At 59.9% G+C, this 56,704-nt stretch carries 53 protein-coding genes (1 of these 53 cut by a window edge); 20 read left to right on the top strand and 33 right to left on the bottom strand.

Going from position 1 to position 56,704, the window contains the following annotated elements; all coding sequences use genetic code 11:
- The 4 genes from ACB035_RS08330 to ACB035_RS08315 all read left to right on the top strand — a co-directional run.
- Positions 1-440 carry the final stretch of a sulfurtransferase gene (locus ACB035_RS08330; protein ID WP_371167053.1) on the top strand. The gene continues 856 nt to the left of window position 1, outside the view, so 440 of the gene's 1,296 nt are visible here — the last part of the coding sequence; its start codon lies off the left edge, out of view; its stop codon occupies positions 438-440.
- Between the two features lie 126 nt (positions 441-566).
- Entirely contained in the window at positions 567-1,742 is a 1,176-nt protein-coding gene (locus ACB035_RS08325) for a S8 family peptidase (protein WP_371167052.1), read from the top strand.
- Positions 1,743-1,855: 113 nt separating this feature from the next.
- Positions 1,856-2,065 carry a YgdI/YgdR family lipoprotein gene (locus ACB035_RS08320; RefSeq protein WP_005335219.1) on the top strand — a complete coding sequence of 70 codons (210 nt, stop codon included), beginning with the start codon at positions 1,856-1,858 and terminating at the stop codon, positions 2,063-2,065.
- 167 nt (positions 2,066-2,232) lie between these two features.
- Entirely contained in the window at positions 2,233-2,634 is a 402-nt protein-coding gene (locus ACB035_RS08315; RefSeq protein WP_005348146.1) for a DUF2541 family protein, read from the top strand.
- A gap of 83 nt (positions 2,635-2,717) precedes the next feature.
- On the opposite strand, the gene mog is transcribed toward ACB035_RS08315, so the two are convergent.
- Positions 2,718-3,248, bottom strand: a complete 531-nt coding sequence (gene mog / locus ACB035_RS08310; RefSeq protein ID WP_005348144.1) for a molybdopterin adenylyltransferase — start codon at positions 3,246-3,248, stop codon at positions 2,718-2,720.
- A gap of 393 nt (positions 3,249-3,641) precedes the next feature.
- On the opposite strand from mog, the gene ACB035_RS08305 reads away from it, so the two are divergent.
- From ACB035_RS08305 to folA, 4 genes are all read left to right on the top strand, one after another.
- A complete protein-coding gene (locus tag ACB035_RS08305) occupies positions 3,642-3,977 on the top strand; it encodes a DUF3135 domain-containing protein (protein ID WP_371167051.1) in 336 nt (111 codons plus the stop codon).
- A 235-nt stretch (positions 3,978-4,212) separates the two neighbouring features.
- A complete protein-coding gene (locus ACB035_RS08300; RefSeq protein ID WP_005348133.1) occupies positions 4,213-5,010 on the top strand; it encodes a threonine/serine exporter family protein in 798 nt (265 codons plus the stop codon).
- Positions 5,007-5,474, top strand: coding sequence for a threonine/serine exporter family protein (locus tag ACB035_RS08295; RefSeq protein WP_026035076.1), 468 nt, complete (start codon positions 5,007-5,009; stop codon positions 5,472-5,474). Before ACB035_RS08300 ends, ACB035_RS08295 begins: the two co-directional genes overlap by 4 nt.
- An 18-nt stretch (positions 5,475-5,492) precedes the next feature.
- Positions 5,493-5,984, top strand: coding sequence for a type 3 dihydrofolate reductase (gene folA / locus ACB035_RS08290; protein WP_047438078.1), 492 nt, complete (start codon positions 5,493-5,495; stop codon positions 5,982-5,984).
- 79 nt (positions 5,985-6,063) lie between these two features.
- On the opposite strand, the gene ACB035_RS08285 is transcribed toward folA, so the two are convergent.
- The 3 genes from ACB035_RS08285 to ACB035_RS08275 are packed head-to-tail and all read right to left on the bottom strand — an operon-like array spanning position 6,064 to position 10,362.
- Positions 6,064-6,858: a phosphoadenylyl-sulfate reductase gene (locus tag ACB035_RS08285; protein WP_371167050.1), complete on the bottom strand. Its 795-nt coding sequence runs from the start codon at positions 6,856-6,858 to the stop codon at positions 6,064-6,066.
- Positions 6,848-8,572: an assimilatory sulfite reductase (NADPH) hemoprotein subunit gene (cysI, locus tag ACB035_RS08280; RefSeq protein ID WP_371167049.1), complete on the bottom strand. Its 1,725-nt coding sequence runs from the start codon at positions 8,570-8,572 to the stop codon at positions 6,848-6,850. Before cysI ends, ACB035_RS08285 begins: the two co-directional genes overlap by 11 nt.
- On the bottom strand, positions 8,572-10,362 hold the full coding sequence (locus ACB035_RS08275) for an assimilatory sulfite reductase (NADPH) flavoprotein subunit (protein ID WP_371167048.1): 1,791 nt from the start codon (positions 10,360-10,362) through the stop codon (positions 8,572-8,574). Before ACB035_RS08275 ends, cysI begins: the two co-directional genes overlap by 1 nt.
- Before the next feature lie 189 nt (positions 10,363-10,551).
- Between ACB035_RS08275 and ACB035_RS08270 the strand changes: the two genes are divergently transcribed.
- Entirely contained in the window at positions 10,552-11,358 is an 807-nt protein-coding gene (locus ACB035_RS08270) for a PhzF family phenazine biosynthesis protein (protein ID WP_371167047.1), read from the top strand.
- A 107-nt stretch (positions 11,359-11,465) separates the two neighbouring features.
- Here ACB035_RS08270 and lysS read toward each other — a convergent pair whose 3' ends face one another.
- Both lysS and prfB read right to left on the bottom strand, forming a co-directional pair.
- Positions 11,466-13,001 carry a lysine--tRNA ligase gene (gene lysS / locus ACB035_RS08265; RefSeq protein WP_005335201.1) on the bottom strand — a complete coding sequence of 512 codons (1,536 nt, stop codon included), beginning with the start codon at positions 12,999-13,001 and terminating at the stop codon, positions 11,466-11,468.
- Positions 13,002-13,017: 16 nt separating this feature from the next.
- Positions 13,018-14,116, bottom strand: a protein-coding gene (prfB, locus tag ACB035_RS08260) for a peptide chain release factor 2 (protein ID WP_100645262.1) whose coding sequence is annotated in 2 segments (ribosomal slippage) — positions 13,018-14,040 and positions 14,042-14,116 — 1,098 coding nt in all. Because the reading frame shifts where the segments join, the coding sequence is not laid out codon by codon here.
- 256 nt (positions 14,117-14,372) lie between these two features.
- Between prfB and ACB035_RS08255 the strand changes: the two genes are divergently transcribed.
- Positions 14,373-16,244: a methyl-accepting chemotaxis protein gene (locus tag ACB035_RS08255; RefSeq protein ID WP_139494153.1), complete on the top strand. Its 1,872-nt coding sequence runs from the start codon at positions 14,373-14,375 to the stop codon at positions 16,242-16,244.
- Positions 16,245-16,475: 231 nt separating this feature from the next.
- Here ACB035_RS08255 and gltS read toward each other — a convergent pair whose 3' ends face one another.
- Complete coding sequence (gene gltS / locus ACB035_RS08250) at positions 16,476-17,675, bottom strand: sodium/glutamate symporter (protein ID WP_005348115.1); 1,200 nt, start codon at positions 17,673-17,675, stop codon at positions 16,476-16,478.
- A 446-nt stretch (positions 17,676-18,121) separates the two neighbouring features.
- On the opposite strand from gltS, the gene ansA reads away from it, so the two are divergent.
- Positions 18,122-19,129 carry an asparaginase gene (gene ansA / locus ACB035_RS08245; RefSeq protein WP_005354141.1) on the top strand — a complete coding sequence of 336 codons (1,008 nt, stop codon included), beginning with the start codon at positions 18,122-18,124 and terminating at the stop codon, positions 19,127-19,129.
- Positions 19,130-19,391: 262 nt separating this feature from the next.
- Here ansA and ACB035_RS08240 read toward each other — a convergent pair whose 3' ends face one another.
- Together ACB035_RS08240 and ACB035_RS08235 are read right to left on the bottom strand one after the other, a co-directional pair.
- Entirely contained in the window at positions 19,392-19,685 is a 294-nt protein-coding gene (locus tag ACB035_RS08240; protein ID WP_371167046.1) for a YeaC family protein, read from the bottom strand.
- Positions 19,686-19,757: 72 nt separating this feature from the next.
- Positions 19,758-21,191, bottom strand: coding sequence for a glyceraldehyde-3-phosphate dehydrogenase (locus tag ACB035_RS08235; RefSeq protein WP_021229728.1), 1,434 nt, complete (start codon positions 21,189-21,191; stop codon positions 19,758-19,760).
- Between the two features lie 211 nt (positions 21,192-21,402).
- Here ACB035_RS08235 and ACB035_RS08230 point away from each other — a divergent pair, with 211 nt between their 5' ends.
- Both ACB035_RS08230 and ACB035_RS08225 read left to right on the top strand, forming a co-directional pair.
- Positions 21,403-22,203, top strand: coding sequence for a DUF2989 domain-containing protein (locus ACB035_RS08230; protein WP_216961198.1), 801 nt, complete (start codon positions 21,403-21,405; stop codon positions 22,201-22,203).
- A gap of 7 nt (positions 22,204-22,210) precedes the next feature.
- The gene (locus tag ACB035_RS08225) at positions 22,211-22,771 is read left to right on the top strand and encodes an NUDIX hydrolase (RefSeq protein ID WP_216961201.1); all 561 of its coding nucleotides are present in this window, start codon (positions 22,211-22,213) and stop codon (positions 22,769-22,771) included.
- Between the two features lie 106 nt (positions 22,772-22,877).
- Here the strand turns inward: ACB035_RS08225 and lipA are convergent, their stop codons facing one another.
- From lipA to leuS, 14 genes are all read right to left on the bottom strand, one after another.
- Complete coding sequence (lipA, locus tag ACB035_RS08220; protein WP_005335190.1) at positions 22,878-23,843, bottom strand: lipoyl synthase; 966 nt, start codon at positions 23,841-23,843, stop codon at positions 22,878-22,880.
- On the bottom strand, positions 23,840-24,517 hold the full coding sequence (gene lipB / locus ACB035_RS08215; RefSeq protein ID WP_371167045.1) for a lipoyl(octanoyl) transferase LipB: 678 nt from the start codon (positions 24,515-24,517) through the stop codon (positions 23,840-23,842). Before lipB ends, lipA begins: the two co-directional genes overlap by 4 nt.
- Positions 24,518-24,579: 62 nt before the next feature.
- The gene (ybeD, locus tag ACB035_RS08210) at positions 24,580-24,843 is read right to left on the bottom strand and encodes a DUF493 family protein YbeD (RefSeq protein WP_005335178.1); all 264 of its coding nucleotides are present in this window, start codon (positions 24,841-24,843) and stop codon (positions 24,580-24,582) included.
- A 292-nt stretch (positions 24,844-25,135) separates the two neighbouring features.
- Entirely contained in the window at positions 25,136-26,332 is a 1,197-nt protein-coding gene (locus ACB035_RS08205; RefSeq protein WP_075115448.1) for a D-alanyl-D-alanine carboxypeptidase family protein, read from the bottom strand.
- A 186-nt stretch (positions 26,333-26,518) separates the two neighbouring features.
- On the bottom strand, positions 26,519-27,499 hold the full coding sequence (locus ACB035_RS08200; protein ID WP_144714333.1) for a septal ring lytic transglycosylase RlpA family protein: 981 nt from the start codon (positions 27,497-27,499) through the stop codon (positions 26,519-26,521).
- Positions 27,441-28,439 (bottom strand): lytic murein transglycosylase B, encoded by a 999-nt coding sequence (mltB, locus tag ACB035_RS08195; protein ID WP_371167044.1) that lies wholly within the window; start codon positions 28,437-28,439, stop codon positions 27,441-27,443. The genes ACB035_RS08200 and mltB overlap by 59 nt, the downstream gene beginning before the upstream one ends.
- Positions 28,439-29,542: a rod shape-determining protein RodA gene (rodA, locus tag ACB035_RS08190; RefSeq protein WP_005335170.1), complete on the bottom strand. Its 1,104-nt coding sequence runs from the start codon at positions 29,540-29,542 to the stop codon at positions 28,439-28,441. Before rodA ends, mltB begins: the two co-directional genes overlap by 1 nt.
- Positions 29,535-31,451, bottom strand: a complete 1,917-nt coding sequence (gene mrdA, locus ACB035_RS08185) for a penicillin-binding protein 2 (RefSeq protein WP_302245445.1) — start codon at positions 31,449-31,451, stop codon at positions 29,535-29,537. Before mrdA ends, rodA begins: the two co-directional genes overlap by 8 nt.
- A 103-nt stretch (positions 31,452-31,554) precedes the next feature.
- Complete coding sequence (rlmH, locus tag ACB035_RS08180; protein WP_005335166.1) at positions 31,555-32,022, bottom strand: 23S rRNA (pseudouridine(1915)-N(3))-methyltransferase RlmH; 468 nt, start codon at positions 32,020-32,022, stop codon at positions 31,555-31,557.
- A 19-nt stretch (positions 32,023-32,041) separates the two neighbouring features.
- A complete protein-coding gene (gene rsfS / locus ACB035_RS08175; RefSeq protein WP_005335165.1) occupies positions 32,042-32,383 on the bottom strand; it encodes a ribosome silencing factor in 342 nt (113 codons plus the stop codon).
- A 103-nt stretch (positions 32,384-32,486) separates the two neighbouring features.
- Positions 32,487-33,137: a nicotinate-nucleotide adenylyltransferase gene (nadD, locus tag ACB035_RS08170; RefSeq protein WP_236354417.1), complete on the bottom strand. Its 651-nt coding sequence runs from the start codon at positions 33,135-33,137 to the stop codon at positions 32,487-32,489.
- Complete coding sequence (gene holA / locus ACB035_RS08165) at positions 33,131-34,168, bottom strand: DNA polymerase III subunit delta (RefSeq protein WP_371167043.1); 1,038 nt, start codon at positions 34,166-34,168, stop codon at positions 33,131-33,133. The genes nadD and holA overlap by 7 nt, the downstream gene beginning before the upstream one ends.
- Entirely contained in the window at positions 34,168-34,650 is a 483-nt protein-coding gene (lptE, locus tag ACB035_RS08160) for an LPS assembly lipoprotein LptE (protein WP_005335160.1), read from the bottom strand. The genes holA and lptE overlap by 1 nt, the downstream gene beginning before the upstream one ends.
- 205 nt (positions 34,651-34,855) lie before the next feature.
- Positions 34,856-37,432, bottom strand: coding sequence for a leucine--tRNA ligase (gene leuS / locus ACB035_RS08155; protein ID WP_371167042.1), 2,577 nt, complete (start codon positions 37,430-37,432; stop codon positions 34,856-34,858).
- A gap of 145 nt (positions 37,433-37,577) precedes the next feature.
- On the opposite strand from leuS, the gene ACB035_RS08150 reads away from it, so the two are divergent.
- A complete protein-coding gene (locus ACB035_RS08150) occupies positions 37,578-38,072 on the top strand; it encodes a zinc ribbon-containing protein (protein ID WP_005335155.1) in 495 nt (164 codons plus the stop codon).
- 84 nt (positions 38,073-38,156) lie between these two features.
- On the opposite strand, the gene ACB035_RS08145 is transcribed toward ACB035_RS08150, so the two are convergent.
- From ACB035_RS08145 to fldB, 3 genes are all read right to left on the bottom strand, one after another.
- Positions 38,157-39,497 (bottom strand): TldD/PmbA family protein, encoded by a 1,341-nt coding sequence (locus ACB035_RS08145; protein WP_371167041.1) that lies wholly within the window; start codon positions 39,495-39,497, stop codon positions 38,157-38,159.
- Positions 39,497-40,897, bottom strand: coding sequence for a TldD/PmbA family protein (locus ACB035_RS08140; protein ID WP_371167040.1), 1,401 nt, complete (start codon positions 40,895-40,897; stop codon positions 39,497-39,499). The genes ACB035_RS08145 and ACB035_RS08140 overlap by 1 nt, the downstream gene beginning before the upstream one ends.
- Before the next feature lie 202 nt (positions 40,898-41,099).
- Entirely contained in the window at positions 41,100-41,618 is a 519-nt protein-coding gene (fldB, locus tag ACB035_RS08135) for a flavodoxin FldB (protein WP_371167039.1), read from the bottom strand.
- A 250-nt stretch (positions 41,619-41,868) separates the two neighbouring features.
- Between fldB and xerD the strand changes: the two genes are divergently transcribed.
- Positions 41,869-42,768: a site-specific tyrosine recombinase XerD gene (gene xerD / locus ACB035_RS08130; RefSeq protein ID WP_005362383.1), complete on the top strand. Its 900-nt coding sequence runs from the start codon at positions 41,869-41,871 to the stop codon at positions 42,766-42,768.
- Here xerD and ACB035_RS08125 read toward each other — a convergent pair.
- Entirely contained in the window at positions 42,765-44,300 is a 1,536-nt protein-coding gene (locus ACB035_RS08125; RefSeq protein ID WP_371167038.1) for a diguanylate cyclase domain-containing protein, read from the bottom strand. The two genes, xerD and ACB035_RS08125, sit on opposite strands and share 4 nt — an antisense overlap.
- A gap of 86 nt (positions 44,301-44,386) precedes the next feature.
- On the bottom strand, positions 44,387-44,797 hold the full coding sequence (mscL, locus tag ACB035_RS08120) for a large-conductance mechanosensitive channel protein MscL (protein WP_005335147.1): 411 nt from the start codon (positions 44,795-44,797) through the stop codon (positions 44,387-44,389).
- A gap of 316 nt (positions 44,798-45,113) precedes the next feature.
- Here mscL and ACB035_RS08115 point away from each other — a divergent pair, with 316 nt between their 5' ends.
- From ACB035_RS08115 to ACB035_RS08105, 3 genes are all read left to right on the top strand, one after another.
- Positions 45,114-45,761 (top strand): disulfide isomerase DsbC N-terminal domain-containing protein, encoded by a 648-nt coding sequence (locus ACB035_RS08115; protein ID WP_158112969.1) that lies wholly within the window; start codon positions 45,114-45,116, stop codon positions 45,759-45,761.
- Positions 45,727-47,457 carry a single-stranded-DNA-specific exonuclease RecJ gene (gene recJ, locus ACB035_RS08110; protein WP_371167037.1) on the top strand — a complete coding sequence of 577 codons (1,731 nt, stop codon included), beginning with the start codon at positions 45,727-45,729 and terminating at the stop codon, positions 47,455-47,457. Before ACB035_RS08115 ends, recJ begins: the two co-directional genes overlap by 35 nt.
- Before the next feature lie 166 nt (positions 47,458-47,623).
- Positions 47,624-48,808, top strand: coding sequence for a MerR family transcriptional regulator (locus ACB035_RS08105; RefSeq protein WP_111901272.1), 1,185 nt, complete (start codon positions 47,624-47,626; stop codon positions 48,806-48,808).
- Positions 48,809-48,875: 67 nt separating this feature from the next.
- Here the strand turns inward: ACB035_RS08105 and lnt are convergent, their stop codons facing one another.
- The 5 genes from lnt to miaB form a co-directional block, all read right to left on the bottom strand.
- The gene (lnt, locus tag ACB035_RS08100) at positions 48,876-50,420 is read right to left on the bottom strand and encodes an apolipoprotein N-acyltransferase (protein WP_371167036.1); all 1,545 of its coding nucleotides are present in this window, start codon (positions 50,418-50,420) and stop codon (positions 48,876-48,878) included.
- Positions 50,421-50,568: 148 nt separating this feature from the next.
- The gene (gene corC / locus ACB035_RS08095; RefSeq protein ID WP_005354092.1) at positions 50,569-51,453 is read right to left on the bottom strand and encodes a CNNM family magnesium/cobalt transport protein CorC; all 885 of its coding nucleotides are present in this window, start codon (positions 51,451-51,453) and stop codon (positions 50,569-50,571) included.
- Between the two features lie 95 nt (positions 51,454-51,548).
- The gene (gene ybeY, locus ACB035_RS08090; RefSeq protein WP_371167035.1) at positions 51,549-52,013 is read right to left on the bottom strand and encodes an rRNA maturation RNase YbeY; all 465 of its coding nucleotides are present in this window, start codon (positions 52,011-52,013) and stop codon (positions 51,549-51,551) included.
- Positions 52,010-53,068 carry a PhoH family protein gene (locus ACB035_RS08085; RefSeq protein ID WP_371167034.1) on the bottom strand — a complete coding sequence of 353 codons (1,059 nt, stop codon included), beginning with the start codon at positions 53,066-53,068 and terminating at the stop codon, positions 52,010-52,012. Before ACB035_RS08085 ends, ybeY begins: the two co-directional genes overlap by 4 nt.
- Positions 53,069-53,121: 53 nt before the next feature.
- The gene (miaB, locus tag ACB035_RS08080; protein ID WP_371167033.1) at positions 53,122-54,555 is read right to left on the bottom strand and encodes a tRNA (N6-isopentenyl adenosine(37)-C2)-methylthiotransferase MiaB; all 1,434 of its coding nucleotides are present in this window, start codon (positions 54,553-54,555) and stop codon (positions 53,122-53,124) included.
- A 265-nt stretch (positions 54,556-54,820) separates the two neighbouring features.
- Between miaB and ACB035_RS08075 the strand changes: the two genes are divergently transcribed.
- Together ACB035_RS08075 and ACB035_RS08070 are read left to right on the top strand one after the other, a co-directional pair.
- The gene (locus tag ACB035_RS08075) at positions 54,821-55,984 is read left to right on the top strand and encodes an FAD-dependent oxidoreductase (RefSeq protein WP_371167032.1); all 1,164 of its coding nucleotides are present in this window, start codon (positions 54,821-54,823) and stop codon (positions 55,982-55,984) included.
- 49 nt (positions 55,985-56,033) lie between these two features.
- Positions 56,034-56,600: a cysteine hydrolase family protein gene (locus tag ACB035_RS08070; protein ID WP_371167031.1), complete on the top strand. Its 567-nt coding sequence runs from the start codon at positions 56,034-56,036 to the stop codon at positions 56,598-56,600.
- Positions 56,601-56,704: the final 104 nt, after the last annotated feature.

The following is a 56,704-nucleotide window of genomic DNA, read 5'->3' as shown; positions in this document are numbered from 1 at the left end:
ACCCCGAGTACTACACCACGCTAAGTCAGGCGAAAGAGCTGCTCAAGCAGCCCGATAGCGCCCTGGTCAGCGTGCGTACCTGGGACGAGTTTGTCGGCAACACCTCAGGTTACAGCTACATCAAGCCGAAGGGCGATATCCCGGGGGCCAAGTGGGGTCATGGTGGCGTCGATGCCAACAGCATGAGCGACTTCCACAACCCGGACGGCACCATGAAGCCAGCCCGCGAGCTCCTCGCCATGTGGGACCAGTGGAATATCGAGCCAACTCAGCAGGCGGCGTTCTACTGCGGTACCGGCTGGCGCGCCTCCGAGGCTTTCTTCTACGCCTGGCTGATGGACTGGAAACAGATCAGCGTCTACGACGGCGGTTGGTACGAGTGGAGTTCAGATCCCAAGAACCCGACCGTGACCGGTGAGCGTCAGCCCGCCAAGTCATGATTGTGATCTTGCGCTGGAAAGAAGAGGCCGGACAGAGATGTCCGGCCTTTTTGTATCCGCTCGGGCCTGCGCCAATGGGGTACTACACTTTGCTGGTGGCTATCAGGTCGATGGAAGGAGTGACTGATGAGACGGATATGGACTGGCCTGCTGGTGGCAGGCGTACTTGCACAGGGGGCGATGGCTGTCGAACGGGCTCGCTATCTGGTTCAGCTGAAACCGGGTGCTGAGGCAGCTGTGCTGGCCCAGAGCAAGGGGATGGGTGGCGAACTGGCGTTGCAACTGCCCGAACAGCATGCGCTGGCACTCTGGTTACCAGCCGCTGCAGCGACAGCACTGGCGCGCAATCCCAACGTGCTCTGGGTCGAGCCGGATGCCAAACGTTATGCCAGCGCCGAGACCCTGCCTTATGGCATTCCCATGGTACAGGCGCCACAACTGAGCGATGGTGCGGCCGGAGAGGTTCTGGTGTGCATCATTGATTCTGGCTACAGCGGCAATCACCCGGATCTGCCCCATGGTACTCAGGTGCAGGGCAGTGATGATGCTGGTACCGGTAGCTGGAGCAGTGACGAAAACGGTCACGGAACCCATGTGGCAGGCACCATCGCCGCCGTGGGGGGGAACGACACCGGTGTGGTCGGTGTCTTGCCGAATCAGAGCGTCCCGCTGCATATCATCAAGGTATTTGGTGCCAACGGCTGGGCCTATACATCCAACCTGGTGGGGGCACTCAATGCCTGCAAGCAGGGGATGATCAACCGCGGTTTCACTCGCATGGTCATCAATATGAGCCTGGGAGGCAGTGTGCCCAGCAAGACAGAAGAGCGAGCGTTCAATGAGGCTTACAGCCAGAACGTATTGAGTGTGGCGGCGGCGGGCAATGCGGGCAACACTAGCAAGTCCTATCCCGCCTCCTACAGCAGTGTGATGAGCGTGGCGGCTATCGATAGCAACAAACAGCTGGCTTACTTCTCCCAACGCAACGATCAGGTGGAGCTGTCGGCCCCCGGTGTTGCTGTGCTGTCGACCGTGCCGAGTGGGTATGCCAACTACAGCGGTACCTCGATGGCGACCCCTCATGTGGTCGGGGTCGCCACCCTGGCCTGGTCACAGCGGCTGGAGTGCAGCAATGATCAACTGCGCCAGACCTTGCGCAGCAGCGCCCAGGATTTGGGGGCTGTCGGACGGGACAACAGCTATGGCTATGGTCTGGTGCAGGCCAGATCCGCGGCAGATCGGCTGGCACTTGGCTGTGGTTCCGGTACCGGTAGCAGTGGCAAACCGGGTGGTCGCAAGTAACTGATTTATGATGGTGATCTCACTTTATTGTGCAAGTTTCCGACTGCCTGCCGGATTGGAGTAGGCTGGATATGAAACCCTCGTGGTGAGGGTGAAAGGAGAAGAGTGCGCCTATGAAAAAACTGATGATGATCCTGGTGTGCGCCCTGGGGCTGGTGGCATGCAGCTCCCAATACATCATGAGCACCAAGGATGGCAAGATGATCACCACAGAGAGCAAACCCAAGCTGGATGAGAGTACCGGCATGTATCGCTATTACGATCATGAAGGGCGTGAGGTGATGATCAAGAAAGATGACGTGACCCAAATCATGGAACGCTAAGCGCTCTCTTGCCGCAAGGGCCGCTATCTGCGGCTCTTCTCTTTTTGCCGAAAAGTCGCGCTGTTTTCTCTGTTGATCCCCGCACATTCGCAGCAAATTCAGCTGTGATACAGCTTCCGTTATGGTTTAACCCTTATCATCACACTCCATTTTTTATTGGAGGTGTTATGTCCTTGATGTCTATCTGGAATTCCCGTTTTTCTGCACGCAGCTTGCTGGGTGGTGTCTTGCTGGTGGTGGCGTCAGCCAGCCATGCTGGCGATGATCAGTTCACGCTGGGGCGGACTATTTTGCTGGGGGCCGGTGATCATGGTGCGACAATTCCTTTGGTGATTTGCCGTCAGACCAAATATATCAAGGTGAAGGCGGAACGTGATTTGACCCTGGATCGGGTGGTGGTGACCTATGGTGGTGATCGTACCAAAACCATTCGCTTCGATCGGGAGATGAGCAGTGATAAAGAGACCGAGTGGAAATCACTGGGTTCGCGTCGTTGTGTGAAAAAGATCGAAGTGTACGGTAATTCAGAGCGCAGCAAAGCGGGCGTAAAAGTATTCGGCCGTAAATAATCGATGCATTTTGTCTGCACGAACAGATGAGCTAAAAATAATGGCGAGCCGTGGCTCGCCATTATTTTTTATGGTCGGCTTTGCTATTTTTTCGGCCGAAACGGCTTGATGACAGTTTCATCGCACTCGAGATACGGCCCTTCCATCAAATCGATACAGTAGGGGATGGCGGGGAAGACGGCATCCAGACATTCGCGGATTGATTTGGGCTTGCCCGGCAGATTGACGATCAGGGTGTCGTCGCGCAGTCCGGCTGTCTGGCGCGACAGAATGGCGGTCGGCACAAACTTGAGGGATTCGGCCCGCATCAGCTCGCCAAAGCCCGGCATCATGCGATCACATACCGCTTCGGTCGCTTCCGGCGTGACATCCCGCTTGGCCGGGCCGGTGCCGCCTGTGGTGACGATGAGGCAACACTGCTCCTCATCCGCCAGCCGGATCAGGGTCGCTTCAATCTGCTCCTGCTCATCGGGGATCACCTGATAGACAGGTTCCCACTCCGAGGTCAGATAGGCGTTCAGGGTGTCGATGATGGCCTTGCCGGAGAGGTCTTCATAGATGCCCGCGCTGGCGCGATCGCTGACGGTGACGATACCGATTTTTGCCTTGCTCATGGTCTGCTCTTGAATGTCCGATAAAAGTGGCAATTAAAATAACATAATCAGTGAGATATGTTAAACCGTCAGGAGATGACGCGGGTCGGTGAGGGAAGAATAAAGTGTCGAATGAAGCAAAATAAGGCCACCCGGATTTTTATTTGCAATAAAAAACAGAAAATCACAACCTAAAATGTATAAGTGTTTTATCTCGCATGAATTAAAAACAATCGCTTGTTTCCAAACACAATTAAAATAGATAGACACCCTCGTAGTGACCATTGTCCGGTTTAGTCGCCAGTGGATGGATTGAACCCTTTTTAGCCGCGTCGTATATACAGATTTATATGGCTGGGACGTGATGGTGTGGTACCGCAGTGTGTTGCCAGCAATAGTCGCCAAGGAGGGCATATGGAGTTGCCTGATTTTGACACCCTGAAGGAGTTGGCTGCGAGTGAGCCTTCCCGGCTGGATGCGATTCTGGAGCAGCAGATCGACCAGCTGATGGCCCGAGCGAGCCTCGATCAGCAGCGCCGTCTGCGCGGGTTGCAGTTCAAGATTGATGGTCAGCGCCGGCTGGCGAAAAACAATCTTGATAGCTGTATCCGGATTACCAACATGATGCGGGAATCTTTTTATTTGATGCGCAGCGAAATGAGCCAGTTCAGAGAAGAGGGGGACCCTCCGCCTGAAAGCGATGGCAGTGGTAAAATAATCCATCTGACGGACTATCGACGTCGTAAATAATCTGCAATAACCCCCTTGAATGATATTTCAGCCAAATCGGTGAGGCCATAATAAAGGGAATTGCTGGCGACCTGATTGTTATGGTTTTTAATGTTAGTCGTAATGTTTTTGTGATGTAATTTCTTTTCTCCTTCTTGTAATAACTAATTAGTCAGGTTGTGATAGGGGTGGATGAATAACAGTAAAAGTTAGGCTAATATGGCCGAAATTTTTATTGCTACGACTCGAAGGGATTATGAGAAGTATCACACCAAGACGGGTGTTGTCGCGGGAGCAACAGACAGAGATCACCCGCATTATCGTCAAGGTGGGTCAGATGTTGGCCCAGTTCGGGGCGGAGAGCCGGATCATCGAGCAGACCACGGTGCGGCTGGGGATGGCGCTGGGGCTGGAGAGTGTCGAGATGGCCATCTCTTCCAGTGCCATCGTGCTCACCAGCCTCTATCAGGGGGGCTGTGTTACCACTACCCGGCGGGTGCGTGAACATGGCATCAACATGCAGGTGGTGTGCGAGATCCAGCGGATCTGCATCATGGCGGAGAAAGAGCTGATCGGTGCCCGTGAAGTGCGCCAGCGGCTCGAGGCCATCGTCCCCTTTCACTATCACCCCTGGCTGGTGGTCCCCATGGTGGGGCTCTCCTGTGGTGCCTTTAGCCTGCTGTTTGGCGGTGACTGGCCCATCTTCCTGGTGACCTGCTTCTCATCTGCCGTGGCGATGCGGGTGCGCCAGCTGATGGCTCGCCATCACCACAGCCCGCTCATCAATTTTGCCGCCACCGGCTTTATTGCCACCCTGCTCTCCTCCAGCGCCACCTTCTTCAACTGGGGTGACCAGCCCTATCTCGCCATGGCGGCCAGCGTGCTGCTGCTGGTGCCGGGCTTTCCGCTGATCAATGCGGTCTCCGATATGGTGAAGGGCTACTTCAACATGGGGCTGGCCCGCTGGGGGACTGCGACCCTGCTGACCATCAGCGCCGCCATAGGTATCATTTTGGCCATGTCGGTCACCGGGATCTGGGGGTGGAAAGTATGATGGATTTGCTCTGGCTACTGGCCAAGGATGCCTTCTGGTCCTCCATCCCAGCGGTGGGGTTTGCCATGCTGTTCAATGTGCCACCACGGATGCTGAAGTATTGCGCCATGGGCGGCGCGCTGGCCCACAGCCTGCGTACCTTGCTGATCCACTATGGCATGCCTATCGAGTGGGCGACGCTGGCGGCGGCGACCACGGTCGGCTTTGTCTGCGTCTACTGGTCGCGCCGTCTGCTGGCACCGCGTCCGGTGTTCAGCGTTGCCTCCATCATTCCGATGATCCCGGGCAGTTATGCCTTCAAGACCATGATTGCGGTGGTAGAGCTCAACATCAATGGCGTGACCATGGAGTTGATCCAGAGTGCGGTGGAGAACGGCCTCAAGGCGCTCTTTATCGTCGGTGCCCTCAGTTTCGGTTTGGCGATCCCCTCTCTGGTCGTGTACCGTAACCGCCCCATAATCTGACAGACGGTGAGAGGCCCCATGAAGATTTCCATGATTGCCGCCATGGCCCACGACAGGGTGATCGGCAAGGACAACCAGATGCCCTGGCATCTGCCTGCCGATCTGGCTCACTTCAAGCGTGTCACCCTCGGTAAACCGGTATTGATGGGGCGCAAGACCTTCGAATCCATCGGTCGACCGCTGCCCGGACGGCGCAATCTGGTGATCAGCCGCAATCCCGACTATCAGGCCGAGGGCATTGAGGTGGTGGGCTCCGTCGAGGCGGCGCTGGCTCTTTTGGCAGGTAGCTCGGTGGAGGAGTTGATGGTGATCGGTGGCGGTCATCTCTATGCCGAGATGTTGCCGAGCGCGGATTGTCTCTACCTGACCCGCATCGATCTGGCGGTGGAGGGGGATACCCGTTTCCCCGCTTTTGATGATGGTCAGTGGCAACGCGTTGATTGCGAGAGCCACCCTGCCGATGAGAAGAACCCGCATCCCTATAGCTTCGAGACCTGGCAGCGACGCTGACGGGCGAATGCTAATTTGCAAATAACAACAAGGGCATCTTCAGATGCCCTTGTTGTTCTGTTGGGTTTTCAAGACGGGATTAGATGCCTGAGCCGTCGTTCTCGCCATTTTCCTCGTGCAAACCGCACTCGCGCTTGAGGCCGAAGAAGCGGGTCTGCTCCTCGCTCATGCCCGGCTCCCACTTGGCGGTGGTGTGGACATCGCCCACCGAGAGATAACCCTGCTCCCACAGCGGGTGGTAGGGGAGGTCGAACTCCTTGAAGTAGTAGAAGACATCCTTGTTGCTCCAGTCGATCACCGGCAGGAACTTGAAACGGCCGCGCTGGATGCCCAGCACCGGCAGCTTGCCACGGCTGCCGGACTGCTCCCGGCGCAGGCCGGAGAACCAGGTCTGGGCCCCCAGCTCACGCAGGGCGCGGTCCATCGGCTCCACCTTGTTGAGCTGGTTGTAGCGGGTGATCCCCTCCACCCCCTGCTCCCACAAGAGACCGAAGCGAGCCTCCTGCCAGGCAGGGCTGAGCTCGGCCCGATAGATCTTCAGGTTGAGCGCGAGGCGCTCGGTTAGCTCGTCGATAAAGCGGTAGGTCTCCGGGAACAGATAACCGGTATCGGTCAGCACCACGGGCACGTCGGCCCGCTCGCGGCTTACCAGATGGAGCATCAGCGCCGCCTGAATGCCGAAGCTGGATGAGGTCACATGCTCCCCCGGCAGATTTGCCAAGGCCCAGCGCACCCGCTCGGGGGCACTCATGGTATCCAGCTCCCGGTTGAGGGGCGCCAGCGCCTCGGTCTGCTCCTCACGGCCGAGGGCCAGCAGTGCCTGCAGGTCAAGGCGGCCATCTTCAGTGACATTAAGCGGCAGATTAAGCGGCATAGAAGTCCCTCGCAGAATCGATAACGGGGGCAATTACCCCAACCCGGATCACGAAGTCGCCGAAGCACTCACCCTGATTTCGCTCGGTGGCCCAGCGGCCGATCAACGCGTCCAGTTCGGCCAGGATCTGCGGCTCGGTGATGTTCTCCTGATAGAGGCGCGGAATGCGGGTGCCTTCCAGGTTGCCCCCCAGATGGAGGTTGTAGCGGCCGGGCGCCTTGCCCACCAGACCCACTTCCGCCAGCATGGCGCGGCCGCAGCCGTTGGGGCAGCCGGTGACCCGGAAGATGATGGCGTCATCGGCCAGGCCGTGCTTGGCCAGTAAGCCTTCGATGTCGGTGACAAACGCTGGCAGCATGCGCTCCGCCTCGGCCATTGCCAGCGGGCAGGTAGGCAGTGCCACACAAGCCATGGACTGCTTGCGCTGCTCGCTCACGCCGTCATCCAGCAGGCCGTATTGGCGTGCAAGCCCTTCGATGCGAGCCTTCTCGCTGGCAGGTACCCCAGCGATGATCAGGTTCTGGTTGGCGGTCAGGCGAAAATCCCCCTGATGCACCTTGGCGATCTCCAGCATACCGGTCTTGAGCGGCTTGCCCGGGAAGTCCAGCAGGCGGCCATTCTCGATAAACAGGGTGAGGTGGTGCTTGCCGTCGATCCCCTCGACCCAACCGAAGCGATCGCCACGGCTGGTGAACTCATAGGGGCGCACCGGTCCGAACTGGATGCCGGCGCGGCTCTCCACCTCGGCTTTGAACGCCTCGACGCCAACACGTTCAAGGGTGTACTTGGTCTTGGCGTTCTTGCGGTTGACCCGGTTACCCCAGTCGCGCTGGGTGCTGACCACGGCAGCCGCCACCTCCAGTACGTGGGAGAGCGGAATAAAGCCAAAGTCGCTCGCCTTGCGCGGGTAGGTGCTGGTGTCGCCGTGGGTCATGGCCAGACCCCCGCCCACCAGCACGTTGAAGCCGACCAGCTTGCCGTGCTCGGCAATCGCCACGAAGTTGAGATCGTTGGCGTGGATATCCACGTCGTTGTGGGGCGGGATCACCACTGTGGTCTTGAATTTGCGCGGCAGATAGTTGGAACCCAGGATCGGTTCCTCATCTTCTCCCAGCTTCTCGCCATCGAGCCAGATCTCCACGTAGGCGCGGGTCTTGGGTAGCAGGTGTTCGGATATCTTCTTGGCCCACTCGTAGGCCTCCTGATGCAGCTCGGACTCCACCGGGTTGCTGGTGCAGAGCACGTTGCGGTTCACATCGCCGGCGGTGGCGATGGAATCGATGCCGGTGCTGTTGAGGGTCTGGTGCATCAGCTTGATGTCGCGCTTCAATACCCCGTGGAACTGGAAGGTCTGTCGGGTGGTAAGGCGGATGCTGCCGTAGAGGCTGTGCTCTTCGGCGAACTTGTCGATGATCTGCCACTGGGCCGGGGTGATGATCCCACCCGGCAGACGGGCACGCAGCATGACGTTGTGCAGCGGCTCCAGCTTCTGGGCGGCACGCTCGGGGCGAATGTCTCTGTCATCTTGCTGGTACATGCCGTGAAAGCGGATCAGCTGGAAGTTGTCGCCGTTGAAGCCGCCGGTGAGCGGGTCCTGCAGATCTTGCTCTATGGTGCCGCGCAGGAAGTTGCTCTCGCGCTTGAGGCGCTCGTTGTCGGCCAGCGGCCCTTCGACCGGTCCCGCTTTTGGGTGAGAAAGAGGTTGTTTGCTCATCAATAGACATCCCTTTGATAACGTTTGGCACGACGCAATTCGCTCAAATACTCTTCTGCTTCCTCGCGGCTCTTGTGGCCGTGTTCGGCAATCACTTCCAGCAGGGCCTCCTGCACATCCTTGGCCATCTTGTTGGCGTCACCACACACATAGAAGTGAGCGCCTGCTTCCAGCCACTGGTAGAGCACCTGGCCCGCTTCACGCAGACGGTCCTGCACATAAATCTTGTTGGCCTGATCCCGGCTGAAGGCTAGCGAGATCTTCGACAGCAGCCCCGATTTCACATAACGCTGCCACTCCACCTGATAGAGGAAATCCTGGGTAAAGTGGGGGTTGCCGAAGAAGAGCCAGTTCTTGCCCTCGGCTCCCTGGGCTTCCCGTTCCTGCATAAAGGCGCGGAACGGGGCGATGCCGGTGCCCGGGCCCACCATGATGACGGGGGTGTCGGGGTTTTGCGGCAGGCGGAAGTTGTCGTTGTGTTCGACGAATACCCGTACTTCGCCATCCTCAATCAGCCGATCCGCCAGATAGGAGGAGGCGGCGCCAGAGCGCACAGTGCCATCTTCCTGCGGGTAGCGCACCACGCCGACGGTCAGGTGCACCTCCTCTTCCACTTCGCTCTGGGCGGAGGCGATGGAGTAGAGGCGCGGGGTGAGGGGGCGCAGCAGGCTGACCAGCTGCTCGGTCGTGAGGGCGGTCGGGAAGCGTTTCAGCACATCCACCACCTGAGCGGAGGCGACCAGTGCATTGATCTGGGCCTTGTCGCCAGCCAGATCTTTGAGCGCTGCGTTCTCCGATATGTCAGCGAGCCCTGTGATAAAGCCGCCGTGCAGCCGGGTCAGTTCGAAGTGACTGGTCAGTGCGGTGTGCAAGCTGCCGTGGGCTGTGGCTCCATCGCCGGAGAGGCCGGTCAGGGCCAGCACTTCATTAACCAGTTCTGCATCGTTGTCGAACCAGACGCCGAGGGCATCACCCGGTTGATAGGTGAGGCCGGAGTCGGCCAGATTGATCTCGATATGGCGGATATCCTTGGTGGAATCCCGGCCAGTGATCTTCTGATTGACCGACAGGCGGGCAGGGAAGGGGTTCTCCTTGCTGTACTGGCTGTGGCCAACCGCCTGCTGCACCGCGCTGGCTACGCTGCTGCTGGCCGCTCCGGTAGAGAGGGTCGCGGTGATGGCATTGAGCGCCTGTTCGCCCCACGCCTTGGCGGCATCCTGATAATCCACATCGAGGCTGGCGAGCTCATAAACCCGCTCGGCCCCTGCGCTGGCGAGGAAGTTGTCAAAATCTTTGCCGGTCTGGCAGAAAAATTCGTAGGAGCTGTCACCCAGCCCCAGCACCGCGAACCTGAGGCCGTCCAGCTTGCCAATCTTGCCTTTTTTAAGCTGCTCGAACAGATCGACGGCGCTCTCCGGCGGTTCACCCTCCCCGTAAGTGCTCACTACCACCAGCAGATGGCTCTCTTTCTTGAGCTGCTTGGGTTTGTAGTCGGCCATCGACGCAAGGGTGACGGGGAGGCCACGTGCCTCGGCCTGCGCCTTGATGGCAGTGGCGACACCTTTGGCGTTGCCGGTCTGGGAGCCGTAGAGAATGGTCAGGCTGCCGCTGGGTGCAGCCACGGCGGCGCTGGTTGCAACGCTCTGCTGACCGGTCTGGGAGAGGCCGTAGAGATATCCGCTCACCCAGGCCAGTTGCTGGGTATTGAGGGTCGAGAGTACCTGACCCAACTGACGTTGCTGCTCGTCAGAGAGGGGGGAGAGGTTGAATGGGGAATCCTTCAATTGCATCACACGCGTCTTCCATGGTCTGATTTTTGGCCAGATTAAAGGGCGTGTTGGATAACAACAAAGAATAAAAATGTCTTCTTTATTCTATTAATGCATTAAAGGGACAGAGGTACGCCTGTTCCCGCAGCAAAAGAGGGGCGTGGTATAAAGGGCGTTAAATGAGAGCCACTTGATAACACAGGAAGTGCCATGTCCAATATCAGATTGTTTCATGTCAATGCGTTCAGTCGGCAGCCCCTTGGTGGCAACCCCGCAGTGGTTGTATTGGGACCCGCCCTGCCGGATGCCAGCCAGCTGGCGATGGCGGCCGAGTTCAACCTCTCCGAGACAGCCTTTCTGGTACAACTTGGCAGGGCCCATTACCAGTTACGCTGGTTCACGCCGAAAGTCGAGGTTGATCTCTGCGGTCATGGCACCTTGGCGGCTGCTCATGTGTTGTGGCAGACAGGAGCGGTAGCTGCACACGAGACTATCCGCTTCGAGACCCGTAGTGGTGAGCTGCTGGCCCGGCGCGAAGGGGAGTGGATTTGGCTCGATTTTCCGCGTATCGCGTTGACGCCACTGACGCTGGATCCCGCCTATGCTGCCGCGCTTGGTTGCCAGCCACGACAGACCTTGGCGGTCGGGGCCAAGTTCTTGCTGGAGCTGGCAAGTGAAGAGGAGATCTGCGCTATTTCGCCTGATTTCCATGCCCTGCGCGCCCTGCCGGGACGGGGGCTGATAGTCACTGCTCCGTCGAGCCGGGCAGATGATGATTTCGTCTCCCGCTATTTCGCCCCTTGGGTTGGCGTGGATGAGGATCCGGTCACCGGCTCCAACCACAGTGCTCTCATGCCCTTCTGGGCTGAACGGCTCGGCAGGCAGCAGTTGCGGGCCCGTCAGGTTTCATCCAGAGGGGGTGAGCTCAGGCTGGAGCTGCGGGGTGAGCGAGTATTGATGGCGGGTCAGGGGTTGACCCTGTGGCAGGGGGAGTGGTTGCTGCCCCTCGCCAAATAACACGTTACGTGACACATGCCAATAAAAACGCCCCGCAGTCGCGGGGCGTTTTTATGGGCTATCACGCTCGGGATTGACCCAAGGGATTTAGCTGGCTTCTGTGGGCCTTACTTCTGCGGACGCAGGGCAGGGAACAGAATAACGTCACGGATGGTGTGGCTGTTGGTGAACAGCATTACCAGACGGTCGATACCGATACCCTGACCGGCAGTCGGCGGCAGGCCGTGTTCCAGTGCGGTGACGAAGTCTGCGTCGTAGAACATGGCTTCGTCGTCGCCAGCTTCTTTCTGATCAACCTGATCCTGGAAGCGCTTGGCCTGGTCTTCTGCATCGTTAAGCTCGGAGAAGCCGTTGGCCAGCTCGCGGCCACCGATGAAGAATTCGAAGCGGTCGGTTACGTCCGGGTTCACGTCGTTGCGGCGGGCCAGCGGAGAAACGGCAGCCGGGTACTCGGTGATAAAGGTCGGTTGCAGCAGCATGTGCTCCACGGTCTCTTCGAAGATCGCGGTGATCACGTGGCCCAGCTCCCAGCCCTTCATCAGCTCGATGTGCAGACGCTTGGCAACGGCCTTGGCGCTCTCGAGGGTAGCCAGATCGTCCAGAGTTACATCCGGGTTGAACTTCAGGATGGACTCGACCATGGTGAGGCGCTGGAACGGCTGACCGAAATCGATGGTCAGGCCCTCTTCGCCCTCTTTGGCGTAACGGATCTTGGTGTCGCCCAGAATGTCCTGCGCCAGGGTGCGCAGCAGCTCTTCGGTCAGGTCCATCAGATCGATGTAGTCGGCGTAGGCCATGTAGAACTCGATCATGGTGAACTCGGGGTTGTGACGAACCGAGATACCTTCGTTACGGAAGTTGCGGTTGATCTCGTAGACACGCTCGAAACCACCAACCACCAGACGCTTCAGATAGAGCTCCGGAGCGATACGCAGGTACATGTCGATGTCCAGCGCATTGTGGTGAGTGACGAACGGACGTGCGGAGGCACCACCCGGAATGACTTGCATCATCGGGGTTTCCACTTCCATGAAGCGCTTTTCGTTGAAGAACTTGCGGATACCGGCAACCACCTGGGTGCGGATCATGAAGGTCTTGCGGGACTCTTCGTTGGCGATCAGATCCAGGTAGCGCTGGCGGCAGCGAGCTTCCTGGTCGGTCAGGCCTTTGTGCTTCTCGGGCAGCGGACGCAGTGCCTTGGTCAGCAGGCGGATATCGGAAACGTGAACGGAGAGCTCACCGGTCTGGGTCTTGAACAGGGTACCTTCGACACCCACGATGTCGCCCAGATCCCACTTCTTGAACTGCTCGTTGTAGAAACCTTCCGGCAGGTCGTCACGGGTGACGTAGACCTGGATCTTGCCGGCCATGTCCTGCAGGGTGGCGAAAGAAGCCTTGCCCATGATCCGGCGGGTCATGATGCGACCGGCAATCTTCACCCGTTTACCCAGGCTCGTCAGCTCCTCGGCGCTTTTGTCGTCGAACTCTGCGTGCAGATCGCCAGAGAGGCTGTCGCGACGGAAGTCGTTGGGGAAAGGATTACCCTGGGCGCGCAGGGCGGCCAGCTTGGAACGACGCTCGGTCATCTCGTTGTTGAGTTCGAGAGTTTGGTCGACTTCCGGAGTGATGGTTTGTTCAGACATGGTGATTCCTGCTTGTTTACAGACCTGATTTCAGGCTGGCTTCGATAAACTTGTCCAAGTCACCGTCGAGCACCGATTGGGTATTACGGGTTTCGACGCCGGTGCGCAGATCCTTGATACGGGAGTCATCCAGCACATAGGAACGGATCTGGCTGCCCCAACCGATATCAGACTTGGTCTCTTCCAGGGCTTGTTTCTCAGCGTTCTGCTTCTGAATTTCCAGCTCGTAGAGCTTGGCTTTCAGCTGCTTCATACACTGGTCTTTGTTTTTGTGCTGGGAACGGTCGTTCTGGCACTGTACCACGACACCGGTCGGAACGTGGGTAATACGCACCGCGGATTCGGTTCGGTTAACGTGCTGACCACCGGCACCGGAGGCACGGTAGACGTCGATCCGCAGATCCGCCGGGTTGATCTCGATATCGATATCGTCGTCGATCTCGGGGTAGACGAACACAGAACAGAAGGAGGTGTGACGGCGGCCACCGGAATCGAACGGAGACTTGCGAACCAGACGGTGTACGCCGGTTTCGGTACGCAGCCAGCCGAACGCATATTCGCCGGTGAACTTGATGGTGGCGGATTTGATACCAGCCACGTCGCCTTCGGAGCATTCAATCAGCTCGGGCTTGTAGCCGTGGGCATCGCCCCAGCGCAGGTACATGCGCAGTACCATGTTGGCCCAATCCTGTGCTTCGGTACCACCGGAGCCGGATTGAATATCGATATAGCAGTCGGAGCCGTCGTGCTGACCGGAGAACATGCGGCGGAACTCGAGATCCACCAGCTTGGCTTCCAGCTGTTCGGATTCGGCGATGGCTTCGTTGAAGGTCTCTTCGTCTTCCCCTTCGACGGCCAGGCTCACCAGCATCTCGACGTCATCCACGCCCTGGGTCAGGGTGTCGATGGTGCCGACCACGTTTTCCAGCGCGACGCGCTCTTTGCCCAGCGCCTGTGCGCGCTCGGGTTCATTCCATACGTCCGGCTGTTCCAGCTCGGCGTTGACCTCTTCTAGACGCTCTTTCTTGGCGTCATAGTCAAAGGTACCCCCTAAGAAGCTCGGTCCGCTCAGACAGCTCCTTAAGTTTATTTAATACGGGATTAACTTCGAACATCGTGAAAACTCTCAGGGTCGATGTGATTTAAAAACGGGATATTCTAGCCAATTGTGGAAGGAATAAACAGGGTTGCCTTGGCTTGTGCGGCTCATGCCGTCAATTTCTGGTGCACTTTTCTCCACCTCGGTAGAAAATATCGCCCGCCGACCCATTTTCAGGTTCAGTTTTGGCCATTCGGGTCGCTAATGACTACGTGTAGTGTTGTGCAATTTAGGGAAAAACCCGCTCCTCACCTCAATAAGAAGAACACATGATGAAAAACCTGTCACTCAAGCAGAAGATACTGTTGTCAGTGGTGATCGCCCTTTCGTTGGTGATTTTGTTGCTCTCCTGGCAGAGCTATAGCAGCCAGAAGTCCCTGTTGCTGCAAGGCAGCCAGGAGCAGTTGCAACGGCTGGGTACCCAGCAGGCCGAGCGTGTCAGCGACTGGCTCGCAGCCCGTCGCGACGTGATCCAGGCGCTCGGCAACAAGGCCGGTGCCGAGCCCCTCAATGCCTTGCAACAGGCACAAGTTTCCGGCCGTTTCCAGCTCACCTATTTCGGTGAGAGCAGTGGCAAGATGAATGACTCCGATCCCTCCATCAACCGCGATGGCTACGACCCGCGCTCCCGTGGCTGGTATCAGGAGGCGATGAGCAAAGGTGGCCTGATTGTCACCAAACCCTATCTCGATGTGGCTTACAACATCATGGTGGTGACCCTGGCCCAGCCGGTTTCTGGCGGGGTCGTCGGTGGTGACCTCTCCATCGCCTCGCTAGTGGAAGACGTGACCAAGATGCAGCTGCCTGCCGACGGTTTCGCCATCATGATGCACAAGGATGGCACCATCATCGCCTACAAGGATGCTGCCAAGGCGATGAAACCGGCCAGCGAGATCGACAACGATCTGACCAATGCGCTGATCGAGCAGAGCAAGTCGAGCAAGGATCTGGTGCCTGCATATTTTGACAACGAAGGTCGTGACAAGCTGCTGTGGGCGGCTGATATCCCCGACACGGATTGGGAACTGGTGCTGGTGCTGGACAAGGCCGCGCTGGAAGCGCCGCTCTCCTCCCTGCTGATGACCCAGCTGGGGATGGCGCTACTGGTGCTGGTGGGTAGCATCCTAGCTATCTCCTGGCTGGTCAGCATGCTGCTTGGCCCGCTCACCAAGGTCTCCCAGGCGTTGGCCCGCATTGCCGATGGTAACGGTGATCTGACCCAGCGTATCAAGATCGACGCCAACGACGAAGTGGGCCAACTGGCCAACAGCTTCAACCGTTTCGTCGGCAGCCAGCATCAGCTGATCGGCAATATCCGTCAGCTGGCCAACGAGTTGAACGCCGATGCCGAGCGCAGTCTGGTGACCAACCAGGCCGCGGTGGACGAGTTGCAGCGTCAGCAGCAGGAGGTGACCATGGTCGCCACGGCGGTCACCGAGATGGCGAGCGCCACCATGGAGATCGCCGGCAACGCCGAGAACACCGCCGCCGCTGCCCAGCAATCTGCCCAGAGCAGTGAGCAGGGCAAGATGCTGGTCAACAAGACCCGCCAGTCCATCAATGGTCTGGCCGAAGAGGTGGGGCAGGCGACCGAGGTGATCGGGGAGCTGAGCCGCCACGCGCAGGCGATCACCAGCATCCTCTCCACCATTCAGGGGATTGCCGAGCAGACCAACCTGCTGGCACTGAACGCGGCCATTGAAGCGGCTCGCGCCGGTGAGCAGGGTCGTGGTTTTGCGGTGGTCGCTGACGAGGTGCGGGTGCTGTCGCGCCGTACCCAGGACTCCACCCAGCAGATCCAGTCCACCATCGAGACACTGCAACAGACCACTGCCCGCGCGGTGAGCCTGATGCAGACCAGTCAGGGGCTGGCGGACAACAGCGTGCAGGATGCCGATCAGGCGGTGCGCGCGCTGGAAGAGATCACCAGCGCCATCTCCCTCATCTCCGACATGGCGGGTCAGATCGCCACTGCCGCCGAGGAGCAGACCCAGGTGACCGGCGAGATCACCCAGAACACCACCGCCATCAAGGATGTGAGTGACGAGATCACCGCATCTGCCATGCGCGATCTGGATCAGGCCCACAGCCTTAAAGGGCGTGCTGCTGACCTGAATCAGCAGGTGTCGACCTTTATCCTGTAAGGTGCAACTCACGGCCTGTTCCGGCTGAGATAAACAAGCCCCGCACTCTGTCGAGTGCGGGGCTTTTTGTTGTTCGGGGGAGTGCGGGATGTGGGGGTTCCGGGTTGCTTGCGGGTCACCCAGGTGGCGGATACGAGCCCCGGCTCTGCCTGCGTCAGCTGGCGAGTAGAGAACAAACAAAGAGCCCACCGAAAGGTGGGCTCTGATCATATACGTCTGACGGAAAGGGAATTACAGGAATGGCATAGCCATAAACAGCTTGATCACCATGGCGTTGATGATGTCGATAAAGAAGGCGCCCACCATGGGCACCACCAGAAACGCCAGGTGCGAGGGACCGAAGCGCTGGGTGATGGCCTGCATGTTGGCAATCGCGGTTGGGGTGGCCCCGAGGCCAAAGCCACAGTGACCTGCCGCCAGCACGGCCGCATCGTAATTTTTGCCCATCACCCGGAAGGTGACGAAGATGGCGTAGAGCGCCATCGCCACTGTCTGGGCGGCCAGTAGGATGAAGATGGGCAGCGCCAGGCTGGCCAGATCCCACAGTTTCAGGCTCATCAGTGCCATGGCGAGGAACAGCGACAGGCTGACGTTGCCCAGCAGGGAGACCTCGCGATCGCTCACTTCATGCCAGTTCAGCAGGGTCAGGACGTTGCGCAGCAACACGCCGACAAACAGCACGCAGACGAAGATCGGCAGCTCGAAGGCGCCCCCTTTGAGCGAGGCGGAGAGCAGCTCGCCGCCCTTGAGGCTGATGGCGATCAGTGCCAGCGTCTCGATGACGCTGAAAGTGGTGAGGGGGCGCTCCATGTCGGGCATTTCGAAGCCCTGTGGGGCCTCATCCTGATTGTGCTCCTCACCGGGGACCTGCACTTTCTTCACCAGATAGCGAGCCACCGGGCCGCCGATCAGGCCGCCCAGCACCAGACCGAAGGTGGCACAGGCGATGGCGAGCTCAGCGGCGGATTGCACGCCGTACTTCTCGGAGAAGGTAGCGCTCCAGGCCGCACCGGTGCCGTGGCCGCCGGAGAGTGTGATGGAGCCGGCCAGCAGCCCCATGTGGGGATCCAGACCGAGCAGGGTCGCCAGACCGACACCCAGACTGTTTTGCACCAGCAGCAGGCCGGTGACCACCATCAGGAAGGTAACCACCGCCTTGCCGCCGCGTTTCAGGCTGGCGAGATCGGCGGAGAGACCGATGGAGGCGAAGAAGGCCAACATCAGCGGGGTTTGCAGACTGGTATCAAATTGCAGCTCCATCTGCAGGGTGGAGCGCAGCAGCAGCAGTACCAGCGCGACCACCAGGCCGCCGGCTACCGGTTTGGGGATGTTGAAGGTACGCAGCAGCCCGACTCGGGTAACCAACACCCGGCCAAGCAGCAATACCAGAGTGGCAGCGACCAGCGTTGCGTAGGAATCAAGTTGTAACATTCAGTACTCCCATGTTGATTGGCTGTGTCTTTCATAGCAAAAGACTTACAGATTCAGCCGGGATGAAAACAGTGTGGCTTATGTGCCAGCAAAGAAGGGGAAACATCTCCCCGCCCCAGGAAAGATGGGGCTTGTGCGGGCCTGAAATGCTCAGGCATCCAGATGAGATTTTAGTAAAATCCGGCAGATTGTAGCAAAAAGCATCGTTTAATTCCATCTTTGTCGTATTAATGCTCGTTTTAGTGGTTTATTGTGACATTTAACACTATGTAGGTAGAGGGCAGAAAAGCCGAAAAGGGTGCATGGAACGGCTGTCATTTGGGGCGCCAGTCTCTATAATTCGCCGGTTTCCGCTGCACGCAGAGGCGCTGGCGGGCGTTGACATTGTGGTTCACCCCGACATGGTTCATGTTTTGGCGGTGTTCACTTCATCAAGAGGAGAGGGTGTGAAGAAGTCTATCTACATTGCCTACACAGGCGGCACCATAGGGATGCAGCGTTCCGATCACGGCTACGTGCCGATGGCGGGCTTTATGGAAGACTGTCTGGCGCGGATGCCCGAGTTCCACCGCCCCGAGATGCCGGATTACCATATCCACGAATATGCCCCTCTCATCGACTCCTCCGACATGACCCCGGCGGACTGGCAGCGCATTGCCGAGGATATTCGCGACAACTACGACAAGTACGATGGTTTCGTGATCCTGCATGGCACCGACACCATGTCGTTCACCGCCTCGGCGCTCTCCTTCATGCTGGAAGATCTGCACAAGCCGGTCATCATCACCGGCTCCCAGATCCCATTGGCCGAGTTGCGCTCCGACGGTCAGCAGAACCTGCTCAACGCCCTCTATATTGCGGCTAACTACCCGATCCACGAGGTGACGCTGTTCTTCAACAACCAGCTCTATCGCGGCAACCGCAGCAAGAAGGTGCACGCCGACGGCTTCCACGCCTTCGATTCGCCCAACTATCCGCCGCTGCTCAATGCCGGGATCGCCATCTCGCTGGAGGCGGGCGAGTTGGGCGTGCCGTCCGAGCGGCCGCTGGTGCTGCACGACATCACCCCCCAGCCGATCGGCGTGGTGACCCTCTATCCGGGGATCTCCAGCGAGGTGATCGCCAACATCCTGCAACAGCCGGTGAAGGCGCTGATCCTGCTGTCGTTCGGGGTGGGCAATGCGCCGCAAAACCCGGCCATGCTGGCGCTGCTCTCCGAGGCATCGGCCCGTGGCGTCATCATCGTCAACCTGAGCCAGTGCCTGCACGGCAAGGTCAATATGGGGGGCTATGCTACCGGCAACGCCCTGTCGCGGGCCGGGGTGATCTCGGGCTTTGACATGACTGCCGAGGCAGCACTCACCAAGCTGCACTTCCTGCTGAGTCAGGACTTGCCCTCCCACCGCATTCGCGAGTTGATGCAGCAGTCCCTGCGCGGGGAGCTGACTCCCTAAGCGATGCGGCCCTCACCCTAACCCTCTCCCGGCGGGAGAGGGGATAGAGCGAGGTGCTGTTGGCCACGAGGCTTGCCATGAAGAGCGTTGGCAGGTGGCCCGTTCACTGTTCGCAGGTGCGAGCCTGCTCCCTTCTCCCCCTAGCGGGAGAAGGGTTGGGGATGAGGGGGATGAGTCGCCCGGCATCGATAGGAAAAAAGAGGGGAGCCATAATGGCTCCCCTCTTTGCTGTGGCCGCCGCGAGCGGCCTGCCGAGTCAGGTTCAATGTTTAAGGTCGACCCGCACTATCTCTTCCTCGTCGCGATACTGACGCTTGAGCTCGCTCTTGCTCTTCATCACGATCTCGCCGTCACGACCTATGTTCATGTGCTCGGGATTGTCGATGTGCATCGCCTGCCAGGCCATCACGGCTTGCAGGGAGGTGGCCTTCTGCTCGTCGGTGAGGGGCTTGCCATCGGGCCACTTGCCCAGCTCGACTGCGGTCTTGAGCCGCTCGTACACCTCTTGTGGCATCTGCCTGATAGCTTGTAAAAACTCACCCTGTTGAAACGACATCCGGCCTTCTCCTTGAACTATTGAGCCATAAACAGCGGGATCTGATGGGCCATGCAGGTAGACCCTATCAGTCTATGCCGGCAGATCCTGGCGGACTACGCCAGCCATCTGCTCCATCACCCTCACTACCTGACAACTGTACCCGAACTCGTTGTCATACCATACGTAGAGCACGCAGTGATCCCCCTCGGCGATGGTCGCCTGGGAGTCGACGATGCCCGCATAACGGGAACCTACCATGTCGGAGGAGACCAGCTCGGTACTGGCGCTGAAGTCGATCTGGCGATGGAGGGCCGAGCTTAGCGCCATCTGCTGCAGATAGGCGTTGAGGCTCTCCCGATCGGTGGCCTGCTCCAGCGACAGATTGATAATCGCCAGCGACACGTTGGGGGTCGGTACCCGGATGGCGTTGCCGGTCAGCTTGCCCTTTAGTTCCGGCAGCGCCTTGGCCACCGCCTTGGCGGCGCCGGTGCTGGTCATCACCATATTGAGGGCCGCGCTGCGACCGCGGCGCTCGCCTTTGTGGTAGTTGTCGATGAGGTTCTGATCGTTGGTGTAGGAGTGGACCGTCTCCACGTGGCCGTGGCGGATGCCGAACCGCTCCTGCATCACCTTGAGCACCGGGGTGATGGCGTTGGTGGTACAGGATGCGGCGGAGATGATCCTGTCATCCGGGCCTATCACCTCATGGTTGACCCCGAACACCACGTTCTTCATCTCCCCTTTGCCGGGGGCAGTCAGCAACACCTTGCCGGCACCGCGCGCTTTCAAGTGCTCGGAGAGGCCTGCCTCGTCACGCCAGACGCCGGTGTTGTCGACGATCAGCGCATCGTGAATGCCGTAGGCTGTGTAGTCGATGTCGGCCGGGCTATTGGCGTAGATCACCTGAATGAAGGTGCCGTTGGCGATGATGGCGCTGCGTTCCACATCCACCTCGATGGAGCCGTTGAAGGGGCCATGCACCGAGTCGCGGCGCAGCAGGCTGGCACGTTTCTCCAGATCTCCGTCGCGACCACCGCGTACCACGATGGCGCGCAGGCGCAGCGGATTGGCGGCGCCGGTACGCTCGATCAGCAGGCGGGCCAGCAGGCGACCGATACGGCCAAAGCCGTAGAGCACCACGTCGGTCGGCTGCGGCATCTGGCTGCGGCCAAGGGCCGGTGCCAGTCGCGCTTGCAGATAGTCCTCGATCCCCGCCTCATCCTGATGATCCTGCCAGTAACCAACCGCCAGCTTGCCAAGGTCAACCTCGGCGGCGGTGGGTTTGAGGGCAACGATGGCCTGAAGCAGGGGGAAGCTTTGCTGGATGGGGAGGGGCGCGCCCTGGTGGCGGCGGACGACCCGGTGGGCCTTGAGGATATCGATGGTGGAGGCGTTTTGCAGCGGGCGGCCGTAGAGGGTGATCTCGACCCCTTGTTGTCGGTAGAGGCGACCAATCAAGGGCTGCATGGCTTCGGCGAGCTCCTGGCTCTCCTGCCACGCTTGCAAGTAGTGCTCGTGGGTCATTGACCAGATCCTTTATTTCACGTTGTTGGTGTAAATAGAAAATTCGTCGAATGCAGATCAGTGTAGGGGTGTATATTTCGTTATATTATTCTGCAATCGCGGCCTTATATGGCGCGCGCATTGTAATGGATATGTAACCGGTTTGCTAGCCGGAGGTGGCCCGTAAAGGCGCCAGTTGTTACCAACCCGCGTTACCAACAAGATGTGAACCATGGCCAATTTCCCCCTGCGACAGACCTTAATCATGCTTTCAGTCGGCCTTGCCGTGGCTGGCTGCAATGACGACCGGATCCACAACATCTGTGGCAATCATCCCGAGCTCTGCCAGGATCTGGTGGACGATGGCTGGTGTCGCTACGAGCGTACCGATGTGATCCGCAGTCGCTTCTATCTCAAGGAGGAGGGGACGGATCGGCGCAAGTACGAGCTGATGCGCAACCTTGAGCGCTATCTCAAATGTGCCGAGCGCTCCACCAGCATTGAATACAAGAATGCCCGCGAGCAGAAGAGTCCACGGGTCGAGGGCATGCTGGCGGCCGGGGATCAGTTGGCCCAGCTCGATGCGGCGACCCGCAATTCACAAGATCCCTACCTGCTGCTCTGGCACTGGACCAACAACACCAACGAGCTGGCTCGTCAGCAGTTTATGGCGCTGGAAGGCACCAAGGCGCTGGATGAACCCGAGCTGCAACTGGCGCTCGGCGGTATCTACGCCAAGAGCGACCCCGAAAAGGCCATTGCCACCCTGCAGCACGGGCTCTCCCTCTATCAGGAGGGGGATAAGGTGAACAGCCGCATATTCACCTCCCTCAGCACCCTCTATATGGGCCAGAAACAGTACGGGCTGGCCTATCTGTGGGGCAAGGTGAGCGAGTCGTTTCAGGATAGCCCCGAGGTCTCAGCCAAGCGTTTTGGCATCTACCACACCCTGAGCAAGACAGAGCAGGATGGCTACGATGTGCGGGCGGCCGAAATTGTCGAGCAGCTCAAGCATGGCAACTACCGGCCCTGAGGCAGTGATGACGATGCTCTCCCCGGCCAGCTGCTGGCCCAATCCGTTCGATCTCTCTTTCATTCATGGCGAGGTACGTACCGATGGCCGCACCCTGGAGCGCCTCACGGTGCGTGCCGTAGTACTCCATGGCGACGAGTTGCTGCTGGTTCACTCCCGGGTTAACGGTGATCTGATGTTTCCTGGCGGCGGCGTTGAAGCGGGGGAAAACCACCATGTGGCGCTGGCCCGCGAGCTGAAGGAGGAGTGCGGTGCCGAGTTGCTGGAAGTAGGGACCCTGCTTGGCGAGACCCGGGAATACCGCGCCGCCCGCGAGCCGGGGTTCGATGCCTACTGCATCCGCTCGCTCTACTACTTGTGCCGGATTGGTGATCAACTGGTGGAGCCACAGCCACAGCCCTACGAGATCCGCCTTGGCTTCGTGCCCGGCTGGTTTGCCCTCGACGAAGCGCTGCAGACCAACAAGACCCAGCTGGCGGGGCCCTGTCCCCAGTGGACGGCGCGAGAGACCCGGGTGCTGACCCAGTTGCAACGCTGGCATCAGCAGGGGGTCTTCGACCACGGCTGATGAGTAGATCAAGCTGCAACGGTCAGTGACACCAACAGAAAGAGCGCCAATAGGCGCTCTTTTTCATTGCGAGGGTGGCGGTTACTGGCCGCTCTATCGTGCGAGGTTACTTGACCTCTTCGCCCTTGGCTTGCAGATCCGCGTGATAGGAGGAGCGCACGAAAGGACCGCAGGCGGCGTGGGTAAAGCCCAGCTCCATGGCGACATCTTTCAGCTCGTCAAACTCTGCTGGCGGCACGTAGCGCTTGACCGGCAGGTGGTGGCGGCTTGGCTGCAAATACTGACCCAGGGTCAGCATGTTGACGCCGTGAGCGCGTAGATCCTTGAGCACCTCGACGATCTCTTCGTTGGTCTCGCCAAGGCCCATCATCAGACCGGACTTGGTCGGTACATGGGGGTGCATCTCCTTGATGCGGCGCAGCAGCTCCAGCGACCACTTGTAGTCGGCACCCGGGCGAGCGACGCGATACATGCGCGGCGCAGTTTCCAGGTTGTGGTTGAAGACGTCCGGCGGCGTTTCGCGGAACACCTCCAGTGCCTGCTCCATCCGGCCACGGAAGTCCGGGGTCAGGATCTCGATGCGGGTCTGCGGGCTGTGCTCGCGGATCTCGCGGATGCAGTCGGCGAAGTGCTGGGCACCGCCGTCGCGCAGATCGTCGCGGTCCACCGAGGTGATCACCACATACTTGAGGTTCATCTCCTTGATGGTCAGCGCCAGCTTCTTCGGCTCTTCCGGATCGAGCGCCAGCGGGCGGCCGTGGGCCACGTCGCAGAAGGGGCAGCGACGAGTGCAGATGGCGCCCATGATCATGAAGGTGGCGGTGCCGTGGTTGAAGCACTCCGCCAGGTTGGGGCAGGAGGCCTCTTCACACACCGAGTGCAGCTTGTTCTTGCGCAAGGTGCTCTTGATGTGTTCGATCTTCTGGCTGGAGGGGGGCAGCTTGATCCGCATCCAGTCCGGCTTGCGAAGGAGTTCTTCGTTGGGATCCGGCATGAATTTCACCGGGATCAGGGCCATCTTGTCGCCATCGCGCAGCTTGACGCCCGGCTCCATACGAACGGGTTTGCTCATGATTCACTCTCGGTGTTTGTTATTGTTTGGTAGCCAATCAGGTGGGCCAGCTCGGCCACCAGAATGGATTGCGCCTCGGCCACGCTTTGCGGGCCGCCCAGAGCGCTGGTCTGGGTCATGGCCATGCCCGCATAGCCGCACGGATTGATGTGCAGGAAGGGGGTCATGTCCATGTTGATGTTGAGGGCCAGCCCGTGGAACGAGCACCCCTTGCGGATGCGCAGACCGAGCGAGGCCAGTTTTGCCTCCATGCCAAGGTCATTTTTCACATAAACCCCGGGGGCATCGGCCTTGGCATAGGCCTGGATATCGCTTTTGGCGAGGGTGTTGATGATGGCTGTCTCCAGCGCGGTCACCAGCTCGCGAACCGAGAATTTGCAGCGGCGGACATCCACCAGTACGTAGAGCACCAGCTGGCCCGGGCCGTGATAGGTCACCTGACCGCCGCGATCGCTCTGCACCACCGGGATATTGCCCGGATTGAGCAGGTGTTCGGCCTTGCCGGCCTGACCCTGGGTGTAGACGGGATCGTGCTCGACCACCCAGAACTCGTCCGGGGTGTCGCTGGTGCGGTTGTCGGTGAAGGCTTTCATGGCGTCCCATACCGGCTGGTAGGGGCGGCGACCCAGCTGCCTGACAATCAGGCTGGACTGGGCGGGGATCTGGGATGACATGGCGTCCTCGCGGCGTGCTGCGGCCAAAAACAGTCGCCCCGCAGAACGGGGCGAGAGAGAAATTACAGTACGTATTTCACCAGCTCGATCTTGCCAAGGGCGTGGTACATCGCTTCGATGTGCTCTTTGCTCTGGGCAGTCACGGTCACGCGAACCGAGTGGTAATTGCCCTTGGAGCTGGGCTGGACGGTCGGGCTGTAGGTGCCGGGGGCGTGCTGCTGCAGCACTTCAACCACCATTTCCGGCAGTGCCGGGTCGGCAACGCCGAGTACCTTGAACGGGAATTTGCAGGGAAACTCCAGCAGTTCATCAAACTTGGTATTCATTTACTCACCTTTTGCGTCATCACCGGGATGACTTCATCTTGGATGGCTAGTGGCCGATGGCCCGTGGAGGCCGCCATTTCAAGTCTATATGGGCACGGCTCATAACTATATGGGCGCTGCCCGGACCGGGATCAAGGCCAGGATCGGTCAGACAAGGATGGAAGTGCTGCTTTTTACCACAAATCAGGGTAAGGCGGAACCTGCAGTTTACAGGGTTATTCACTGCCTTTGCCGGTCACAGACAGCAGCGGCGCCTGTTGGCGCCGCTGTTTGGTGAGGATTGTGCGTTGGATTACTTGAACCAGCTGGTGACCAGCAGTATCAGGTAGTCCCACAGACGGCTCATCAAGCCACCTTCCTGCACCTCTTCCAGGGCAACCAGCGGCACCTGCTTGATCTCTTTGTCGCCCTGCTTCAGGAACACGGTACCGACGCGCTGACCCTTGGCCAGCGGCGCTTTCAGTTCGCTGTCGAGCTGGAAATCAGCCTTCAGGTTGTTACCCTGACCGCGGGTGACCAGCACGGAGACATCTTTGTCGACGCCCAGTTTCACTTCCGGTTTGTCGCCCATCCAGATCTTCTGGGTGACCAGCTCGGTGCCTGCTTTGTACGGGGTCAGGCTCTGGAAGAAGCGGAAGCCGTAGGTGAGCAGTTTTTTGCTCTCGGCGGCGCGGGAGGCTTCGCTGCTGGCGCCCAGTACCACGGCGATCAGGCGCATGCCTTCGTTGTTGGTGGCAGAGGAGACCAGGTTATAGCCGACCTGACTGACGTGGCCGGTCTTGATGCCATCCACCTGCAGGGATTGATCCCACAGCAGGCGGTTGCGGTTGTGTTGGGTGATGCCGTTGAACACGAAGGATTTCTGGGAGTAGATCTTGTACTCCTCCGGCAGGTCGCGGATCAGCGCCTGACCCAGACGGGCCATGTCGTGAGCGGTACTGTAGTGACCTTCCGCATCCAGACCGTGCGGGTTCATGAAGTGGCTGTCGTTCATGCCGAGCTTGGCGGCCCAGCTGTTCATCAGGCTGGCGAAGGAGTCGGTGCTGCCCGCCAGGAATTCGGCCATGGCGACGCAGGCGTCGTTGCCGGACTGGATGATGATGCCCTTGTTGAGATCATCGACAGAGACCTGCTTGCCCACCTCGATAAACATCTTGGAGGAGTCGGAGTAGTTCTTGGACCAGGCGTTCTGGCTGATGGTCACCATGTCGGTGCGCTTGATGTTCCCCTTCAGCAGCTCCTGGCCGATGATGTAGGAGGTCATCATCTTGGTCAGACTGGCAGGCGGCAGACGCTCTTCGGCGTTCTGCTCGGCCAGCACCTGACCTGAGTAGTAGTCGATCAGAATATGGGCCTTGGCGGAGATCTCCGGCGCGGCGGGAACCACCATGGGCATGGCATTCGGGGTCGGTGTCGGCACCGGCGTATTGGCCTGGGCGGTTACGCTGATCAGTGAGGCCAGAAGAACTGAACGGGCAAATTTGGACATCTTGAAATTCCTGCGAGCCAGATGGGGATAAAATGCGGGCCTAACTATACCAGATGCGCCCGCAGGTTATAGCCCGAGATGGCGATCAGAACTGGTTTTTTATCCATCACTCCCTGTCATCACGCCATAAAACGACGTGATGACAGTGAGTAAGCGGTTAGTCACATCCGCAGCAAAAGGGGGCGATCAGGGCACGATAAAGGCCTGTTCCAGCCCGCCCTGACGTACTTTTTCCAGCACACTTGCCTGCTGGTCGGCGGCGACCGGGCCAATCAGCACCCGGAAAATGGCGCCATGAGCATCGATCCGGTAGGGCACGCCGTAACGCTGGGTCATCACCTTGCCCATCGCCTCGGCCCGATCCCGGGAGCCGCTGGCCAGTACCTGGATCATCTTGCCATCCCCATTGCTGGCGGGCGCTGCAGCCTTGGCTGGTGCAGGCTTGACAGGTGCCGCTTTGGCGGGCTTGGCGGCGGGTGCCTTGACGGGAGCCGGATCGGCGGCGGGAGTGGCCATCGCCAGTGCGGTTGGTTCACCCAGGAAGCCATCTTGCGACAGCGTGTTGGAGGCCGCAGCCGGAGTGGTCGGAGTCATTTCGATGGGCTTCATCGGCTCCATGATCACCATCTGATCCGGAGTGTCGCTGATCAGCTCCAGCCGTACTCGGGCCTCACCGCTATCGATCATCTCCAGTTGCTTGGCCGCTGCGTAGGAGAGGTCGATCAGGCGCGGGCTGTTGAACGGGCCGCGATCGTTGACTCGCACAATGGTCTCCAGCCCGTTGTCCAGATTGGTGACCCTCACATAGCTCGGGATGGGTAGGTTGCGGTGGGCGGCACTGAACAGCTTGCTGTCCAGAACATCGCCGTTGGCGGTCTTCTGGCCGTCCAGATCCGGCGACAACCAGCTGGCGGTGCCCTCTTCGCTGTAGTGTTTGATGTCGCGCCACACCTCGTGCTTCTGCTTGCCAATCCAGTAGTCCCGGTTGCCGCTGGCACTCAGGGGCTCGGGGCGCGGAATGGCGCCGGTGGCTTGCGGGATCTCGATAACGGGTGGCTTGCTGACCGGTGCTTGCGGCTCGACGGGGGCGCTCTGTTCCGGCTGGCTGCTACAGGCGGCCAGCAACAAGCTCAGGCTGAGCGGGAGGAGTTTGTGACGAAGATGCATACGCTTCCTGAATGGCTTGGCTAAGTTGATACACCGCCATCGCATAGAGTGGGCTGCGATTGTAACGGGTGATCACATAAAAGTTATGCCGTGCGACCCAGTATTCCGGTCCATCGGCTTGGGCAAACGCCAGCAACTTGACCGGCGTCTGTGGGGCCAGCGGCGTGGCGAGCTCAATCCCTGCCGCCGCCAGTTCTGACCACTGTTGTGTTAACTCGGGCTCAGGCCTGAGTAGAGGTTCAACTGCCATCAACCCGATCTGGGCCGGTTCCACCACGGATTCGCCCCAGCACCACTGGTGGCTGGCAAAATAGTTGGCCACGCTGCCGATGGCATCGACCGGGTTGGCAAACAGATCCCGCTTGCCATCCCCGTCAAAGTCGACGGCGTAGTGGCGATAGCTGGAGGGCATGAACTGCCCCATCCCCATGGCGCCGGCATAGGAGCCCTTGAGGGTATCGAGTTGCCACCCTTCCTCTTTGGCCAGCACCACCAGCTGGGCAAACTCCTTGGCAAAGAAGTCGGCCCGCTCGGGGTAGTGAAACCCCAGGGTGTAGAGGCTATCGAGCACCGGATGACGGCCCATCTGGCGGCCATAGAAGGTCTCGACCCCTATGATGGCCACGATGAGCGAGGCGGGCACCCGATAGGTCTGCTCCGCGCGGGCCAGCGTCTCGGCATGTTGTTGCCAGAACTGCTGGCCGTCACGGATGCGCTCCGGGGTAACGAACAGCGGCCGGTAGCGATGCCAGGGTTTGGCCTCCCACGGCTTGCTGATGGTGTCGAGCACCTCCTGCCGTAACTGAGCGCGGGCGACGGCAGCCTGCAGCTCCGCCAGCGGCACCTGCTGCTGGTCGGCGAGCAGGGCCAACCGATCCGGCGCCACGGCGGCGGTCGCCATCGTGGTGGCGAGCGAGAGCAGCAATCCAACCCGTCTCATCAGGCGAGCAGTCTTCTATGAGTCTGGATGGACATCAGGATACCGAATCCGGCCATCAGGGTCACCATGGAGGTGCCGCCATAGCTCACCAGCGGCAGGGGTACCCCCACCACCGGCAAGATGCCGCTCACCATGCCCATGTTGACGAACACATAGACGAAGAAGGTGAGGGTGATGGCGCCACCCAGCAGTCGCTCGAAGCTGTTCTGGGCCTGCATCGAGATAAACAGGCAGCGGCTGATGACGTAGAGGTAGAGCACCAGCAGCAGGGCAACCCCTACCAGACCGAACTCCTCGCTGAATACCGCGAAGATGAAGTCAGTATGGCGCTCGGGCAGGAACTCCAGCTGGGACTGGGTCCCTTGCAGCCACCCCTTGCCAAAGACGCCGCCGGAGCCGATGGCAATCTTGGACTGGATGATGTGATAGCCGCGGCCGAGCGGGTCTTTCTCCGGGTCGAGCAGCATCAGCACCCGCTGGCGCTGGTAGTCGTGCATCAGGAAGAACCAGAGCACCGGCATAAAGGCCAGCATCAGCAGGACCGCCAAGCCGATCAGCCACCAGCTGAGCCCCGCCAGGAAGATGACGAAGAAGCCGGAGGCGGCCACCAGAATGGAGGTGCCAAGGTCAGGCTGGGCGGCGATCAGCAGGGTGGGCAGCAGCACCATGATGAGGGCGATCACCACATGGCTGAACTTGGGTGGCAGCGAGTGGCGACTGAGCCAGGCGGCCACCATGATCGGCATGGAGAGCTTCATCACCTCGGAGGGCTGGAACTTCATAAAGCCCAGATCGAGCCAGCGCTGGGCCCCCTTGCCGATGTGGCCGAACACGTCCACCGCAATCAGCATCAGCACCACCACGGCGAACAGCGGCACCGACCAGCGGGCGTAGAGGGAGGGGGGCAGCTGGGCCAGGCCGATCATCAGGGCAAAGGCGAGACCGCCGCGCACCAGCTGGCGCACGATGGAGTCCATATCCTGACCGGAGGCGGAGTAGAGCACCACCATGGAGAGGGTCATCACGGCCAGCAGACCGAGCAGCAGGGGCAAGTCGATATGCAGCTTGTACCAGATGCTCTGCTGGCGGGCAGAATTACTCATTGGGAGCGACCTCACTCGGTTGGGACGGCTTTTCCGGTGCCGGTGGCAGTTGCGGATCAGGGGGCAGCAGATAGGCATCCAGCATCTGGCGAGCAACGGGGGCCGCATTGGTACTGCCACCACCGGCGTTCTCCAGCACCAGCGCCACGACTGCCTTGGGTGTTTCATAGGGGGCAAAGGCGACAAACAGGGCATTGTCGCGATGCTCCACTTTCATGGTTTTGGCGTTGTAGACCTGATTCTCTTTCATGTTGACCACCTGGGCGGTGCCGGACTTGCCTGCCGCCACATAGGGGGTGTTGGCAAAAGCGCGACGGCCGGTACCTTCGTGGCCGTTGATCACTCGCCACATCCCCTCCCGCGCCACCTGCCAGTAGCTGTCGCTCTTGGTTTTGAGCGCCATGTTCGGGTTGATCGGAGCATCGACCACTCCCGCTTGGGAGGCGGTGCTCTTGAGCAGGTGCGGGGTCACATCGTGGCCATTCTGGGTCAGGATGCTGATCGCCTTGGCCAGCTGGATTGGCGTGGCGCTCCAGTAACCCTGACCGATACCGATGGAGATGGTGTCCCCCTGATACCAGGGCTGACGCCAGCGGGCCATTTTCCAGTCACGGGATGGCATGACTCCCTTGGTCTCTTCATAGAGGTCGACGCCACTGTACTGACCGAAGCCGAACTTGGTCATGTAGCTGTGGATCTTGTCGATGCCGACCCGATAGGCGAGATCGTAGAAATAGGTATCTGCCGAGACCTCGATGGCGCGATAGACATCGAGCCAGCCGTGTCCCCAGCGGCGCCAGTCGCGAAACTTCTTGGTGGTACCGGGAATAGAGAAGCTCGGGCCGCCGAAATAGCGGTAGCCCGGGGTAATGGCCCCCTCGTTGAGCCCCATTACCGACATCATGGGTTTGACGGTGGAGGCGGGGGCATAGATGCCCTGAGTGGTGCGGTTCACCAGCGGCCGCGCCGGATCGTTGAGCAGCGCCGAGTAGTTGGCGCTGGAGATGCCGGTCACGAACAGGTTGGGGTCATAGCTCGGGCTCGACTCCATGGCGATGATGGCGCCGGTTCTCGGGTCCATCATCACGATGGCGCCGCGCTGGCCGGCCAGCAGTTGCTGGGCCTTGAGCTGCATCCGGACGTCGATATTGAGGTAGATATCCTTGCCGGGAATAGGCGGCTGGAACTTGAGGGTACGGACAATCCGGCCGCGGTTGTTCACCTCGACCTCCTGATAGCCCGCCACACCGTGCAGCTCATCCTCGTAATACTTCTCCACCCCCTGCTTGCCGATATCCTTGGTGGCCGCGTAGTTGGCGAGTTTTTCTTCCTTCTCGAGGCGCTCTACGTCACGGGTGTTGATCTTGGCCACATAGCCCAAAGCATGGGTGAGGGTGTCACCGAACGGGTAGTAGCGCTTGAGGTAGGCCTCGATGCTGGCGCCCGGGTAGTTATGCTGATTGACCGAGAAGAGGGCCACCTGATATTCGGTCAGCTTCTCGTAGAGGGGGACCGGCTTGAAGCGGCGCTGGCGCTTCACTTCCGCGAGGAACTTCTCCTTGGTGCCTTCCGGCAGACCCAGCAGGGTGATCAGCTGGTCGGCGGTTTTTTCGAGATCCTTGGTCTCTTCCGGCACAATTTCCAGACTGTAGACTGGGCGATTTTCTGCCAACAGCACACCGTTGGTGTCATAGATGAGGCCCCGTGGCGGCGCCACTGGCACCACGCGGATGCGGTTGGAGTTGGAGCGAGTCTGGTAGGTGTCGTAGGACTCGACCTGCAGATAATAGAGATTGCCCAGCAGCACCAGCATCAGCACGACGATGCCGATGTAGGCTACCAGGGTGCGCCGGAAGAACAGATTGCCCTCGGCACTGTGATCGCGCATTTCGATGCGTTGCTTCAGCATGCCTTTACCTCAAGACCCTTGGGGGCAATAAGAGCAGGAACTGCATTGTTCACTCTCTGTGATAGGGGTGAATATGAGAGGTGAGACTCCAGAGACGCATGGCTCACTCTCTATGATACGGATGATTGGTGGTGATGCTCCAGGCCCGATAGAGGCTCTCGGCCACCAGCACCCGCACCAGCGGATGGGGCAGGGTGAGCGGTGAAAGTGACCAGCTCTGTTCGGCGGCAGCCTTGCACTCGGGGGACAAGCCTTCCGGCCCGCCTACCAGCAGGGCTACATCGCGGCCATCGAGTTTCCACGCCTCCAGCTGGGTAGCCAGCTGCTCCGTGGTCCAGGGCTTGCCCGGAATGTCGAGGGTGACGATGCGCGAACGCCCCGCAGCCGCCAGCATGGCTTCCCCTTCCTTCTGCAGGATGCGGGGAATGTCGGCATTTTTACCCCGTTTGCCTGCGCCGATCTCGACGAGTTCAAACGGCATGTCTTTGGGGAAGCGGCGACGATACTCTTCGAAGCCATGCTCTACCCAGGCGGGCATCTTGGTGCCCACCGCAATCAACTGGATCTTCATGGTCGTTACACTTGTGCTCTTATTGCGTATTCATTTGAGCGGCACCGCTCCACAGCTTTTCCAGTTGGTAGAAGTCACGGTGTTCATCCTGCATCACATGCACGATCACCGAGCCCATATCTACCAGCACCCATTCACCGCTCAGTTGCCCTTCCACGCTCAGCAGATCCAGACCCGCGTGGCGGGCCTCGCTGGCCAGATGGTGGGCAATGGCGCTGACGTGACGACTTGAGTTGCCGGAACAGATGATCATGGTGTCAGTAATGCTGGATTTGCCGCGTACATCGAGGGTGATAATGTCGCGGCCTTTCATGTCATCGATCTTGTCGATGATAAAGGCATGCAATTCTTGGCCTTGCAATGAGTCTCTCCTGTATTCCGGCGCGCAGCGTTTGCGTCAGGGCGGCGGATTATATCATGGTCACTCCCGTTTCCCATCGGGTGGGGCGGGATTACGACAGGGGCTAGCGGCGGTTGGCGCGGTAGAGCCCCTGTTGATCAATATAGTGCGCAACCGACTCGGGCAAGAGGTAGCGGGTGTCTTGCCCCTCATCCAGCAAGGCTCGCAGTCGGGTGGCTGACAGTTCGATGGGCTGGTTGTCCGCCAGCCAGATATGACCGGCCAGACGCTGATGCAGCGCGTTGGCATCTGTGGTGTGATGGCGCGCCAGCAACTGCGCCACCTCGGCTGGATAATCCGGTTGCCAGCCCGGCCGCACGCTCACCACCAGATGGGCATGGTCGAGCAGCTCCTGCCAGCGGTGCCAGCTTGGCAGGCTCAGCAGGGAATCCATCCCCATCAGAAAACAGAGCGGCGTATCGGGCAGTTCATGACGCAGCTCGATCAGGGTATCGATGGTGTAAGAGGGTTTATCCCGCTTCAGCTCCCGCTCATCCACCACAAAGTGGTGGTTCTCCGCCGCCGCCAGCTTGACCATGGCGAGGCGCTGTTCGCTGGAGCAGAACGGATTGGCACGGTGGGGCGGGATATGGTTCGGGATCAGCCGCATTTCGGCCAGCCCGAGGGCATCGCGCGCCTCGATGGCCGGGCGCAGATGACCGATATGGATGGGGTCGAAGGTGCCGCCAAGCAAACCGACAGGCGCCTTCAGCACGGGCTGCTCTCCATCACCAGCGGCAGCGGGGTGCCATCACGAAAGCCGAGGGCAATGGTCTGCAGCATCAGCCAGGCCTGTTCGGTATCGAAGCGGCGCTGGGCATCGTCCAGCTGGGCCATCAGTTGCCACAGTTGCTGCAACTTGGCAAACGGCAGTCGGGTCAGTGCTTGCTGAATGAGCTGCTGGCGGCTCTGCCAGATGCGCAGGCGGCTGAAGTGCTCCCCCAGCGGCTGGCCGTTGCGCATCGCCAGCGACAGCTCGGTCAGCTGCTCCAGCTCGCGGCAGAGGGTCCAGGCCAGCATCCCCGGCTCGGTGCCTTCGGCCCGCAGGGCGGCCAGAATGCGCTGGGCCCGGTTCACCTTGCCCTCCAGCAGGGTATCGACCAGCTGGAACGGGGTGAAGTGGGCGTGGCGGATAATGGTCTCTTGCAGATAGGTGACGCTGATGGGCTGGGACGGCGAGAGCAGGGTCAGCTTCTCGATCTCCTGACTGGCGGCCAGCAGGTTGCCCTCGTAGGAGTGGCACATGAAGTTGATGGCATCCGGCAGCGCCTTGAGGCCGAAACGCGCAAAACGGGCGCTCATCCAGCGCGGGAAAAACTTGGGCTCCGGATGGTTGACCGGCACATAGGTGCCAATTTGGTAGAGCTTGTCGAACCAGGCTGCCTTCATCTGGGTCTGGTTGAGGCGACCGCCACTCAGCACCAGCAGCAGGTCGGGATGAAGCTGCTTGCCAATTTCGCTGATGCGGGCAGCGAGATCCTTGTCCACCTTGGCGGGCAGCTCCAGCTCGATGATCTGGCGGGCGGAGAAGAGGCTCATGGCCTGACAGGCATCGTAGACCTGATTCCAGTCCAGCCCCTGTTCCACCACGAAGGTGTGGCGCTCATCGAAACCCTGCTTGCGGGCGACCTGACGGATGGCATCGATGGCCTCCAGTCGCAACAGGGGCTCGTCGCCAAAAACGAGATAGCAGGGCCGAAGCCCTGCTTTGAGGTGGTCACCAAATTGCTCCGGGTAGATCCGCATCAGAAGCTGACCTGACTCAACTGCCGGATCACCTGATTGGCCGCCTGCTCCTGCATTTCGCGGTTGAGCTGCTCCTGCTCACGGGAGGAGGCGAGCGCGGCATCCGGCTTGTTGAGGAAGCTGCGGTTGAAGTTGATGGGGAAGACCTGAGTTGGCTTGCCCGGTACCGAGATGGTGAACTGGGTACCAAAGCCCAGCACATATTCGGTGTCCGTCCCCAGCGCGTTGACCGAGGCGACCTGACTGGTGCTGCCTACGCCGCCCAGAGTGAGCACCGGAATGCCCTCCTTGTCGGCCAGGGTCACGCCAGAGGCCTTCAGACGGGTGGTAACCATCCGGTAGAAGTCGCTCTTGTTGTCGCCCACGACCTTCATGGTCATCAGCTCGCTCGGAATGCCGTTGCCGCGCATGTGAAAGCCGCAGCCTTGCAGCAGCAGACCTGCCAGCACGATGGCCATCCAGCGGGTGAAGATGGTGCCCATAGAAAATCCTCTTTGCATTAAGGGAAAGCGGCGGGCGCAGGGCCCGCCGTTATCATCCGTTTGCTGTCACAGATTGGCAATGATCAGTTGGCAGCCAATTAGTTAGCGACAATGTTGAGCTGTCATGGGCCGGTACGTCGTTACCCATGAGTGGCCACACAGTCAGCCAAGGTCGCCAAATGGTATGACATCAGTTGGCAACCGATCAGTTAGCGACAATATTGAGCAGCTTGCCAGGTACATAGATCACCTTGCGCACGGTCAGCCCGTCGGTGAACTTCTGCACGGAGGCATCGGCCATCGCCAGCTTCTCGACGTCAGCCTGGCTGATCTCGGCCGGTACGGTCAGTTTGCCGCGCATCTTGCCGTTGATCTGCACCACCACCAGCTTCTCGGTCTCGACCATGGCCGCTTCATCGGCCACCGGCCAGGCTGCGTGATCGATGTCGTCGCCCTTGCCCAGCATCTTCCACAGCTCGAAGCCGATGTGCGGAGTGATGGGGTAGAGCATGACTACCACAGCTTCCAGCGCTTCCTGCATCAGGGCGCGGTCCTGCTCGTCGTTGCCCAGCTTGGAGAGATTGTTCATCAGCTCCATGATGGCGGCGATGGCGGTGTTGAAGGTCTGACGGCGACCCACGTCATCACTCACCTTGGCGATGGTCTTGTGCAGTTCACGGCGTACCGCTTTCTGCTCGTTGGTGAGAGCAGCTACATCCAGTGCGGCAACGGCTCCACCGGAAACGTGTTCGAAGGTGACGCGCCACAGGCGACGCAGGAAGCGCTGGGCACCCTCTACGCCGGAGTCGGACCACTCCAGGGTCATCTCGGCCGGAGAGGCGAACATCATGAACAGACGGACGGTATCGGCGCCGTAACGCTCGACCATCAGCTGCGGGTCGATGCCGTTGTTCTTGGACTTGGACATCTTGGTCATGCCGGAGTGCATTACCTCACGGCCTTCGTTGTCGATGGCCTTGGTGATACGACCCTTCTCGTCACGCTCTACCTTGACGTCGGTCGGGCTGACCCAGACGTTGCCGCCCTTCTCGTCTTTGTAGTAGAAGGCGTCGGCCAGCACCATGCCCTGGCAGAGCAGGCGCTTGAACGGCTCGTCACTGTTGACCAGACCCGCGTCACGCAGCAGCTTGTGGAAGAAGCGGGCGTAGAGCAGGTGCATACAGGCGTGCTCGATACCGCCGATGTACTGATCCACCGGCAGCCAGTGGTTGGCAGCCGCCGGATCCAGCATGCCCTTGTCGTAGTCCGGGGAGCAGTAGCGGGCGTAGTACCAGGAGGACTCCATAAAGGTGTCGAAGGTATCGGTCTCGCGGAACGCTTCCTGACCGTTGTAAGTGGTCTTGGCCCACTCGGCGTCAGCCTTGATTGGGCTCTGGATACCATCCATCACCACATCTTCCGGCAGCAGTACCGGCAGTTGATCTTCCGGCGTTGGCACTACGGTACCGTCAGCCAGGGTCAGCATCGGGATGGGGGCACCCCAGTAACGCTGACGGGAGACGCCCCAGTCACGCAGACGGTAGTTGACGGTGCGCTTGCCCTTGCCGAGCCCTTCCAGCTTGCTGGCGATGGCATCGAAGGCGCCCTGGAAGTCGAGACCGTCAAACTCGCCGGAGTTGAACAGCACGCCCTTCTCGGTGTAAGCGGCGTCGCTCACGTTGACGTCGCTATCAACCGGCTTGATCACCGCCTTGATGTCGAGGCCATATTTGGTGGCGAATTCGAAGTCACGCTGGTCGTGGGCCGGAACCGCCATCACGGCGCCGGTGCCGTAGTTCATCAGCACGAAGTTGGCGACCCAGACCGGTACCTTGCGGCCATCCAGCGGGTGAATGGCGTAGAGGCCGGTGGCCATGCCTTTCTTTTCCATGGTGGCCAGTTCAGCTTCGGCTACCTTGGTGTTCTTGCACTCTTCGATGAAGGCGGCCAGCTCAGGGTTGTTCTGGGCTGCTTGCAGCGCCAGCGGGTGGCCGGCAGCGATACCGACATAGGTGACGCCCATGAAGGTGTCCGGACGGGTGGTGTAGACCTCCAGTTGCTCAGCCTGACCCTCGATGGCAAAGCTGATGTTGACCCCTTCGGAGCGGCCAATCCAGTTGCGCTGCATGGTCTTGACCATCTCCGGCCAGCCTTCCAGATTGTCGATGTCGCTGAGCAGCTCTTCGGCGTAGTCGGTGATCTTGATGAACCACTGGGGGATCTCTTTCTGCTCCACCGGGGTATCACAGCGCCAGCAGCAGTTGTCGACCACCTGCTCGTTGGCCAGCACTGTCATGTCGTTCGGGCACCAGTTGACGGAGGAGGTCTTCTTGTAGACCAGACCCTTTTCGTAGAGCTTGGTGAAGAACCACTGTTCCCAGCGGTAGTAATCCGGTTTGCAGGTGGCGACTTCACGATCCCAGTCATAACCCAGACCCAGCATCTTCAGCTGGTTCTTCATGTATTCGATGTTTTCGTAGGTCCAGGGCGCCGGCGCGGTATTGTTTTTGATCGCGGCGTTCTCGGCCGGCAGACCGAATGCATCCCAACCTATGGGTTGCAGCACGTTCTTGCCATTGAGGCGTTGATAACGGGAGATCACATCACCTATGGTGTAGTTACGAACGTGCCCCATGTGTAGTCGACCAGACGGATAGGGGAACATGGAGAGGCAGTAGAACTTCTCTTTGTCTACCTTCTCCACGGCCTTGAAGGTTTTCTTGGCATCCCAGTGCTTTTGCACTGCTGGTTCGATTGATTGGGGAACGTATTGCTCTTGCATTGGTGACATCCGGATCTGTGAAATGAATAGATAAATCAGCTGGGAAATCGCAATAGAATACCCATATCCTGCGGCGGCAACAACCGCCAGCGTCCCTTGGGCCTTAAGCCGGGCCAGATCAGGGTTTAGTAGAGGAGTTAGAGCCATGGACAAACGTCAAAAAGGGTACGAAGCCTTCATTGCCGAGCTGCAAAAACAGTGGCAAGAGACTGAAGAGTTCCAGGGGGAGCGCCTCAACCGGATGATTGCCAAGGTGCAGGCCTATCTGGAGGCTGCCAGCGACCTGACCCAGGACGAACTGGCGCTCATTGCCGAGTACGTGAAGCGGGATCTGGGCAACTATGACGAGGGGCGCCATGACGATAGTGCACAGGTGGAAGAGTCTGCCTTTATGCTGGCCCTCAAAGACACCGCCTGGTCCTGGCTGGCGGATGTGACCGACCGAGCCCAGGTGGAGTGGCGCGAGCTGGCCGACGAGTTGGAGCACAAGGGTGTTTACGAAGCGGGTGACTGGGTGGGGCTCGGAGTTATGGTGTGCGACCAGTGTGGCTGGCGCCATACAGTGCTACACCCACAACAGCTCGATACCTGCCCCGAATGCGGCTGCGCCGAGTATCATCGCGAGCCGCTCTCGCCCTGAGTCATGCCATCAATGTGGACGAGATAACGAGCAAAAAGGCGCCATCAGGCGCCTTTTTCTTACTTGCAGGTTTCGTCGGGGCGTTTACTTGCCCGCAACGGAGAGGCCGCCAAAACGGATCTGCGGGGCGTAGAAGCCCTTGCCGTCGTTGTGGTGCAGGGTATCGCCGACCGCTTCCAGCTCGCCCAGCAGGCGGTAGAAGTTGCCTGCTACCGTGATGCCGCGCACCGGCCGCAGGCGAACTCCATCGCGACAGAGGAACCCTGACGCGCCAAAGGAAAAGTCACCGCTCACCGCATCGGCACCGGAATGCAGGCCGTCCAGCTTGACCAGCTCCAGATAGTCACCGCTCTGCACTTCCGCTTCGCAGTGGGGGCCCGCGCCAAACACCAGATGGCGAGCGGTCACATCGAGGGCGCTGCGGGCACCGCGAGCGGCCGAGCCGTTGCTGGCGACGCCAAAGTGGCGGGCGGTGGCGCTGTTGTGGAGCAGGGTTTTCAGCTCCCCTTCGCCAATCAGCAGCAGATCCGAGCTGGCCGCCCCCTCGCCATCAAACGCCTTGATGTTCATGCCGCCCGGCATATAGACCCGGCTCTCCAGAGTAAGCCAGCGTGACGCTACGCTCTGGCCGACCTTGCTGCGCCAGGGGTTGATCCCCTGCTGGGCCCACTTGCCCGACAGCACACCCTGAAAGCAACCAAACAGGCTGGCGAAGCAGTTGGTGCTAAAGATGACGCTGTAGTGACCGCTCGGCACCGCTTCACCGGGCAGCAGACCATCGGCGATGGCGTAGATCTGCTCGATCAGGGCCTGACTGTCCAGCTCGTCGAAGCGGCGGCCATACTGCCCCTGCGAGTGCATCGACTGGCGGCCATCCCGTTCCACCAGCGCCGAGGTGTAGCAGCCGACGCTGAACTCGCCGTGCTGGCAGAGGGTGCCCTGACTGTTGGCGAGCAAGAGCTGGCTCTCCCCTTCGAAGAAGCTGTTGTAGGGGGCGCCGCTCACATCGGGCATGGCCAGCATGTCTGATTCGAGGCGCAGGGCCAGGGCGATCTTCTCCTCAACCGGCGTGGTATCGGGCTGGTTGATCTCGGCGCAATCTGTGGTGATCCGGCTATTGGCCACCGAGATGCGCTGATCCGGGTCCACCTTGGCAAAGCGGCTGGCATCGAGCGCATCCTGCAGCATGGCATCGAGCGCCGCTTCATCGAGGGATTCCGAGTAGGCGATGCCGACCCGGCCCTCTTTTATCAGGCGAATACCGAGTTGCTGGCTGCTGGTGACCTTGTATTCCCCCAGCTCGCCCTTGTCTGCCTTGAGGGAGAAGGCCTTCTCCTGATTGGCGATGATGTCTGCCTCGGCGCCGAGGTCGGCCACTTTATCCAGCAGGCGGGTGAGCAGTTGGTTCATGTCGAGCTGGCTCATCAGGCGTTCCCTCCCACCAGAATGTTGTCCACTTTGAGGGCCGGCTGGCCCACCGAGGTGGGGACCGAGCCTGAGACAGAGCCGCACATGCCGGCGGCCAGTGCCAGATTGCTGCCCACCATGGAGATCTCTTTCAGCACCTGCGGGCCGGTGCCGATCAGGGTGGCCGACTTGAGCGGTCTGGTGATTTTGCCGTGCTCGATGAGGTAGGCCTCCTGCACATTGAAGTTGAACTCGCCGGTGCCGGGCTGTACCGAGCCGCCCCCCATCTTCTTGGCGTAGATGCCATGTTCGACGGTGGCCAGCATATCGTCGAGGCTGTGGTTGCCCGGTTCGATATAGGTGTTGCGCATGCGCGAGGTGGGGGCGTACTTGTAGGATTCGCGCCGCCCGGAGCCGGTGCGGGCGTAACCGGTCTTGAGGGCGCCCATTCTGTCCACCAGAAAGCCGGTCAGTACGCCGTCCTTGATGAGCTGGGTATGCTGGGTCGCCATCCCCTCGTCATCGACGTTGATGGAGCCCCAGGCGTTGCTCTGCAAGCCTTCATCCACCGCATTGACCACCGGATTGGCGATAAGCTGGCCCATCTTGTCGTGGAATACAGACGCCTTCTTGGCCACCGAGGTGGTCTCCAGCAGATGACCGCACGCCTCGTGGAAGATGACGCCGCCAAAGCCGTTCTCCATGATGACCGGCAGGGTGCCGCTCGGACAGGGTGCCGCGCCCAGTTTCACCAGTGCCTGATGGGTGGCTGTGAGCGCCAGCTCGCGCGGATCGATGCGATCGGCATGCTCCCAGCCCATCAGGGCGCCGGGGGCCTCGTAACCGACGCTCTGCTCGCTCCCTTCCATGGCGATGGTCTGGGCCATGATGCGGTTGTAGTGGCGGCGATCGGCCACTTGCAGCCCTTCGCTGTTGAAGATTTCCACCTCCTGCTCCCAGCCCAGCACGTTGCCGGAGAACTGGCTCACCTTGTCGCTCTCGGCGCGGGCTACCGCATCCATGGCGTGCAGATAGGCAATCTTCTGCTCCAGCAGCTTGTCTGCCGACAGGGGCAGGGCCACCGGGTTGCGATCGCTCAGGCGGGTGAAATCGAAGGCGGTGGCGGTCACCACGGGGTCGCGGCGGTCTTTGGCCGCCAGCAGGGTGACGATGCGCAGCAGTTCGTCGCGGCTGGCCAGATTGGTGTAGCCGTAGAGCACCTTGTGGCCGTAACAGAGGCGCACGCCGATGCCGAAATCGAGGCCGCCGCTGATGTTCTCTATCTGGCTGGAGAGCAGGCTGAGCTGGCTGCGGCGCTTGCGCTCCACAAACAGCTCGGCAAAATCGGCACCCAGCGCCAGCGCGTGATCGAGCACGTCACGGGCGATGGCGGGGGCCAACAGGGAGAATGGAGTCATAGAATATCCTTTTCTGGTCTGTCCGTTTGCTTCCGACATCCGGCTCTGATTGTTATGGGATGTCGAGTCCATTGTTGCAGACCAGCACAAAAAAGTCGCTATAGCGTCATGCGATGATACCGATTGAGAAAATCGGTGCGATAACTGCGCCCGGCGGCTAGGGCCAGGCGCTCAGGGTCGTTTTGCCAAAACGTGGGAAAGATCAGAGCAGGGCGTGGATTTCGCTCAGGATCTGCTCGACCCACTGCTCGATGCGCGGATCGGTCTGGTCATATTGATTGGCATCGTCCAGCGCCAGCCCGACGAAGTGACGGCCATCGTCGATCAGTGCCTTGGAGGCATCGAATTCGTACCCTTCGTTGGGCCAGTAGCCCACCAGCTTGACCCCTTTTGGCACCAGCTGATCGTGCAGCATGCCGAGGGCGTCCTGGAACCATTCGCCATAACCGAGCTGATCGCCGAGGCCAAACAGGGCCACGATGCGTCCCTCCAGATGGAGATCGGCGATATCTTCCCAGCGGGACTCCCAGTCCTCCTGCAGTTCGCCAAAGTCCCAAGTGGAGATGCCGAGGATCAGGATCTCGTAATCCTCCATCCGGCGCAGGGAGACATCCTTGATATTGTAAATATCCACCAGCTCGGGGCCGATGAGGGCGCGGATCTTCTCGGCAGCCATCTCGGTGTAGCAGGTGGTGGAACCGTAAAACAGACCAATCTTCATCGCTCTACTCTCTGTTGGCGCTTTCTCGCTTGCTTTTGGCGCGTTCTCGCATGCTCGTGTGGGCTGCGCCATGTTGGCAACACGATGGGTAACGTAAGGGGAGGGCGCCAGTCTAGCAGATTGCCATTCGACCTTCACCGCCCGGCAAGGGGCGTGGCAAACGTGCCTTATCTTTCCAATGAAAGTGCCTTGTCTTTCCAAGGAGTTGGCGCGTTACAATGGGCCATCGATCCCCTGATTGCAGCGCACCATGAGCAAGCCCGACCCACATCCCCTGATTGAACCCTTTCTCGATGCCCTCTGGCTGGAGCGGGGATTGTCTGACAACACAGTCAGCTCCTATCGCAGCGACCTGGAGAAGTTCTCCCTCTGGCTCGACGAGCAGGGGAGCTCGCTGCTGCTGGCGGGGATGGACGAGATCCAGCACTACCTCGCCTGGCGGGTCGATCACCAGTTTGCGGCCAGCAGCACCGCCCGTTTTCTGTCGGCCCTGCGCCGTTTCTATCAGTATCTCAACCGTGAGAAGCTGCGCAGCGATGATCCGACCGTGCTGCTGGAGGGGCCCAAGCTGCCGAAAAAACTACCCTCAGATTTAAGCGAAGCGGAAGTGGAGGCTCTGCTGAGTGCGCCGCTGGTGGATGACCCGCTGGAGCTGCGGGACAAGGCGATGCTGGAGCTGCTCTACGCCACCGGGCTGCGGGTTTCCGAGCTGGTGGGGCTCACCGCCGAGCATGTCAGTCTGCGTCAGGGGCTGGTGCGGGTGGTGGGCAAGGGCAACAAGGAGCGGCTGGTGCCAATGGGCGAGGAGGCGATGCACTGGCTGGAGCGTTACTACCGGGAGGCCCGTACCCTGCTGCTGGGGGGCACCAGCTCGGATGTGGTGTTTCCCTCCAAGCAGGCCCGTATGATGACCCGCCAGACCTTCTGGCATCGCATCAAGCTCTATGCCCTGCGGGCCGGGATCAACGGTGAGCTGTCCCCCCATACCTTGCGCCACGCCTTCGCCACCCATCTGCTCAACCACGGCGCCGACTTGCGGGTGGTGCAGATGCTGCTGGGCCATGCGGATCTTTCCACTACCCAGATCTACACCCATGTGGCCAACGAACGGCTCAAGGCGCTGCACGGGGAGCACCACCCCCGCGCTTAAGCCCGTTGCAGCCGATTTTTGCCCGCTTGTTTAGCCTGATAAAGAGCTGCATCGGCGCGGGCCATCACACTGTCTGGGGCATCATGCAGGGATTCGGCAATGCCACCGCTAAAGGAGACGCTTAAGCCCTTTTCACGCCAATCCTGTTGCCCCATGCTGATACGCCACTGCTCCATCAACTGCTGTGCACTGGCAATATCTGTCTGTTCAAAAATGGCGACCAGCTCTTCCCCCCCAAAGCGGCACAGGGTTGCCTGTTCCTCTAGCAATTGGCTACCTAGCTGAGCGGTGCGTTTCAAAACGGCATCACCGATGGGATGACCATAGGTATCATTTATTTTTTTGAAGTTATCAATGTCGATAATCGCCAATATATATTGGCTATTTTCTTTATGTAGAGTGGCGAGCTCCTCTTCCAAATGACGGCGGTTGTACAAGCCGGTTAATGCATCACGCAGCGATTTTTCTGTTTCGGCCTGCATTTTGTCTGAAATCATCACTATTTCATCCTCCAGCTCCTCTATACCAGCCAGCTTGGGGATAATAATTTGTTGCCCTGGAGGGGTGATACGCAATTGTCTAACAACTTGTACCAATGTGCTGATAGTATGCTCCAAACGTTGCCTGAAAATAATAGCAACCAGTGTGAATATCGATAATGATAATACCAGAGTGATAAATATAGTTGGCAGTATCTCACCAATCAAAATATTGCTCTTGAATGGAAATACAGTAATAACCAGCCACGATGGGTTGTTGTGAAGGGCGTGATATGAAATGAGATCACCATTTTTACTCATTAAGGTACCATTCCTGCCTTTCAATTCAGAAATCCATGGTTGGTCAAGTCGACTGCCGTTTTCCTGAGGGTCGCTGTGAGCCACAATCATCTTGCTGCCTCGGTCAAAGAGCATATATACAACATTGTTACTACTCTCCAGAATCCGCCCTATACGTGCTGAAAATACTTTCAAGTTCAGGTCGATGCCAATCACGCCAAGAAATTCCCCCTGGTTATTAAAAACAGCATGGGAAAGGGTGACGACCGGCATTTTTTCAATCGCGTCAATGTAAGGGGAACTCCAGATATTGATGCCGGGATGCTCGATAGCATTGCGGTACCATGGACGTTCCGACTCTTTGAACTCAATCGGGGTAGGATGAAGAGAGAAATTGATATGCTTGTTATCCTGAAGCATGTAGTACACGGTTTTTATTGGGCCATCAGGGTAAAGAAGGTATTGCCAAATGTCGCGATAACGTTGTTTTAATTCCGGGGGAAGATCTCCATTATTCTCAGTAATGTCAGCAATGATGATATTTATTTGCCTCTCAACCGAAGAGAGTGAGTTATCCCATTGCTGCGCAGTACTATCGTTAAAAAATCTGGCGGTGCTTAGCAAGGTGTTTTTCTGCATAACAGAAAAAAGGTACGCACTACCCAATGTGGTCAAAACAAGTGGCAGCGCAAGCAGCAAAAGAAAACGGAGAATAAAGCTGTGATTGGAGTTTGCAGCAGTGGAGGTTTGCATAGTCACGACGCCTATATAACTTTACGCCATCTAACCATAGCCCATGGGCATCGTGACACACATACACACCAGTCTGGGGAGTCGGCTTAACGCTCCTGTTGAGATTTCAGCAGATCACGGATCTCGGTCAGCAGCTCCTGATCCTTGGTCGGGCCTGCCGGGGCGGCGGCTTCCTCTTCCTGTTTTTTCTTGAGGGTGTTGATGGCCTTCAGTCCCATGAAGATGGCAAAAGAGATTATCAGAAAGTCGATGATGGTCTGGATGAACTTGCCATAGGCGATGACCACGGCGGGTGTTGCACCTTCTGCGGCCTTAAGGGTGACCGCCAGGTCGCTGAAGTCCACGCCGCCCAGGATCAGGCCGATGGGCGGCATGATCACGTCACCGACAAAAGAGGAGACAATTTTGCCGAAGGCGGCACCAATGATGATACCGACCGCCATATCGATGACGTTGCCGCGTGCGGCAAAGGCTTTGAACTCTTGAATCAGACTCATTATTTCCTCCGAAATTAAACAAGATAGTGCGTTGATTATCCTTGCCAAAGGGCGAACTCTTGTCAGGAAAAACAGAGGCTAAGCCGCGTTGTTCCTGTCGTCCTGACTAGCTTGCGGGCGTTATGAGTCCTTGGCAATCGGGGGGAGCCATTTTTTTGGTACAAAGTGATATTAATTTTTTGGTAATTAGCTGATTGAATGATGAGCTGTGCTGCTGTAGTTTGCTGGGTCGATTCATTCATACCACGTGAGTAAACAAGTGAAGTATTTACTACTGGGAATGATGCTTTTGTGCACATTTGCTGCCAGAGCGGGGATGGATACCCAAGCCTTGAAACAGACTATCACGGCCCGGCTGGGGGTCCCCGTCTATCTGGTTGAACCGACCCCGATCGCGGGGTTGTACATGCTGGGCACCTCGCAGGGGGTGCTCTACAGCGATGCCAAAGGGGATTATGTGGTGCAGGGGGTCATGCTGGATATGACTCGCGACATGAAGAACCTGACCATCTCGGGTATGCGCGAGCAGCGCCGACTTGGTCTGGCGCAGGTGGCTCATGCCCCCATCGTGCTCAAGGCCCGGGATGAGCGTCACCGGGTTGCGCTGTTTCTCGGCGAGCAGGACGCAAAGCGCCGTCAGCTCTCCGGCACCTTGCAACACCTGCAGGCATCCGGGGTGAGCGTGGCTCTCTATCCGGTGATTGATCACGCCGAACGGGCCGCCGACTGGTGCAGCGATCCCCTGCTGCAAAATGATCCGTTAAAAGCCTATTTGCCTCAAACGGCATGTAGTGAGACCCTTATCCAAAATATTGGCCTGAGCCAATGGTTGGGGGTCAAGGTACTGCCGGCCTGGGTCTCCTCCGACGGGGATCTGGTGCGCGGGTATCAGAGCCCCGAACAGCTGCTCAAGATACTGGATAATTTTGATGCCTCTGCAAATCCGTCGTCGTCCGCGAGTTGATGATTCCCATCTGCCTGCCACTTTGCATCCCCTGCTTCGCCAAATCTTCGCCAGTCGTGGCGTAGAGGATCCTGCCCTGCTGGAGCGCAGCGCCAGCCAGCTGTTGCCGCCCCAGCGCCTCTATGGCATGGAACAGGCGGTGCCGCTGCTGGCGGATGCCCTGACCGCCCAGAAACGGATCCTGATTGTCGGTGACTTCGACTGCGATGGTGCCACCAGCTCGGCCCTGTGTGTGCTGGCCCTGCGCGCCATGGGCGGTCGCCACATCGATTTTCTGGTGCCCAACCGCTTTGAGTTTGGCTACGGCCTCACCCCCGAAATTGTCGAGCTGGCGGTGGCGCGCGGCGCCGAGTTCCTGATCACGGTGGATAACGGCATCTCCAGCATCGCCGGGGTGGCGGCTGCCAAGGCGGCCGGCATGCAGGTACTGGTTACCGATCACCATTTGCCGGGTCAGGAGCTGCCTGACGCCGATGCCATCGTCAACCCGAACCAGCTCGGTTGCGATTTCCCCTCCAAGTCGCTGGCCGGGGTGGGGGTAGCCTTCTACCTGATGGCGGCCCTCAACACCCATCTGCGTCAGCTCGGCTGGTACGAACGGCAAGGGTTGCGCGCCCCCAATGTGGCGGATTACCTCGATCTGGTGGCCCTCGGCACGGTCGCAGATGTGGTGGCGCTCGATGGCAACAACCGCATTCTGGTCCATCAGGGCTTGCAGCGGATCCGGGCCGGGCGCTGTCGCCCCGGCATTCAGGCGCTGGTGGATGTGTCGGGTCGTGATGGTCGCCGCCTCACCGCCGCCGACCTCGGTTTTGCGCTGGGGCCGCGCCTCAATGCGGTTGGGCGCCTCGATGATATGTCCCTTGGGGTCGCCTGTCTGCTCTGCGATGATCTCAATCTGGCGCGCCAGCTTGCGGCCGAGATGGACAGCCTCAATCAGGAGCGCAAGGAGATCGAGCAGGGGATGCAGCAGGAGGCCCTCGCCACCCTGGAGCAGATCCGGTTTCGCGATGGCGAGGTGCCATCGGGCATAGTGCTGCACCGCAACGAGTGGCATCAGGGGGTGGTGGGGCTGGTGGCTTCCAAGGTGAAGGAGAAGTACTACCGCCCGGTCATTGCCTTTGCCGAGAGCAGCGAGACCGAGCTCAAGGGCTCCGGCCGCTCCATCCCCGGCGTGCACCTGCGCGATGCACTGGAACTGCTCGATACCCGCCATCCGGGCCTGATGGGCAAGTTTGGCGGCCACGCCATGGCGGCGGGGCTGACCCTGCCCAAGGCCAATATCGAGGCCTTCAGCCGCGCCTTTGAGGCGGTCATCAGCGAGCTGGTGACACCCGAGCTGCTGACCGGAGTGCTGCTCACCGACGGCGAGTTGTTGCCGGATGAGCTCAACCTCGAGCTGGCGGAGCTGATTCGCGCCTCCGGCCCCTGGGGTCAGGCCTTCCCCGAGCCGCTGTTCGACGGCGAGTTCGTGCTGGTGCAGCAGCGGCTGGTGGGGGAGAAGCACCTCAAGATGATGCTGACAACCGATTCCGGTCATGCGGTGGATGCCATCGCCTTTGGCGTCGATCTCAAGCGCTGGCCCGATGCCTCGGTCAAGCGGGTGCGGCTTGTCTACCGGCTTGACGTCAACGAGTGGCGCGGCAACCGCAGCGTGCAGCTGCTGGTGGAGCATCTGGAGGCTGCCGGTCTCTGAGCCGGTTGCATCGCTGCTTTGTCGCAGATAGCGCTGACAACGGCCACCCTCGGGTGGCCGTTTTTGTTGGCAGATCTCTGGAAAAGGGCGTTGACCTGTCTATAGCTTTACAGTTTAAGCTCGTCTTTATCGGGTCACCTGAGGGCCCGCACCGTGAGTGATTGCCATGAAAATATCCGAACTGGCCCGCCGCTGCGGCCTCGCCCGCTCCACCCTGCTCTATTACGAGAAGCTGGGGGTGATTGCCGGTACCCGGGCCGCCAACGGCTATCGCCACTATGACGAGGGGGATCTGCAGCGACTGCAGATGGTGCAGGCCCTGCAGGCAGGTGGTCTCAGCCTCAAGCAGTGCCTCGCCTGTCTGGCTGGCGAGATAGATCAAGCGGCATTGCAGGCCCGGGTGAGGGAGCTGGATGAGGAGCTGGTGCGGATGCAGCGCGCCCGGGATCTGTTGGCGGATCTGACAGGGCTGCGCCCGCGCTCCGGTGAGGAATTCAAGGCCTGGCAGCTGCAACTGCAGCGCGAGGCTCCGGAGGCCTACTTCGCGTGGGTGATGAAACAGGGTTTTAGCGAGAAAGATCGCTACCACTTGCAATGGTTGAGCAAAGACATGAATGAGCATGAGCGTTACATCAAGGACTTTATCCAGCTGCTGGATGGCATGAGTTACTGGGGGCCGGGGGATCGCGCCTTCACCCAGCAGCAGTTTGCCGCCTTGCCCATCCGGCCGCGCCGGATCCTTGACATGGGCTGCGGGCGCGGGGCCTCGACCATGGCGCTGGCTCAGGTGACCGATGCCGACATTGTGGCCATCGATCTGGAAGAGGAGGCGCTGGCCGCCGTGGCGCACTCCGCCCGTGCAGCGGGCTTTGAGCATGTCTCCACCCTCTGCGCCAACATGGCGGCACTGCCGGACGATCTGGCCCCGGCCGACCTCATCTGGGCAGAGGGGAGCGCTTACGTGATGGGGGTTGCTAATGCGCTGAAGGCGTGGCGTCCGCTGCTCGCGAGCCCGCAGGCTTGCATCGTGCTCAGTGATGCGGTCTGGCTGACCGATAACCCGCCCGAGGAGGCGTTGGCATTCTGGCAGCAGGATTATCCCGCCATGCAGACGCTGGCGGGCCTGCTTGAGACGATACAAGCGGCAGGCTATCGCTGCCTGTCACACACTCCGTTGCCGATGAGCGCCTGGAACAACTATCTGGACCCTATCGAGGTCAATCTGGTGCGCTATCGAGACGAGCTGGGGGAGAGTGCCGCCTGGCAGGACTTGAGCCGGGAAGTGGCCATCCACCGCCAATATCTGGGCAGTTACGGCTATGTGATCTGCTGCCTGCAAAAAGATGCGTGATTAGCTGTCGTAAAAAAACGAGGCGCCTGCGGGCGCCTCGTTGTTTATCAGGGATGGTGGATGGCCATTACAGCTCGCGGGCCCAGGGGTGAGCCTTGGGGCGCAGCGCCAGCGCCAGACCCAGCAGCAGTACGGTCAGACCATAGAGGGGCCAGCTGCCAAAGCGCATGTAGGGGGTCTCGCCGTGGGCGGGACGCACCTCGCTGCGCAGCACGCCCGCTTCAAACTGCGGGATCTGGCCGATGATGCTGCCATCGATCTCGGTCACGATGGTGATGCCGGTGTTGGTGTCGCGCAGCAGCGGACGAGCCAGCTCCAGCGCGCGCATCCGGGCGATCTCCATATGCTGCCAGGGGCCTATGCTGGTGCCAAACCAGGCGTCGTTGGAGACGGTCAGCAGGAAGTCGGTATCGGCATTGACGTTGCGGCGCACCTCCTCCGGGAAGATGATCTCGTAGCAGATGGCGGCGGCAAACTTGAGCCCCTTGGCGATCAGGTTGGGCTGCACTTCGTCACCCCGGCTGAAGGAGGACATCGGCAGGTTGAAGAAGGGGGCGATGGGGCGCAACAGATCTTCAAACGGCACGAACTCGCCGATGGGCAGCAGGTGGTATTTGTTGTAGCGGTTGGGGTGGTTGTAGAAGTAGGACTCCTTGCCATCCGCATCCTGCACCCCCATGCCGAGCACGGTATTGTAGAAACGCTGTTGCTGCTCGTCGTAGTGAATGATCCCGGCCAGCAGGCCGGTATCGTTCACCTTCATCGCCTTGTCCAGATTCTCCAGATAGGGGCCCATCGCCTTCTCGATGGCCGGGATCGCCGACTCCGGCCAGATGATGATGTCGGCATCCTGATTCTCGCGGCTCAAGTCCTGATAGGTGCGCACCGTGGGGGCCAGCGCCTCCGGATCCCACTTGAGGGACTGGGCGATATTTCCCTGCACCAGCGCCACCTTGACCGGTTCGCCACGGGTTACCCAGTTGAGCTGCATCAGGCCGTGAGCGCCGGCAGCCAGCAGGGCGGGCACCGCCAGCCACAGTGGCGAGCGGGACTTCCACACCAGCCAGATAGCGGAAGCGGAGAACAGCAGAGCAAGGGTGATGCCTTGCACCCCGAGAATGGGGGCAAAGCCCTTGAGGGGGCCGTCGATCTGGCTGTAGCCAAACCAGAGCCAGGGGAAGCCGGTCATCACCCAGCCGCGCAGCCAGTCAGCGACCAACCACAAGGCCGGGAAGGCGAGCAGCCAGCGGCTCCAGTGACGGCCGCCAAAGAAGCGGGCAAAGACCCAGCAGGCGAGCGTCGGGTAGAGGGCCAGATAGGCGGAGAGCCCGGCCAGCAGCACAAAGGCGACCGGCAGCGGGATGCCGCCAAACTCGGTCATGCTGACATGGATCCACCATAGCCCCGGCAAAAAGAGTCCCATGGCGTAGCCAAAACCGCGCCAGGCAGCCTGTTTCGGCGTGGCTTTGTCCAGCAGGGCGTAGAGGCCAAGCAGGGAGGGGATCACCAGCGGCCAGTAGCCGAAGGGGGAGAAGGCCAGCACGGCGATGGCACCAGAGGCCAATGCACTGAGGCTTAACAGAATTTTGGAAGTAACAGGGGATAATCTCACGGGCGATGGTGCTCGTCTTGGTGTGCAACTGGGGTCGAATGGCCGGTATCTTAACCTGTAAGCGGGGCAACGGCGAGCCTCGATGCCGGTGGCAGAGAGCACAACGCCCCGAGGTCGGGGCGTTGTTTCACACATCGAGCGGATCTGCTTATTGCGGCTCGGATTGCGCCGCCGCGTGGTGCTCGGGGATCTTCACCTGCAGTTGCTGCAGACGGCGCCGGTCGGCATGCATCACCTTGAACAGGTAGCCGTCCAGCTCGATCTCCTCGCCCTTCTTTGGCAGGTGGCTGAAGGCGTGCATCACCAGACCACCTACCGTATCTACCTCTTCATCGCTGAATTTGGTGCCGAAGAAGTCGTTGAAATCCTCGATCTCGGTCAGGGCGCTGATGGAGAAGACCCGCTTGCTGAGGCGGCGGATCTCGTCCGGCTCATCCTCGATGTCGTCAAACTCGTCGTCGATCTCGCCAACGATAAGTTCCAATATGTCTTCGATGGTCACCAGACCGGAGACGCCACCAAATTCGTCGACCACAATGGCCATGTGGTAGCGCTCTTCACGGAACTCCTTGAGCAGACGGTCAACCCGTTTACTTTCCGGCACGATCACCGTGGGGCGCAAGATTTTCTCGAGCTGCAGCGGCTCGCTGGCGTGATGGCCGCCAAACCCGAAGGGGAGCAGATCCTTGGCGAGCAGTATGCCCTCCACATGATCCTTGTCCTCGTTGATCACCGGGAAGCGGGAGTGACCGGACTCGATGATCACCGGCAGGATCGCATCCACCGGTTGGGACTTCTCGATGGTCACCATCTGGGAGCGGGGGATCATGATATCGCGCACGCGAAGATCGGCGATCTCCAGCACCCCCTCGATCATGTCCTTGGTGTCCTGATCGATGAGGTCGCGCTCTTCGGCATCGGCTATCACGTCTACCAAATCATTGCGGTCTTTTGGCTCGCCCTGGAAGAGTTGGCTGAGTTTGTCGAGCCAGGTTTTCTTCGGCGAGCCGGTACTAGGGTGATCGTCGGTCATTTTCTCTCTTGGTTACTCGTATAAACACACTTGAAATCGTGGTGGCTATATGAGGATGGGCATCGGCTGTTTCAAGGTGATGACCATCCTGCGGTTTACGCTTCGTCGTTCAGATAGGGATCGGCGAAACCCAGCTCCTGCATGATGTCGCGCTCGAGCGCTTCCATCTCTTCGGCTTCGTCATCCTCGATATGGTCATAACCTAGCAGATGCAGACTGCCGTGCACAACCATGTGGGCCCAGTGGGCCATCAGCGGCTTGCCCTGCTCAATGGCTTCCCGTTCCACCACTTGGCGGCAGATCACCAGATCGCCGAGCAGCGGCAGCTCCAGGCCGGGTGGGGCTTCGAACGGGAAGGAGAGCACGTTGGTGGGCTTGTCCTTGCCGCGATAGGTGAGGTTGAGCTCGTTGCTCTCCGCCTCGTCGACGATGCGCACCGTGACTTCGGCCTCCTGCTGGAAGCCGAGAAGGGTGCCGTCGAGCCAGCTCTGCAGCTGGGCTTCGGTGGGCAGGCCGTCGGTGCTGGCACTGGCCAGTTGCAGATCCAGGATGACGCTCATTGGGCACTCTCTTTGCTGATGCTTGCTTGGCTGGCGTGAGGGGCTAGCTTTTCGGCGGCCTGCTTGGCATCGAACGCCTCGTAAGCTTGCACGATGCGGGCCACCACCGGGTGGCGTACCACGTCTTTGGACTCGAAGAAGTTGAACGACAGACCATCGACCCCTGGCAGTACTTCCAGCGCATGGCGCAGGCCGGATTTGGCATTGCGCGGCAGGTCTACCTGGGTGATGTCACCGGTGACCACCGCCTTGGAGTTGAAGCCGATGCGGGTCAGGAACATCTTCATCTGCTCGGTAGTGGTGTTCTGGGCCTCATCGAGAATGATAAAGGCGTCATTGAGGGTTCTTCCGCGCATATAGGCGAGTGGCGCCACTTCGATGATGTTGCGCTCCATCAGCTTCTCCACCCGCTCAAAGCCCAGCATCTCGAACAGGGCGTCGTAGAGCGGGCGCAGGTAGGGATCCACCTTCTGGGAGAGATCGCCTGGCAGGAAGCCGAGCTTCTCGCCCGCTTCCACCGCCGGGCGGGTCAGCAGAATGCGACGGATCTCCTGGCGTTCCAGTGCATCCACTGCCGCCGCCACCGCCAGATAGGTCTTGCCGGTCCCGGCAGGGCCGATGCCGAAGCAGATGTCGTGGCGCACGATATTGGCGATGTACTGGGCCTGGTTGGGGCTGCGCGGCTTGATGAGCCCACGCTTGGTCTTGACCGTCACCTCCTTGCCATAGGGGATGCTCGGCGCCGGTTCCTCATCCTGTTCCAGCACCCGAGACTCCTGAATGGCCAGATGGACCATGTCGGGGGTGATGTCGGTCACCTTGCCGCCTTTGAGGGGCTGGGTTTCCACATAGAGGTGCTTGAGGATAACGGCAGCGGCATCCAGTTGGGCTGGTTTGCCCACCAGCTGGAAGTGGTTGTCACGGTAGCTGATCTCGACGCCGAGGCGGCGCTCCAGCTGCTTGATGTTGTCATCGAAGGGGCCGCAGAGACTGGCAAGGCGCTGGTTGTCGGCAGGATCCAGATGCAGATTCAGGGTCGAGATGTGTCGGCTCACAATATCCTCGTATCGGGGCGCTCCCCATCCGCCAAGCGGATAGGGAGGGAAAATTAATGGGGAGTGAAGGCTGCTACACCCAGCTCGTCCGGCACATTGTCCGGGCGACGGGCCAGGATCTCGCTCGGGGCGGTGGCGATGCGCAGGTTCATCTCGCTCTCGCCGCGGATGAATTTGCCGCGCAGGGAGTTGGGACGTACTTCGGTGATCTCCACGTCGGCAAAGCCGCCGATCAGGGTGTGCGGACCTTCGAAGTTGACCACCCGGTTGTTCTCGGTGCGGCCGCACAACTGCATCGGGTCGAGCTTGGAGGGCCCTTCCACCAGAATGCGCTGGGTAGTGCCCAGCATAGCGCGGCCAATCTGCATCGCCTGGTTGTTGATGACGTGCTGCAGGCGGCTCAGACGGGCTTTTTTCACTTCCATGTCGACGTCATCGGGCAGGTCGGCGGCAGGGGTTCCGGGGCGTGGGCTATAGATGAAGCTGAAGCTCATATCGAAACCCACATCCTCGATCAGCTTCATGGTCGCTTCAAAGTCTTCGTCCGTCTCATTCGGGAAGCCAACGATGAAGTCGGAACTGATGGTGATGTCGGGACGGGCGGCGCGCAGGCGACGGATCTTGGACTTGTACTCCAGCACGGTGTGCGGGCGCTTCATCATGGTAAGAATACGGTCGGAGCCGCTCTGCACCGGCAGGTGAAGGAAGCTGACCACTTCCGGAGTGTCCTTGTAGACCTCGATGATGTCGTCGGTGAACTCGATGGGGTGACTGGTGGTGTAGCGAATGCGATCGATGCCGTCGATGGCGGCCACCAGCCGCAGCAGCTCGGCGAAGGTGCAGATGCCACCGTCGAAGGTCGAGCCCCGGTAGGCGTTGACGTTCTGGCCGAGCAGGTTCACTTCGCGCACGCCCTGCTGGGCGAGCTGGGCGATTTCGTAGAGCACGTCGTCCAGCGGACGGCTCACCTCTTCACCGCGGGTGTAGGGCACCACGCAGAAGGAGCAGTATTTGGAACAGCCTTCCATGATGGAAACGAAGGCGGTGGCCCCTTCGGCGCGCGGTTCGGGCAGACTGTCGAATTTTTCGATCTCGGGGAAGGCGATATCAACCTGGGCACCACGGCCCTCTTGCACTTCCTTGATCATGGCGGGCAGGCGATGCAGGGTCTGCGGGCCGAACACGATATCCACATAGGGAGCGCGCTGGCGGATGGCATCGCCCTCCTGAGAGGCAACGCAGCCACCCACGCCGATCACCAGACCAGGCTTGTTGGCCTTGAGCTTTTTCCAGCGTCCCAGCTGGTGGAACACCTTCTCCTGCGCCTTTTCGCGGATGGAGCAGGTATTCAGCAGCAAGACATCTGCCTCTTCGGGCTCTTCGGTAAGGGTGTAGCCATTGCTGGCATCCAACAGGTCGGCCATTTTGGACGAGTCATACTCGTTCATCTGGCAACCCCAAGTTTTAATGTGAAGTTTCTTGCTCATTGCTTCTCTTGACTTGTTTTGAAATCGGCATGGTCAAAGGACCGCGCATTTTACTCCGCAATCTGGATACTGCCTAGCTAATATCCAGCTGGCAATGGTGCTCACCCGATACCTGTTGCCAGCAAGCTCAATAAGCTTTCTCCTTGATTTGACGCAGCAATTCCCCGTTTGTCTCACTGTTTATCAGTCGCCCTTGCGCTATCATGCAGCCATCCGGTTCACGTCCGGGCGCTGTCGCCGGACGCACCCTTTCAGGAATAAATGTATGGAACAGTGTGATATCGCCATCGTCGGCGCCGGTATGGTGGGCGCCGCCACTGCCTGTCTGCTGGCGGCTCAGGGTCTCTCGGTGCGGGTCATCGAGACCCAACTGCCGGAGCATTACGCGCCGGAGCAGCCGCTGGATCTGCGGGTCTCCGCCATCAGTCAGGCCTCGGTGGCGCTGCTGGAGCAGGCCGGTGCCTGGCACCATCTGCAGCAGATGCGGCTCTGCCCCTACCGCCGGCTGGAGACCTGGGAGCTGGACGGCTTTGCCACCCGCTTCAATGCCGCCGATCTCGGTCTGCCCCAGCTCGGCTACATCATCGAAAACCGGCTGGTGCAGCTCGCCCTGCTCAAACGGATGGAGGATTTTCCCACCATCCAGACCCACACCCCGGCGGCGGTGACCAGCCTGCGCCAGAGTGCAGATGACGCTGTGCTGACTCTGGACGACGGCACCGAGCTGGCGGCCCGCTGGGTGCTGGCTTGCGACGGCGCCGAATCCCACACCCGCAAGCTGGCGGGTATCGGCGTATCGCGCTTCGAGTACCGCCAGCACTGCATGCTGATCAATATCGACACCGACTTTGCGCAGGAAGATATCACCTGGCAGCAGTTCACCCCGAGTGGCCCGCGCGCCTTCCTGCCGCTGCCCGGTCAGCACGGCTCTCTGGTGTGGTATGACAGCCCGACCCGAATCCGCGCGCTGGCTGCCATGAGCAACGAGGCGCTCGCCGCCGAAGTGCGTCGCCACTTCCCAAGCCGGCTTGGCGGATTTACCGTCACCGGCAAGGGGAGCTTCCCGCTGGTGCGCCGCCACGCTAACGACTATCACGCCGGTCGGGTGGTGTTGCTTGGCGATGCTGCCCACACCATCAACCCGCTGGCGGGGCAGGGGGTCAACCTCGGCTTCAAGGATGTGGCGTGCTGGGCTGATCTGCTGCAAGGAGCTGGCGCCGACTGGCATCAACTGGCGTTGGCCGAGCGTTACGAGCGGCGCCGTCGTCCCGACAACCTGCTGATGCAGTCGGGGATGGATCTCTTCTACGGGGTGTTCAGCAACGAGATTGGCCCCCTCAAGCTGGCCCGTAATCTGGCACTCAATCTGGCGGATAAAGCTGGCCCCTTAAAGGAAATGGCGCTGCGCTATGCACTGGGGCTGGTTTGACAGGTAGAAACCAGATAGCACGGGCTGAATGCGCGAAGGAGCAAAGGTGATGAACAAGGCACTGCTGGTGATCGATTTTATCAACGATATTGCCCATCCCGACGGGCGCATTGCCGCCTCGGCAGCCCACGTGGTGGAGCAGGATGCCATTGCGCATGCCAATCAGGCGCTGGCCCATGCCCGCGCCCACGGTTGGCTGGTAGTGCTGATCAAGGTGGGCTTTGACGGCGGCTATCAGCTGCAACCCAAAGGCTCCCCCATGTTTGGTCGGGCTCACCAGCAGGGTGCGCTCTCGCTTACCGACCCAGGCACCGACTTTCATCCTGATCTGGATGTGCAACCCGGTGATCTGGTGCTGGCCAAGCCCAGGGTCAGCCCCTTCTACGGCACGGCGCTGGAGCCTGCGCTGCGGGCCAATCACATCGACCACCTCTATCTGTGCGGGGTGAGCACCAGCTGGGCCATTCAGGCGGCAGCGCGGGATGGTCACGATCGCGACTACGCCATCACCATTCTGGAGGATGCCTGCGCCGCCGCAGATGCCACCGAGCATCACACCTCGCTGCGGATGCTGGGTCGCATCGCCGAGATCATCAAGGTGTCCCGGCTGGCTTGACCCTTAACGCAGGCTGCGCTCGATCACCGTTTTGAGATTGACTCAGCGGCCCCCTGTCGGGCCGCAGCGCTTTTGGGCAACATGATTGTCGGGCAAGATAGTGC

This window comes from Aeromonas sp. S12(2024) (genome assembly GCF_041402305.1).
Classification (GTDB): Bacteria; Pseudomonadota; Gammaproteobacteria; order Enterobacterales; family Aeromonadaceae; genus Aeromonas; species Aeromonas veronii.
The sequence above is the reverse complement of the archived record's forward strand: the minus strand, read 5'-3'. Positions and strand labels throughout refer to the sequence as shown.

Excerpts from the sequence above, each read along its gene's own strand:
- ACB035_RS08325 (WP_371167052.1), top strand. The coding sequence starts at position 567 with ATGAGACGGATATGGACTGGCCTGCTGGTGGCAGGCGTACTTGCACAG.
- ACB035_RS08320 (WP_005335219.1), top strand. The coding sequence starts at position 1,856 with ATGAAAAAACTGATGATGATCCTGGTGTGCGCCCTGGGGCTGGTGGCA.
- ACB035_RS08315 (WP_005348146.1), top strand. The coding sequence starts at position 2,233 with ATGTCCTTGATGTCTATCTGGAATTCCCGTTTTTCTGCACGCAGCTTG.
- mog (WP_005348144.1), bottom strand. The coding sequence starts at position 3,248 with ATGAGCAAGGCAAAAATCGGTATCGTCACCGTCAGCGATCGCGCCAGC.
- ACB035_RS08305 (WP_371167051.1), top strand. The coding sequence starts at position 3,642 with ATGGAGTTGCCTGATTTTGACACCCTGAAGGAGTTGGCTGCGAGTGAG.
- ACB035_RS08300 (WP_005348133.1), top strand. The coding sequence starts at position 4,213 with ATGAGAAGTATCACACCAAGACGGGTGTTGTCGCGGGAGCAACAGACA.
- ACB035_RS08295 (WP_026035076.1), top strand. The coding sequence starts at position 5,007 with ATGATGGATTTGCTCTGGCTACTGGCCAAGGATGCCTTCTGGTCCTCC.
- folA (WP_047438078.1), top strand. The coding sequence starts at position 5,493 with ATGAAGATTTCCATGATTGCCGCCATGGCCCACGACAGGGTGATCGGC.
- ACB035_RS08285 (WP_371167050.1), bottom strand. The coding sequence starts at position 6,858 with ATGCCGCTTAATCTGCCGCTTAATGTCACTGAAGATGGCCGCCTTGAC.
- cysI (WP_371167049.1), bottom strand. The coding sequence starts at position 8,572 with ATGAGCAAACAACCTCTTTCTCACCCAAAAGCGGGACCGGTCGAAGGG.
- ACB035_RS08275 (WP_371167048.1), bottom strand. The coding sequence starts at position 10,362 with ATGCAATTGAAGGATTCCCCATTCAACCTCTCCCCCCTCTCTGACGAG.
- ACB035_RS08270 (WP_371167047.1), top strand. The coding sequence starts at position 10,552 with ATGTCCAATATCAGATTGTTTCATGTCAATGCGTTCAGTCGGCAGCCC.
- lysS (WP_005335201.1), bottom strand. The coding sequence starts at position 13,001 with ATGTCTGAACAAACCATCACTCCGGAAGTCGACCAAACTCTCGAACTC.
- ACB035_RS08255 (WP_139494153.1), top strand. The coding sequence starts at position 14,373 with ATGAAAAACCTGTCACTCAAGCAGAAGATACTGTTGTCAGTGGTGATC.
- gltS (WP_005348115.1), bottom strand. The coding sequence starts at position 17,675 with ATGTTACAACTTGATTCCTACGCAACGCTGGTCGCTGCCACTCTGGTA.
- ACB035_RS08240 (WP_371167046.1), bottom strand. The coding sequence starts at position 19,685 with ATGTCGTTTCAACAGGGTGAGTTTTTACAAGCTATCAGGCAGATGCCA.
- ACB035_RS08235 (WP_021229728.1), bottom strand. The coding sequence starts at position 21,191 with ATGACCCACGAGCACTACTTGCAAGCGTGGCAGGAGAGCCAGGAGCTC.
- ACB035_RS08230 (WP_216961198.1), top strand. The coding sequence starts at position 21,403 with ATGGCCAATTTCCCCCTGCGACAGACCTTAATCATGCTTTCAGTCGGC.
- ACB035_RS08225 (WP_216961201.1), top strand. The coding sequence starts at position 22,211 with ATGACGATGCTCTCCCCGGCCAGCTGCTGGCCCAATCCGTTCGATCTC.
- lipA (WP_005335190.1), bottom strand. The coding sequence starts at position 23,843 with ATGAGCAAACCCGTTCGTATGGAGCCGGGCGTCAAGCTGCGCGATGGC.
- lipB (WP_371167045.1), bottom strand. The coding sequence starts at position 24,517 with ATGTCATCCCAGATCCCCGCCCAGTCCAGCCTGATTGTCAGGCAGCTG.
- ybeD (WP_005335178.1), bottom strand. The coding sequence starts at position 24,843 with ATGAATACCAAGTTTGATGAACTGCTGGAGTTTCCCTGCAAATTCCCG.
- ACB035_RS08205 (WP_075115448.1), bottom strand. The coding sequence starts at position 26,332 with ATGTCCAAATTTGCCCGTTCAGTTCTTCTGGCCTCACTGATCAGCGTA.
- ACB035_RS08200 (WP_144714333.1), bottom strand. The coding sequence starts at position 27,499 with ATGCATCTTCGTCACAAACTCCTCCCGCTCAGCCTGAGCTTGTTGCTG.
- mltB (WP_371167044.1), bottom strand. The coding sequence starts at position 28,439 with ATGAGACGGGTTGGATTGCTGCTCTCGCTCGCCACCACGATGGCGACC.
- rodA (WP_005335170.1), bottom strand. The coding sequence starts at position 29,542 with ATGAGTAATTCTGCCCGCCAGCAGAGCATCTGGTACAAGCTGCATATC.
- mrdA (WP_302245445.1), bottom strand. The coding sequence starts at position 31,451 with ATGCTGAAGCAACGCATCGAAATGCGCGATCACAGTGCCGAGGGCAAT.
- rlmH (WP_005335166.1), bottom strand. The coding sequence starts at position 32,022 with ATGAAGATCCAGTTGATTGCGGTGGGCACCAAGATGCCCGCCTGGGTA.
- holA (WP_371167043.1), bottom strand. The coding sequence starts at position 34,168 with ATGCGGATCTACCCGGAGCAATTTGGTGACCACCTCAAAGCAGGGCTT.
- lptE (WP_005335160.1), bottom strand. The coding sequence starts at position 34,650 with ATGGGCACCATCTTCACCCGCTGGATGGCCATCGTGCTGGCAGGTCTG.
- leuS (WP_371167042.1), bottom strand. The coding sequence starts at position 37,432 with ATGCAAGAGCAATACGTTCCCCAATCAATCGAACCAGCAGTGCAAAAG.
- ACB035_RS08150 (WP_005335155.1), top strand. The coding sequence starts at position 37,578 with ATGGACAAACGTCAAAAAGGGTACGAAGCCTTCATTGCCGAGCTGCAA.
- ACB035_RS08145 (WP_371167041.1), bottom strand. The coding sequence starts at position 39,497 with ATGAGCCAGCTCGACATGAACCAACTGCTCACCCGCCTGCTGGATAAA.
- ACB035_RS08140 (WP_371167040.1), bottom strand. The coding sequence starts at position 40,897 with ATGACTCCATTCTCCCTGTTGGCCCCCGCCATCGCCCGTGACGTGCTC.
- fldB (WP_371167039.1), bottom strand. The coding sequence starts at position 41,618 with ATGAAGATTGGTCTGTTTTACGGTTCCACCACCTGCTACACCGAGATG.
- xerD (WP_005362383.1), top strand. The coding sequence starts at position 41,869 with ATGAGCAAGCCCGACCCACATCCCCTGATTGAACCCTTTCTCGATGCC.
- ACB035_RS08125 (WP_371167038.1), bottom strand. The coding sequence starts at position 44,300 with ATGCAAACCTCCACTGCTGCAAACTCCAATCACAGCTTTATTCTCCGT.
- mscL (WP_005335147.1), bottom strand. The coding sequence starts at position 44,797 with ATGAGTCTGATTCAAGAGTTCAAAGCCTTTGCCGCACGCGGCAACGTC.
- ACB035_RS08115 (WP_158112969.1), top strand. The coding sequence starts at position 45,114 with ATGGATACCCAAGCCTTGAAACAGACTATCACGGCCCGGCTGGGGGTC.
- recJ (WP_371167037.1), top strand. The coding sequence starts at position 45,727 with ATGCCTCTGCAAATCCGTCGTCGTCCGCGAGTTGATGATTCCCATCTG.
- ACB035_RS08105 (WP_111901272.1), top strand. The coding sequence starts at position 47,624 with ATGAAAATATCCGAACTGGCCCGCCGCTGCGGCCTCGCCCGCTCCACC.
- corC (WP_005354092.1), bottom strand. The coding sequence starts at position 51,453 with ATGACCGACGATCACCCTAGTACCGGCTCGCCGAAGAAAACCTGGCTC.
- ybeY (WP_371167035.1), bottom strand. The coding sequence starts at position 52,013 with ATGAGCGTCATCCTGGATCTGCAACTGGCCAGTGCCAGCACCGACGGC.
- miaB (WP_371167033.1), bottom strand. The coding sequence starts at position 54,555 with ATGAGCAAGAAACTTCACATTAAAACTTGGGGTTGCCAGATGAACGAG.
- ACB035_RS08075 (WP_371167032.1), top strand. The coding sequence starts at position 54,821 with ATGGAACAGTGTGATATCGCCATCGTCGGCGCCGGTATGGTGGGCGCC.
- ACB035_RS08070 (WP_371167031.1), top strand. The coding sequence starts at position 56,034 with ATGAACAAGGCACTGCTGGTGATCGATTTTATCAACGATATTGCCCAT.